At 65.7% G+C, this 56,483-nt stretch carries 51 protein-coding genes and 1 pseudogene (2 of these 52 running past the window's edge); 35 read left to right on the top strand and 17 right to left on the bottom strand.

Going from position 1 to position 56,483, the window contains the following annotated elements:
* Positions 1-69 carry the 5' end (the start) of a methionine ABC transporter ATP-binding protein gene (locus HNO51_RS09450; RefSeq protein WP_209539058.1) on the bottom strand. The gene continues 1,023 nt to the left of window position 1, outside the view, so only the first 69 of its 1,092 coding nucleotides appear in the window; the start codon lies at positions 67-69; its stop codon lies off the left edge, out of view.
* A gap of 435 nt (positions 70-504) precedes the next feature.
* Here HNO51_RS09450 and HNO51_RS09455 point away from each other — a divergent pair, with 435 nt between their 5' ends.
* The 7 genes from HNO51_RS09455 (at position 505) to HNO51_RS09485 (ending at position 6,529) form a co-directional block, all read left to right on the top strand.
* The gene (locus tag HNO51_RS09455; protein ID WP_197450745.1) at positions 505-1,134 is read left to right on the top strand and encodes a riboflavin synthase subunit alpha; all 630 of its coding nucleotides are present in this window, start codon (positions 505-507) and stop codon (positions 1,132-1,134) included.
* 210 nt (positions 1,135-1,344) lie between these two features.
* Entirely contained in the window at positions 1,345-2,637 is a 1,293-nt protein-coding gene (locus HNO51_RS09460) for an NCS2 family permease (RefSeq protein ID WP_197450992.1), read from the top strand.
* 21 nt (positions 2,638-2,658) lie between these two features.
* Positions 2,659-3,204: an adenine phosphoribosyltransferase gene (locus tag HNO51_RS09465; protein WP_010628313.1), complete on the top strand. Its 546-nt coding sequence runs from the start codon at positions 2,659-2,661 to the stop codon at positions 3,202-3,204.
* Positions 3,205-3,211: 7 nt separating this feature from the next.
* On the top strand, positions 3,212-3,691 hold the full coding sequence (gpt, locus tag HNO51_RS09470; protein ID WP_111412089.1) for a xanthine phosphoribosyltransferase: 480 nt from the start codon (positions 3,212-3,214) through the stop codon (positions 3,689-3,691).
* A gap of 23 nt (positions 3,692-3,714) precedes the next feature.
* Entirely contained in the window at positions 3,715-4,398 is a 684-nt protein-coding gene (gene ung, locus HNO51_RS09475) for a uracil-DNA glycosylase (RefSeq protein WP_197450747.1), read from the top strand.
* 114 nt (positions 4,399-4,512) lie between these two features.
* Entirely contained in the window at positions 4,513-5,142 is a 630-nt protein-coding gene (gene upp / locus HNO51_RS09480) for a uracil phosphoribosyltransferase (RefSeq protein ID WP_197450748.1), read from the top strand.
* Between the two features lie 142 nt (positions 5,143-5,284).
* Positions 5,285-6,529, top strand: a complete 1,245-nt coding sequence (locus HNO51_RS09485; RefSeq protein WP_197450749.1) for a uracil-xanthine permease family protein — start codon at positions 5,285-5,287, stop codon at positions 6,527-6,529.
* 44 nt (positions 6,530-6,573) lie between these two features.
* Here the strand turns inward: HNO51_RS09485 and HNO51_RS09490 are convergent, their stop codons facing one another.
* Positions 6,574-7,155, bottom strand: coding sequence for a cupin domain-containing protein (locus tag HNO51_RS09490; protein ID WP_197450750.1), 582 nt, complete (start codon positions 7,153-7,155; stop codon positions 6,574-6,576).
* Positions 7,156-7,297: 142 nt separating this feature from the next.
* Between HNO51_RS09490 and mobA the strand changes: the two genes are divergently transcribed.
* From mobA to HNO51_RS09520, 6 genes are all read left to right on the top strand, one after another.
* On the top strand, positions 7,298-7,927 hold the full coding sequence (gene mobA / locus HNO51_RS09495; RefSeq protein ID WP_197450751.1) for a molybdenum cofactor guanylyltransferase MobA: 630 nt from the start codon (positions 7,298-7,300) through the stop codon (positions 7,925-7,927).
* Positions 7,927-8,505 (top strand): molybdopterin-guanine dinucleotide biosynthesis protein B, encoded by a 579-nt coding sequence (gene mobB / locus HNO51_RS09500; protein WP_197450752.1) that lies wholly within the window; start codon positions 7,927-7,929, stop codon positions 8,503-8,505. The genes mobA and mobB overlap by 1 nt, the downstream gene beginning before the upstream one ends.
* Positions 8,506-8,562: 57 nt before the next feature.
* The gene (gene moaC, locus HNO51_RS09505; RefSeq protein ID WP_197450753.1) at positions 8,563-9,372 is read left to right on the top strand and encodes a cyclic pyranopterin monophosphate synthase MoaC; all 810 of its coding nucleotides are present in this window, start codon (positions 8,563-8,565) and stop codon (positions 9,370-9,372) included.
* 8 nt (positions 9,373-9,380) lie between these two features.
* Positions 9,381-9,845, top strand: a complete 465-nt coding sequence (gene moaE / locus HNO51_RS09510) for a molybdopterin synthase catalytic subunit MoaE (RefSeq protein ID WP_422674267.1) — start codon at positions 9,381-9,383, stop codon at positions 9,843-9,845.
* Entirely contained in the window at positions 9,829-10,842 is a 1,014-nt protein-coding gene (moaA, locus tag HNO51_RS09515) for a GTP 3',8-cyclase MoaA (RefSeq protein ID WP_242597240.1), read from the top strand. Before moaE ends, moaA begins: the two co-directional genes overlap by 17 nt.
* A gap of 153 nt (positions 10,843-10,995) precedes the next feature.
* Positions 10,996-11,286: an H-NS family histone-like protein gene (locus tag HNO51_RS09520; RefSeq protein WP_111412080.1), complete on the top strand. Its 291-nt coding sequence runs from the start codon at positions 10,996-10,998 to the stop codon at positions 11,284-11,286.
* A 119-nt stretch (positions 11,287-11,405) separates the two neighbouring features.
* Here HNO51_RS09520 and HNO51_RS09525 read toward each other — a convergent pair whose 3' ends face one another.
* Positions 11,406-12,989 (bottom strand): ribonuclease J, encoded by a 1,584-nt coding sequence (locus HNO51_RS09525; protein ID WP_197450994.1) that lies wholly within the window; start codon positions 12,987-12,989, stop codon positions 11,406-11,408.
* 243 nt (positions 12,990-13,232) lie between these two features.
* Between HNO51_RS09525 and purU the strand changes: the two genes are divergently transcribed.
* On the top strand, positions 13,233-14,087 hold the full coding sequence (purU, locus tag HNO51_RS09530) for a formyltetrahydrofolate deformylase (protein WP_197450755.1): 855 nt from the start codon (positions 13,233-13,235) through the stop codon (positions 14,085-14,087).
* A gap of 21 nt (positions 14,088-14,108) precedes the next feature.
* Positions 14,109-14,780 carry an energy-coupling factor ABC transporter permease gene (locus HNO51_RS09535; protein ID WP_197450756.1) on the top strand — a complete coding sequence of 224 codons (672 nt, stop codon included), beginning with the start codon at positions 14,109-14,111 and terminating at the stop codon, positions 14,778-14,780.
* A gap of 4 nt (positions 14,781-14,784) precedes the next feature.
* On the opposite strand, the gene dinB is transcribed toward HNO51_RS09535, so the two are convergent.
* Both dinB and lexA read right to left on the bottom strand, forming a co-directional pair.
* Entirely contained in the window at positions 14,785-15,834 is a 1,050-nt protein-coding gene (dinB, locus tag HNO51_RS09540) for a DNA polymerase IV (protein WP_197450757.1), read from the bottom strand.
* Positions 15,835-15,970: 136 nt separating this feature from the next.
* Positions 15,971-16,618 carry a transcriptional repressor LexA gene (gene lexA / locus HNO51_RS09545; protein ID WP_197450758.1) on the bottom strand — a complete coding sequence of 216 codons (648 nt, stop codon included), beginning with the start codon at positions 16,616-16,618 and terminating at the stop codon, positions 15,971-15,973.
* Positions 16,619-16,816: 198 nt separating this feature from the next.
* On the opposite strand from lexA, the gene HNO51_RS09550 reads away from it, so the two are divergent.
* The 6 genes from HNO51_RS09550 (at position 16,817) to hglS (ending at position 22,657) form a co-directional block, all read left to right on the top strand.
* Positions 16,817-17,482 (top strand): TetR/AcrR family transcriptional regulator, encoded by a 666-nt coding sequence (locus HNO51_RS09550; protein ID WP_197450759.1) that lies wholly within the window; start codon positions 16,817-16,819, stop codon positions 17,480-17,482.
* Between the two features lies 1 nt (position 17,483).
* Positions 17,484-18,002 carry a L,D-transpeptidase gene (locus HNO51_RS09555; protein ID WP_197450760.1) on the top strand — a complete coding sequence of 173 codons (519 nt, stop codon included), beginning with the start codon at positions 17,484-17,486 and terminating at the stop codon, positions 18,000-18,002.
* A 109-nt stretch (positions 18,003-18,111) separates the two neighbouring features.
* Positions 18,112-19,125 (top strand): beta-N-acetylhexosaminidase, encoded by a 1,014-nt coding sequence (gene nagZ, locus HNO51_RS09560; protein ID WP_197450761.1) that lies wholly within the window; start codon positions 18,112-18,114, stop codon positions 19,123-19,125.
* Positions 19,126-19,176: 51 nt separating this feature from the next.
* Positions 19,177-19,755, top strand: a complete 579-nt coding sequence (locus HNO51_RS09565) for a hypoxanthine-guanine phosphoribosyltransferase (RefSeq protein ID WP_197450762.1) — start codon at positions 19,177-19,179, stop codon at positions 19,753-19,755.
* A 204-nt stretch (positions 19,756-19,959) separates the two neighbouring features.
* Positions 19,960-21,231 carry a 2-aminoadipate transaminase gene (locus tag HNO51_RS09570; protein ID WP_209539059.1) on the top strand — a complete coding sequence of 424 codons (1,272 nt, stop codon included), beginning with the start codon at positions 19,960-19,962 and terminating at the stop codon, positions 21,229-21,231.
* A 55-nt stretch (positions 21,232-21,286) separates the two neighbouring features.
* The gene (gene hglS, locus HNO51_RS09575; protein ID WP_242597260.1) at positions 21,287-22,657 is read left to right on the top strand and encodes a 2-oxoadipate dioxygenase/decarboxylase HglS; all 1,371 of its coding nucleotides are present in this window, start codon (positions 21,287-21,289) and stop codon (positions 22,655-22,657) included.
* A 97-nt stretch (positions 22,658-22,754) separates the two neighbouring features.
* Here the strand turns inward: hglS and HNO51_RS09580 are convergent, their stop codons facing one another.
* Together HNO51_RS09580 and aptA are read right to left on the bottom strand one after the other, a co-directional pair.
* Positions 22,755-24,245 carry a CoA-acylating methylmalonate-semialdehyde dehydrogenase gene (locus HNO51_RS09580; RefSeq protein ID WP_209539061.1) on the bottom strand — a complete coding sequence of 497 codons (1,491 nt, stop codon included), beginning with the start codon at positions 24,243-24,245 and terminating at the stop codon, positions 22,755-22,757.
* A gap of 36 nt (positions 24,246-24,281) precedes the next feature.
* A complete protein-coding gene (gene aptA / locus HNO51_RS09585) occupies positions 24,282-25,622 on the bottom strand; it encodes an omega-aminotransferase AptA (protein ID WP_209539062.1) in 1,341 nt (446 codons plus the stop codon).
* A gap of 171 nt (positions 25,623-25,793) precedes the next feature.
* On the opposite strand from aptA, the gene HNO51_RS09590 reads away from it, so the two are divergent.
* Positions 25,794-26,717 (top strand): LysR family transcriptional regulator, encoded by a 924-nt coding sequence (locus HNO51_RS09590; protein ID WP_197450767.1) that lies wholly within the window; start codon positions 25,794-25,796, stop codon positions 26,715-26,717.
* Positions 26,718-26,780: 63 nt separating this feature from the next.
* Here HNO51_RS09590 and nhaC read toward each other — a convergent pair whose 3' ends face one another.
* Complete coding sequence (gene nhaC, locus HNO51_RS09595; RefSeq protein ID WP_209539063.1) at positions 26,781-28,304, bottom strand: Na+/H+ antiporter NhaC; 1,524 nt, start codon at positions 28,302-28,304, stop codon at positions 26,781-26,783.
* A 300-nt stretch (positions 28,305-28,604) separates the two neighbouring features.
* Here nhaC and HNO51_RS09600 point away from each other — a divergent pair, with 300 nt between their 5' ends.
* Complete coding sequence (locus HNO51_RS09600) at positions 28,605-29,093, top strand: Lrp/AsnC family transcriptional regulator (protein ID WP_209539064.1); 489 nt, start codon at positions 28,605-28,607, stop codon at positions 29,091-29,093.
* Positions 29,094-29,098: 5 nt separating this feature from the next.
* Here the strand turns inward: HNO51_RS09600 and amaA are convergent, their stop codons facing one another.
* Together amaA and amaB are read right to left on the bottom strand one after the other, a co-directional pair.
* Positions 29,099-30,379, bottom strand: coding sequence for an L-pipecolate oxidase (gene amaA, locus HNO51_RS09605; protein ID WP_209539065.1), 1,281 nt, complete (start codon positions 30,377-30,379; stop codon positions 29,099-29,101).
* Between the two features lie 74 nt (positions 30,380-30,453).
* Positions 30,454-31,947, bottom strand: a complete 1,494-nt coding sequence (gene amaB, locus HNO51_RS09610; protein ID WP_209539066.1) for an L-piperidine-6-carboxylate dehydrogenase — start codon at positions 31,945-31,947, stop codon at positions 30,454-30,456.
* 121 nt (positions 31,948-32,068) lie between these two features.
* Between amaB and gcvA the strand changes: the two genes are divergently transcribed.
* Positions 32,069-32,956 carry a transcriptional regulator GcvA gene (gcvA, locus tag HNO51_RS09615; protein ID WP_197450772.1) on the top strand — a complete coding sequence of 296 codons (888 nt, stop codon included), beginning with the start codon at positions 32,069-32,071 and terminating at the stop codon, positions 32,954-32,956.
* Positions 32,957-33,025: 69 nt separating this feature from the next.
* Here gcvA and HNO51_RS09620 read toward each other — a convergent pair whose 3' ends face one another.
* Positions 33,026-34,729 (bottom strand): AMP-binding protein, encoded by a 1,704-nt coding sequence (locus HNO51_RS09620; protein WP_209539067.1) that lies wholly within the window; start codon positions 34,727-34,729, stop codon positions 33,026-33,028.
* A 117-nt stretch (positions 34,730-34,846) separates the two neighbouring features.
* On the bottom strand, positions 34,847-35,290 hold the full coding sequence (locus HNO51_RS09625; RefSeq protein WP_197450774.1) for a MerR family transcriptional regulator: 444 nt from the start codon (positions 35,288-35,290) through the stop codon (positions 34,847-34,849).
* 225 nt (positions 35,291-35,515) lie between these two features.
* Between HNO51_RS09625 and HNO51_RS09630 the strand changes: the two genes are divergently transcribed.
* From HNO51_RS09630 to HNO51_RS09655, 6 genes are all read left to right on the top strand, one after another.
* Entirely contained in the window at positions 35,516-36,682 is a 1,167-nt protein-coding gene (locus HNO51_RS09630) for an acyl-CoA dehydrogenase family protein (protein WP_197450775.1), read from the top strand.
* A gap of 35 nt (positions 36,683-36,717) precedes the next feature.
* On the top strand, positions 36,718-37,860 hold the full coding sequence (locus tag HNO51_RS09635; RefSeq protein ID WP_197450776.1) for an enoyl-CoA hydratase/isomerase family protein: 1,143 nt from the start codon (positions 36,718-36,720) through the stop codon (positions 37,858-37,860).
* A gap of 54 nt (positions 37,861-37,914) precedes the next feature.
* Positions 37,915-38,817 carry a 3-hydroxyisobutyrate dehydrogenase gene (gene mmsB / locus HNO51_RS09640; RefSeq protein WP_197450777.1) on the top strand — a complete coding sequence of 301 codons (903 nt, stop codon included), beginning with the start codon at positions 37,915-37,917 and terminating at the stop codon, positions 38,815-38,817.
* A gap of 66 nt (positions 38,818-38,883) precedes the next feature.
* A complete protein-coding gene (locus HNO51_RS09645) occupies positions 38,884-40,287 on the top strand; it encodes an MATE family efflux transporter (protein ID WP_242597241.1) in 1,404 nt (467 codons plus the stop codon).
* Between the two features lie 85 nt (positions 40,288-40,372).
* On the top strand, positions 40,373-41,554 hold the full coding sequence (locus HNO51_RS09650) for an acyl-CoA dehydrogenase (RefSeq protein WP_209539068.1): 1,182 nt from the start codon (positions 40,373-40,375) through the stop codon (positions 41,552-41,554).
* Positions 41,555-41,727: 173 nt separating this feature from the next.
* On the top strand, positions 41,728-42,933 hold the full coding sequence (locus tag HNO51_RS09655) for a CaiB/BaiF CoA transferase family protein (RefSeq protein ID WP_197450779.1): 1,206 nt from the start codon (positions 41,728-41,730) through the stop codon (positions 42,931-42,933).
* A gap of 69 nt (positions 42,934-43,002) precedes the next feature.
* Here HNO51_RS09655 and ppsR read toward each other — a convergent pair whose 3' ends face one another.
* Positions 43,003-43,836, bottom strand: a complete 834-nt coding sequence (gene ppsR, locus HNO51_RS09660) for a posphoenolpyruvate synthetase regulatory kinase/phosphorylase PpsR (protein WP_197450780.1) — start codon at positions 43,834-43,836, stop codon at positions 43,003-43,005.
* 295 nt (positions 43,837-44,131) lie between these two features.
* Here ppsR and ppsA point away from each other — a divergent pair, with 295 nt between their 5' ends.
* Both ppsA and ggt read left to right on the top strand, forming a co-directional pair.
* Positions 44,132-46,504: a phosphoenolpyruvate synthase gene (ppsA, locus tag HNO51_RS09665; protein ID WP_197450781.1), complete on the top strand. Its 2,373-nt coding sequence runs from the start codon at positions 44,132-44,134 to the stop codon at positions 46,502-46,504.
* 105 nt (positions 46,505-46,609) lie between these two features.
* Entirely contained in the window at positions 46,610-48,439 is a 1,830-nt protein-coding gene (gene ggt, locus HNO51_RS09670; protein WP_209539069.1) for a gamma-glutamyltransferase, read from the top strand.
* 18 nt (positions 48,440-48,457) lie between these two features.
* Here the strand turns inward: ggt and HNO51_RS09675 are convergent, their stop codons facing one another.
* The 4 genes from HNO51_RS09675 to acnB all read right to left on the bottom strand — a co-directional run bounded on the left by HNO51_RS09675 (position 48,458) and on the right by acnB (position 54,578).
* Positions 48,458-50,329, bottom strand: coding sequence for a glycerophosphodiester phosphodiesterase family protein (locus HNO51_RS09675; protein WP_197450783.1), 1,872 nt, complete (start codon positions 50,327-50,329; stop codon positions 48,458-48,460).
* 88 nt (positions 50,330-50,417) lie between these two features.
* Positions 50,418-50,906: a ribonuclease E activity regulator RraA gene (rraA, locus tag HNO51_RS09680; protein WP_197450784.1), complete on the bottom strand. Its 489-nt coding sequence runs from the start codon at positions 50,904-50,906 to the stop codon at positions 50,418-50,420.
* Positions 50,907-51,030: 124 nt separating this feature from the next.
* Positions 51,031-51,639, bottom strand: coding sequence for a porin family protein (locus HNO51_RS09685; RefSeq protein WP_197450785.1), 609 nt, complete (start codon positions 51,637-51,639; stop codon positions 51,031-51,033).
* 335 nt (positions 51,640-51,974) lie between these two features.
* Entirely contained in the window at positions 51,975-54,578 is a 2,604-nt protein-coding gene (gene acnB, locus HNO51_RS09690; RefSeq protein WP_209539070.1) for a bifunctional aconitate hydratase 2/2-methylisocitrate dehydratase, read from the bottom strand.
* Between the two features lie 252 nt (positions 54,579-54,830).
* Here acnB and HNO51_RS09695 point away from each other — a divergent pair, with 252 nt between their 5' ends.
* The 3 genes and pseudogenes from HNO51_RS09695 to HNO51_RS09705 form a co-directional block, all read left to right on the top strand.
* Positions 54,831-55,283 (top strand): DUF1289 domain-containing protein, encoded by a 453-nt coding sequence (locus HNO51_RS09695; RefSeq protein ID WP_197450787.1) that lies wholly within the window; start codon positions 54,831-54,833, stop codon positions 55,281-55,283.
* A 29-nt stretch (positions 55,284-55,312) separates the two neighbouring features.
* Positions 55,313-55,948 carry a MiaE family protein gene (locus HNO51_RS09700; RefSeq protein ID WP_209539071.1) on the top strand — a complete coding sequence of 212 codons (636 nt, stop codon included), beginning with the start codon at positions 55,313-55,315 and terminating at the stop codon, positions 55,946-55,948.
* 30 nt (positions 55,949-55,978) lie between these two features.
* Positions 55,979-56,483: pseudogene (locus HNO51_RS09705) on the top strand (AAA family ATPase) (it continues 3,432 nt past the right edge of the window).

Here is a 56,483-nt window from a genome sequence, read left to right on the forward strand (position 1 = left end):
GGCGAACGGCAGCCGGCTTCTCGAGCCGGCGAGATGGTAGGTCTTGGAGACGTTGCTTAGCGTGATCATCTGGCTTCCTGAGAGGCCGTCCCGGTGGGGCGGGCGCAGCGACGACCAAGGAGGGAGAGCCGGAACGAAAAAAAGGCCACCCTGACGGGTGGCCATCAACGCTGGACACACCCTTTTAGCTGCACTTCACGTCGCTGGGGATGGAGCGTTCCATTTCCCAGCGGCGTGGGCGCCCGCAATCCGGGTACAAATCGGCGCCTGAAATGTGATGGCGAATACTAGGACCAAAGAAGCATGCTGTCAATGCGTTGGTGTATGTTTGTAGCCTGAAGCCATGTTTTCAGTAAGATGTTCCGCCTTCTTGGATTCCGGCATGACATCGTCCTGTCGACGGTGCGGTGCCTGACGTCCATGCCGATGGACGTTGCGGTCGCGAATTCTTACACTGCGAGCCCAATCCTTTCTCACCATTGTCGGGACTGCCCAGGAGGCGTCATGTTCACAGGCATCGTTCAGGGGACGGCCGAGATCGTCGCCATCCACGAGGCGGAGGCATTCCGGACCCATGTGGTGAGCCTGCCGGAATCTCTGCGCGAAGGGCTCGAGCTCGGGGCCTCGGTGGCCCACAACGGCGTCTGCCTGACCGTCACCGCCATCGAGGGCGAGCGGGTCAGCTTCGACCTGATGCGCGAGACGCTGCGGGTGACCAACCTCGGTGCGCTGCGCGAAGGGGATCGCGTCAATATCGAGCGTGCGGCGCGCTTCGGTGACGAGATCGGCGGACACGCCATGTCCGGGCACGTCATGGCCATGGCCGAGCTGGTGGAGCTGGACCAGGCGCCCAACAATCGCCGGTTGTGGTTCGAGGTGCCGCGCGCCCTGGGGCGCTTCCTGTTCGACAAGGGCTATATCGGGGTCGATGGCATCAGCCTGACCATTGGGGCGGTGAGGCACGCCGCGGCCGACCACGGGCCGCGCTTCTGCGTCGATCTGATTCCCGAGACGCTGGAGCGCACCATTCTGGTCGATCGCGTGCCGGGGGACCGGGTCAACATCGAGATCGACCCCCAGACCCAGGCCATCGTCGAGACGGTAGAGCGTGTGCTCGCCTCGCGTGGCGTCTGACGAACAGGTTCAAATGACCGTTTCGTCAAGTCTGCGTTGGCAGCCGCGCTGGCGCATGGCGCAGAGTTTGCTTATACAGAGCGAACCGTGCCGCGGCATGGCATTCAGGGTGGCCTCGCAACGCCGGCGGCCTTTGGGTACCATGTGCGGCTTTTCTCGCCCCCTGGCCGAATACAGCCCTTGTGCGCAGGAATGCCAAAAATGAAGAACATGCTCGATAGCCGCTTCAAGCTGACGGAACACAACACCAGCGTGAAGACCGAGGTCATCGCCGGGATCACCACCTTCCTGACCATGGCCTACATCATCTTCGTCAACCCCAGCATTCTCTCCGAGGCGGGCATGGACTACGGTGCCGTGTTCGTCGCCACCTGCCTGGCCGCGGCCGTCGGCTGTCTGATCATGGGCCTGTGGGCCAACTACCCGATCGCCCAGGCGCCGGGCATGGGGCTCAACGCCTTCTTCACCTACGGCGTGGTGCTCGGCATGGGCTACACCTGGGAGGCGGCGCTGGGGGCCGTGTTCTTCTCCGGTCTGTGCTTCTTCCTGCTCAGCATCTTCAAGATCCGAGAATGGATCATCAACTCCATTCCGCTCTCGCTGCGACTGGGGATTGCTGCCGGAATCGGCCTGTTCCTGGCCATGATCGCGCTGAAGAACGCCGGCATCGTGGTATCCAACCCGGCCACCTACGTGGCGCTGGGGGATCTCTCCGAGCCGGCCGCGCTCTACGCGCTGCTGGGCTTCTTCGCCATTACCGCCATGGCTTACCTGCGCGTCACCGGGGCGGTGATGATCGGCATCCTCGGCGTGACCGTGCTGGCCATGATCCTGGGGCACAACGAGTATGGCGGCCTGATGTCGATGCCGCCTTCCATCGCCCCGACCTTCATGGCGTTGGACCTGGCTGGCGCGCTCGACGTCGCCATGCTCAGCGTCATCTTTGCTTTCCTGTTCGTCGACCTGTTCGACACCTCGGGTACGCTGGTGGGGGTGGCCCACAAGGGTGGGCTGCTCGACAAGGACGGCAAGCTGCCGCGCCTGGGTCGCGCCATGATGGCCGACAGCGGCGCCTCCATGGCGGGAGCGGTGCTGGGGACTTCGACGACGACCAGCTACATCGAGTCCACCGCGGGTATCGTCTCGGGCGGCCGCACCGGACTGACCGCGGTAGTGGTGGCCCTGCTGTTCCTGGTCAGCCTGTTCTTCGCCCCGCTGGCGGGCTCGATCCCGGCCTATGCCACCGCCGGTGCACTGCTCTACGTGGCGGTGCTGATGGCCGGCAGCCTGTCCCACGCCAACTGGGACGACCCGACCGATGCCGCGCCCGTGCTGATTGCCGCCCTGGCCATGCCGCTGACCTTCTCCATCGCCGAGGGCATCGCGTTGGGCTTCATCAGCTACGCTGCTATCAAGACCCTCTCCGGTCGCTTCCGCGATCTCAACCCGGCGGTGGTCGTGCTGGCGATCCTGTTCGTGCTGAAGTTCCTGTTCCTAGACTGACATTCCTCACCGAGAGCTGCGATGAGCATTTACGGCGACTACATCAAGTCCGTGATCCGAACCGTCCCCGACTGGCCGCAGCAGGGGGTCAACTTTCGCGATATCACCCCGCTGCTGCAGAACAGCTCGGCCTTTCGCAAGCTGATCGACAGCTTCGTGCACCGCTATCAGGACATGGAGCTCGATGCGATCGCGGCCATCGACGCGCGCGGCTTCATCATCGGCGCGCCGGTGGCCTACGAGCTGGGGTGCAGCTTCGTGCCGGTGCGCAAGAAGGGCAAGCTGCCGTTTCGTACCATCAGCGAGACCTATACGCTGGAGTACGGCCAGGCCGAGGTGGAGCTGCACTCCGATGCGTTCCGCCAGGGCGACAGGATCCTGATCATGGACGATCTGATCGCCACCGGTGGCACCATGCTGGCCGCCGCCAAGCTCATCACCCGTTCGGGCGGGCAGGTGGTGGAGACCGCTACCATCATCGACCTGCCGGAGATCGGCGGGTCGGCCAGGATTCGCGAGGCCGGTTTCGGCGTCTTTGCGGTCTGCTCCTTCAATGAGGACGAGTGACATCACCATGAGCAACGCCCGCTACCACCAGCACTTCACCGTCTCCTGGGACCAGCTGCATCGTGACGTGCGCGAACTCTGCCACCGTCTCGTCGAGCGCGACTTCAAGGGCATCGTGGCGATCACCCGAGGCGGCCTGATCCCGGCGGCGCTGATCGCCCGGGAGCTCAACGTGCGCCTGATCGATACCGTGTGCATCAAGAGCTACGACCACATGGACCAGGGCGGGCTGGACGTCATGAAGGGGGTCGACCACGATGGCGACGGCTGGCTGCTGGTCGACGACCTGGTCGATACCGGCAAGACGGCGCGGAAGGTGCGCGAGATGCTGCCCAGGGCACATTTCGTCACCGTCTATGCCAAGCCGGAAGGTCGCCCCCTGGTCGACCAGTACCTGACCGAGGTGGCGCAGGACTGCTGGATCCAGTTCCCGTGGGACATGGGGGTGGCCTATGTGGAGCCCCTGGTCGACCAGGTCAAACGTTGAGTCTCAGCTGTGAAGAGCGAATCATGAGCTGCCCGTTGCCCGATAGTTGGCAGCGCTGGCTGGGGGGCGAATTCGAAGCCCCCTACATGCAGGCGCTGCGTGATTTCCTGGCCGCCGAGAAGGCCGCCAGGAAGGTGATCTACCCCCACTCGTCGAACTGGTTCCGTGCCTTCGAGCTGACACCGCTGGAGCGGGTCAAGGTGGTGATCCTGGGGCAGGACCCCTACCACGGGCCCGATCAGGCTCACGGGCTGTGCTTCTCAGTGTTGCCGGGGGTGGCGACGCCGCCCTCGCTGGTCAACATCTACAAGGAGCTGGTCGCCGACGTCGGCTTCCAGCCGGTCGACCACGGCAACCTGGAGTACTGGGCGCGGCAGGGCGTGCTGCTGCTCAACACCTCGCTGACGGTGGAGCAGGGCAACGCCGGCTCGCACCGGGGCAGGGGCTGGGAGACCTTCACCGATCGTGCCATCGAGACGGTCAACGCCCATGCGCCGCCCTCCGTCTTCCTGCTGTGGGGCAGCCATGCCCGGCAGAAGAAAGCCCTGATCGATACCTCGCGTCATCTGGTGCTGGAATCGCCGCATCCTTCGCCGCTCTCCGCGCACCGGGGCTTCTTCGGCAATCGCCATTTTTCCCGGGCCAACGCCTTTCTCGAGGCGAAGGGGCGCGAGCCGATCGACTGGCAGCTTCCCGCTGTGCCCTGAGGTGTCGAGCCGGCATGGCCGATGCCTTAACCTGCCCGCGGGTTGCAGGTAAAATGCCGCGACTCGTCCCTGCGACGAAGGTCGCCACTTTCATCCCACGCCGAGAGGTCCGTCATGAGCGTCCATGCCATCCAACATCCGCTGGTCCAGCACAAGCTCGGGCTGATGCGCGAAGCCGGCATCAGCACCAAGAGCTTTCGCGAGTTGGCCGGTGAGCTGGCCAAGCTGCTCACCTACGAGGCGACCAAGGACCTGGAGCTGGAAGCGCAGGAGATCGGCGGCTGGAGCGGCAAGCCGATCCCGGTGAAGCTGCTCAAGGGCAAGAAAGTGACCATCGTGCCGATCCTTCGCGCAGGCCTCGGCATGCTCGATGGCGTGACGGACCTGATCCCGAGCGCAAGGATCAGCGTGGTGGGGCTCTATCGCGACGAGGAGACGCTCGAACCCGTGCCGTACTTCGCCAAGTTTGCCAACGATCTTGACGAGCGTATGGCGATCGTCATCGACCCGATGCTGGCGACCGGCGGCACCATGGTGGCGACGCTCGACATGCTGCGCGAGCGCGGCTGCCAGCAGATGAAGGTGATCGTGCTGGTGGCGGCTCCCGAGGGTATCAAGCGGGTACAGGACGCTTATCCCGACATCGAGATCTACACCGCCGCGGTGGACGATCATCTCGACGAACACGGCTATATCGTCCCCGGTCTCGGCGATGCGGGGGACAAGATCTTCGGAACGAGGTAATTTTTGCCATCAACCTGCCTGCGCTCGGCGAGGTTCATCGGCAAAACACAAGAGGCTGCCCCTGAGATCGCGATCCAGGGGCGTTTTTCTGGGCTGGGATGCCTTCATTCGAACGAACGACACAGAAGAAGGATAGCTTCGCATGAACGAACACGTGGCGACTGCGCAGGCGCCGACCCAATCCTTGCCCAGGCTGCTCCTGACCGGGGCGCAGATGCTCTTCGTTGCCTTTGGTGCCCTGGTGCTGGTGCCGCTGTTGACTGGGCTCGATCCCAGTGTGGCGCTGTTCACCGCGGGGATCGGTACCCTGGTATTCCACGGCGTGACCCGGGTCACCGTGCCGGTGTTCCTGGCCTCGTCATTTGCCTTCATCGCACCGATCCAGGGGTCGGTAGCCAATTTCGGGGTGCCGGCGACCATGGGCGGGCTGATGGCGGCGGGGCTGGTCTACGTGGCGATCTCCCAGGCGGTGCGCATGAAGGGCACGGCCTGGCTGCATCGCCTGCTGCCGCCGGTGGTGGTGGGGCCGGTGATCATGGTGATCGGGCTGGCGTTGGCCCCGGTGGCGGTGAGCATGGCCACCGGCGAGACCAGCGACCATATCGACTACGGTCCGGCGTTACTGCTATCCATGGCCAGCCTGCTGGTGACGCTGGTGCTGGCGGTGTTCGGCCGCGGCCTGCTGCGCCTGGTACCGATCATGGGCGGCATCCTGGTGGGCTACGCCATGGCGCTGATGATGGGGCTGGTGGACTTCGCGCCGGTGCGCGAGGCGGCCTGGCTGGCCATGCCTGCGTTCACCGCGCCGAGCTTCCACTGGGCGGCGATCCTGTTCATGATCCCGGTGGCCATCGCCCCCGCCGTCGAGCATATCGGCGACATGATCGCCATCGGCTCGGTCACGCGCAAGAACTACCTGGAGAAGCCCGGGCTGCACCGCACCCTCCTGGGCGACGGCCTGGCGACCTCCGCCGCGGCGCTGTTCGGCGGCCCGCCCAATACCACCTACTCGGAGGTGACCGGGGCGGTGACGCTCACCCGCGCGTTCAACCCGAAGATCATGGTGGTAGCGGCCTGCTGCGCCATCGGGCTGGCGTTCGTCGCCAAGCTCGGAGCGGTGCTGCAGACCATTCCCGGGCCGGTGATGGGCGGCATCATGACGCTGCTGTTCGGCTCCATCGCGGTGGTCGGCATGAACACCCTGGTGCGCGCCGGTCACTCCCTGACGGCGCCGCGCAACCTGGTGGTGGTCTCTCTGATCCTGGTGTTCGGTATCGGTGGCATGCAGTTCGGCGGTGGTCAGTTCACCCTGCAGGGCGTGAGCCTGGCCGCACTGGTGGGTATCGTGCTGAACTGGGTGCTGCCCGGCGCCGAAGAGGAGAACTGAGCTTCGTTCGAAAGTCGGTGAGCGCAGCCGGTTTTCCGCCGAGTTCAAGCGTGATGCAGCTCCCTGCCGCCCTCGGAAAAGGTCGGCGGGGAGTTGGCGCTGACGATCACGCACTCCTCCTCGCCTACATTGCGGAAGCGGTGCGGCAGGCGTGAATCGAAGTAGTAGGCATCGCCGGTGCGCAGCAGCCGGGCTTCACCGGCCACGGTGAGCTCGATCTCGCCGGCCACCACCACGCCGCCTTCCTCGCCGTCGTGCTCGAGCATTTCGTCCCCGGTATCGGCCCCGGGCGGGTAGCGTTCATGGATGATCGACATGCTGCGGTCGGGGCGGCGTGCCGCCACCAGGCGCCACGAGAGGTGACCGTCGCCGATCTCGGTGAGCTCCTCGGCGGGATAGAAGGCGCGCGGCGGTGAGGGTTCGTCGCCGGCGAAGAAGGCGCTGATCGACACCGGCATGGCATCGAGTATCTTCTTCAGCGAGCTGACCGATGGGCTGACGCTGTTCTGTTCGATCAGCGAGATGGTACTGTTGGTGACGCCGGCGCGCTTGGCCAGCTCGCGTTGGGACAGTTTGCGTGCCTTGCGCAGCTCGCGCAGGCGTGTGCCCACATCAAATCCTTCCATCGTCAGGTCCAGGGTCGTTCGATTTGTTTGACACATGATACCTGCTGCAGCCGTCATGCATAAGATGATCCGGATCATGACGTGCTGGCGATTGGCTCGCGAGCCATGGCACCGGCGTGCCGGCTGAGGCATCATGGAGGGTATGTGCGAACGTCCCGCCCTCAGCGTACCGAATCCATCGACCGACATCACCGGCCTGATCCTGGCCGGCGGCCGAGGCCGCCGCATGGGCGGGCGCGACAAGGGGCTGGAGCGGCTGGACGGGGTGACACTGGTCGACCATGTCCGGGCTCGCCTGGTGGGCAACGTCGCGGAGCTGTTGATCAGTGCCAACCGCCACCTGGCGCGCTACCGGGGCCTGGCCGATCGTGTCGTGACCGATACCGAGGGTGGCTTTCAAGGGCCGCTGATGGGGATCTACAGCGGGCTGTGTGCCGCCCATACCCCCTGGGTGCTGGTCGTGCCCTGCGACACGCCGATGCTTCCACGCGACCTCGTGGCCAGGATGGCGGCCGGCATCGGCGGCCATCGCATTGCCGTGGCCCATGACGGGGAGCGTCTGCACCCGGTCGTGGCGCTGCTGGAGCGGGCCCTGGCGGCAGACCTGCATGCCGCCTTGGTGGCGGGGGAGCGCAAGGTCGGCCGCTGGTACGAGCGCCACGCCTGGACCCGCGTGGATTTCAGCGATTGCCCCGAAGCCTTCGGCAATCTCAATACCGAAGAGGACAGACGGCGCCTGGAGACGCGCCTGAACGAGGAGAGTCGACCCTGATGTCACGTCCGCTGCACGGCCCGCTGAACCTCGACGATGGGCTGCCGCTGCTCGGCATTGCCGCCTGGAGCGGCACCGGCAAGACCACGCTGCTGGAAGGCCTGTTGCCCCGCCTGGCGGCACGCGGCTTGCGTGTCGCCGTGATCAAGCACGCGCATCATGGTTTCGATGTCGATCAGCCGGGCAAGGACAGCCACCGCCTGCGCCAGGCCGGTGCCGCGCCGATGTTGGTTGCCTCCCGTGCCAGGTGGGCCATGATGATGGAGACCCCTGGGTTGGAGGAGGCCGACCTGGCGCAGCTGATCGAGACAGTGCGCGGACAGGATCCCGACCTGGTGCTGGTGGAGGGATTCAAGGCCTGGCCCCTGCCCAAGCTGGAGCTCTACCGCGAGGAGCTCGGCAAGACACTGCGCGTGGCGGAGGATCCCTGGGTCAAGGCGGTGGCCAGCCAGCCACCCGTCAGCGTACCGGCCGGTGTCGATTGGCTCGACCTGGGCGATCTGGAGGCCATTGCCGAGTGGGTCAGCGCCTGGCCGGCGCGCTGGCCGTCGGAGCGGGCGCCGCGCTGCCTGGCCTGAGCGAGCGTCCGCTTGCCACGAACCGCATTCGATCAACCGATACCGAGGCTGCTTCACATGAGTCTGACCCATCTCAACCAGCGCGGCGAAGCCCATATGGTCGATGTCGCCGACAAGGCGGAGAGTCGCCGTGAGGCAACCGCTTCCGGCCACATCCAGATGAAGCCCGCGACGCTGGCGCTGCTGGTCGAAGGCGGGCTGCCCAAGGGCGACGTCCTGGCCACCGCACGTATCGCCGGCATCCAGGCGGCCAAGCGCACCCACGAACTGATTCCGCTGTGTCATGCGTTGCCGCTGTCGAAGGTAACGATCGATTTTCATGTGGACGAGGAGAACGCCCGGGTCGAGGTCATTGCCTCATGTCGCCTCAATGGTCGAACCGGCGTGGAGATGGAGGCTTTGACGGCGGTGTCGGTGGCCTGCCTGACGCTCTACGACATGTGCAAGGCGGTGGACAAGGACATGGAGATCGGCGCCATCCATGTCGATGCGAAGCGTGGCGGAAAGTCGGGCGACTACCAGCGGCAACCCAGTGCCGCGACGACGCCGATCGTTACCGGCCAGGGCGCCGTGGGACAGGTCTCGGTGGGTACCCGCTGCGATATCGACTCTCCCTGCGTCAGGGTGAAGTTCCTCGCCGAACTGCGCGAGCGGCTGGGGGTCAGCGATCTCACCCTGCCGCTCGATACCCTCCCCAGCACCGATGTCGGCGGACTCAAGAATGCACTGGTGAAACGGGATTCGCGCTTTGCGCGCCTTGGCGAGGGGCGGGTGCTGTGCGCCGTGAACCAGGTCATGGCACTGGACGCGACGCCGATCACCAACGACGATGAAGTGGCATTTTTCCCGCCGGTAACGGGAGGCTGAAGGTGACGATCCGAGTTCAGCAGGCCGCCTTCGATGCCGGCAGCGAACAGCGACAGCTGCTACAGGGGCGTTCGGACATCGGGGCTGTGGTCAGCTTCACCGGGCTGGTACGCGACTTCAACGAGCGTCCCGACGTGAACGCGCTGACGCTGGAACACTACCCGGGCATGACCGAGGCCGCGCTAGGCGATATCGTGGCCGAAGCCGAGTCACGCTGGCCGCTCCAGGGCGTGCGCCTCATCCACCGGGTTGGCCGTCTTTCCCCCGGTGACCCTATTGTCCTGGTGGTGGTGGCCAGTGCCCATCGACGTGCGGCCTTCGAGGCGTGCGACTTCATCATGGATTACCTCAAGACTCGCGCGCCTTTCTGGAAAAAGGAGCACAGCATCACCGGAGATTACTGGGTTGCCGAGCGTGAGTCGGACCACCGCGATGCCAGCCGCTGGGAGAGCGAAAATGACAAATCTTCCTGAGACCTTGCCTTCGGAATTGGTCGACGGTTTCGGTAGGCGGGTTCGCTATGTACGGATCTCCGTCACCGACCGCTGCGATTTCCGCTGCGTCTACTGCATGAGCGAGGAGATGACCTTCCTGCCGCGTGCGCAGATCCTGACCCTCGAAGAGCTGGGCATGGTGGCGCGGGCGTTCGTCGAGATGGGCGTGGAGAAGATCCGCCTGACAGGCGGTGAGCCCCTCGTGCGGCGGGGTATCGACCAGCTGATCGAGCAGACCAGTGCGCTTCCCGGGCTGCGCGACCTGGCCATGACGACGAACGGGGCGGGGCTCGTCAAGCACGCCAGGCGTCTGCGTGAGGCCGGCCTGGGTCGGCTTAATATCAGCCTGGATACGCTCGATCCCGAGCGTTTCCGACGGCTGACGCGCACCGGCGACCTGACACGCGTACTGGAGGGCTTGCAAGCGGCCAAGGAGGCCGGTTTCGCGCAGATCAAGCTCAATGCCGTGATCCTCAAGGGGCGCAACGACGATGAGGTGCTCGACCTGGTCGAATTTGCCAGAGCCCAGGGGGTCGACCTGAGTTTCATCGAGGAGATGCCGCTGGGGGATGTATCCGATCACTCCCGTGCCGAGACCTTCTGCTCGAGCGATGAGGTCAAGGCAGTGATCGAGCAGCGCTACGAGCTGATTCCCACTGCCGAGTCGACACTCGGGCCATCGCGCTATTTTCGCATGGCCGATAGTGCCAGCCGTATCGGTTTCATTTCCCCGCACAGCCACAACTTCTGCGCCAGCTGCAATCGCGTGCGTGTCACGGCCGAAGGGCGGTTATTGCTCTGCCTGGGCAACGAGCACTCGGTCGATTTACGCGCCGTGCTGCGCCAGCACCCGGGCGACCTCGATGCCTTGAAGCGGGCTATCGTCGCGGCGCTGCCGCTCAAGCCCGAACGCCACTATTTCACCACCGACGGTGACGTCCAGATCGTTCGCTTCATGAACATGACCGGCGGCTGAGCGCCTGCAAGAAGGCGGCTATTCCGCGTTCTCTTTCCCGATTATCCTCCTCGCGTTCGCGTGGACTTTTCTTGCCAATTCGGCAAATCGGCATATACTTTTGACGAGTGAGCCTTAGGGCTGACTCGTCGTTTTCTTGCATGGAGGAGGCCAATGTCCAGCGAAACCCTGGAGCGTATCGCCCGTAACAAGAACGTGGCTCGTGCCGCGGCTCGCCAGTTGAGCATGGAGCAGCTGCACAAGCTCTCCGATGTGATCGGCGAGGTCATCGAGCAGAAAAATGAAGAGGAGAAGCTCCGCAAACAGGAAGAAGCGGACAAGGAAAAGAAACTGGCTGAGATCCGCGAGGCCATGAGTGATGCCGGTCTCTCCGTGGAAGATCTCGTAGGGGAACAGCCGCGCCGCCGGCGTGGTCGTCCGCCCAAGAATGCCAGCGGTTCGTGATCCGGTCGGACCCGAATCGTCTGCTCGCGCAACGCGGGTCGGGGGAATGCATGAGGCGTCACCCCCGACCTGTTGACCACATCTTGCCCCGCCTCGGGCCGGTCATGGTCCGGTGGGAATCAGCGGTAGGCCGGTACCTCCACGGGGATCAGCTGGAGGTGAACGTCCGGTAATTGGCGAAGGTGCTGTCCCAGCCAGGAGGTAATGAGAGGCTGCAGGGCGGTACGGAGTTCGGCCAAGGTTTCCGCCTCGACTTCTTCCAGGCGCTCGTCCAGCCATTCGGTGAAGCTCTCTTCGTCCATGGCGCTGACTCGATGCGCGTCCATCATCAGGCGTCCGATACGTGTCCATCCGGTTCTCGTCGAGGCGACCGACAGGGCGAGGTGCAGGATGCCGTGGCGCGGCGAACCATGCTCGGCGGTAAGCCCCGGAAGGGGCGTAACGGCATTCTGGCTGACGATGCAGGGTCGCTGAGGGTGTCTCGATTCCAGCGTCAGCCCCTCGCCATCGAGGCGAATCAAGTCGCCATTGACCGGCGCCAGGGGGGCCTGTATTCCCATCGCTTCCGCCACCTCCTGGTGCGCCTGCTGGTGACGACGCTCGCCATGTACCGGCAGTAGATGACGTGGCTTTATCCAACCATAGAGGGTGCGCAATTCGTCCTGGGCGGGATGGCCTGAGGCGTGAAGTTCGGGGTGGTTGAATTCGTCCCACACCGCCACGTCGAGATGACTCAGGGCATGCTTCAGGCGCTCGATCTGGCGCTCGTTGCCGGGAATCGCCTTGGCCGAGAAGAGAACGGTATCGCCTGCCATCAGTTCGAAACTGGGATGCCGGCCGTTGGCCAGCCGGCTGAGGGCGGCGCGTGGCTCGCCCTGGCTGCCGGTGGCGATGACCAGGACTTCCGTCGGAGGGAGATAGCCAAGATCGCTGGTCGGTACCAGCGCCGGCATGTCGTCCAGGTAGCCGAGGCCTCGGGCTACCGCCACCATGCGCTCCATGGCCCGACCCATCAGGCTGACCCGGCGCCCGCAGCGCTCGGCGGCTCGGGCCACGGCCAGCACGCGGGCCAGGTTGCTGGCGAAGCAGCTCACCACGACGCGCCCCGTGCACTGGGCGAGGCGGTGTTCGAGCGCCCTGGCCACTTCGCCTTCGCTGCGCGAGTGCCCCGGCATGGGGGCGTTGGTGGAGTCGCCGACCACCAGGTCCACCGGCGCCAGGGCACGAAACAGTGCACCCTTGACCGGTGGGCCGATCAACGGCTCCGGGTCGAGCTTCCAGTCGCCGGTATGCAGCACGCGGTAATCGCCGACGGCGATCAGCAGGGCGCAGCTCTCGGGGATGGAGTGCGTCAGCGGCAGGTAGCGCAGGGTGAAGGGGCCGTTCTCCAGGGCTTCGCCAGGCTCGATCACACGGATGGCGTCGACGGCGAGGCCGCGCTCGTGAAACTTGGCCCGCAGCAGGCCGGCCGCCAGCGGAGTGGCGTATACGGGACATTGCCACTTGGGCCACAGCCAGGCGGCAGCGCCGATATGATCTTCGTGTCCATGCGTGATGATCAGCGCCGAGGGGCGGATGTCCAGCGCCTCGGGCGTCTCGAGACTGGGTACCTGTAGCGGGGAATCCGGCAAATCCTGGCGAATCATCATGCCGCAATCGACGGCAATCCAGTCGTTCTCATGCCCGTAGAGCCCCAGGTTCATGCCGATCTCGCCGCAGCCCCCCAGTGGCAGGAAGTAAAGCGGGGAGCGGCGGCGGGGACGAATCGTGGCGTGAGTCGAAGGCATCGGCAAATCTAGACCAGACAATGGAAACTTCACTATACGGATCGTCGCGACCCTCCACAATGCGATGCCGGTGGCGTGTGCGGGAGCAGGCGTGTCGCGGGTCTGCCGAGTTCGCTACAATGCGTGCTCTTCGAACACCGCTCCGTACCAGGTTGGCCCATGTCCCACTATTATCGACTCGTCGTTTCCTGCCCCGACCGCCGCGGCATCGTGGCCCGCGTCTCCGGTTTCATTGCTGGTCACGGCGGTTCCATCACGGAAGCCAGCCAGCACTCCGACCTTGAGGCCGGACGCTTCTTCATGCGCTACGAGATCCTGGCCGACTCCATCGGCATGACCGCCGCCGAGTTGCAGGAGGCCTTCGAGCCTGTGGCGCGGGAATTCGACATGGAATGGGCGCTGCGCGATACGCGCCGTCGGCCGCGGGTGGTGCTCATGGTCTCGCGGGAATCCCACTGCCTGGTCGACTTGCTGTACCGCTGGACGGCCGGTGAGCTGGAGGGCGACATCGTCGGTGTGATCTCGAACCATGACGACATGCGCAGCATGGTCGAGTGGCATGGCCTGCCCTATTACCACGTACCGGTTGGAGCCGATGACAAGAGCGCAGCCTTCGCTGAAGTCGAGCGACATGTGGAGGCAATGGAGGCCGACATCGTGGTGCTCGCCCGCTACATGCAGATCCTGCCGCCGCGGTTGTGTGAGCGCTATGCCGGGCGGGTCATCAACATCCACCACAGTTTCCTGCCGTCGTTTGCCGGGGCACGGCCCTATCACCAGGCCCACTCGCGGGGCGTCAAGTTGATCGGTGCCACCTGTCACTACGTGACCGAGGAACTGGACGCCGGGCCGATCATCGAACAGGACATACACCGCGTGAGCCACTGCCACACGCCGCAGGACCTGGTGCGCTTCGGCCGCGACGTGGAGAAGGCGGTACTGGCGCGCGGCCTGCGCTGGCATCTGGAGGACCGGGTGCTGATACATGGCAACAAGACCGTCGTCTTCGCCTGATCCCTGACTGGTAGTGCGGCAATGACCTTTTCCGAGCCGATTCTGGCCCCCTGGCTGCTGATCGCATGCGGGCTGATCTCGCTGACGGTGCTGGGCCTGGCGCTGGTGCAGCGCCCTTGGCAGCCGCTGCTGGCCGACCACGGCCTGCAGCATCGCTGGCTGGCGGCCAGTGTGGCCGTCGTGCTGCTGTGGCAGCTCAGGGCCCAGTCGGTCGATTGGCTGGCGCTGCAGCTGATGCTGACGGCACTGCTGACGCTGGTCTTCAAGGCGCCGCTGGCACTGGTGACCAATCTGCTGGCCAACCTCTCGCTGGTCGCGTTGGGCAAGGCAGGCTGGCCTCTGCTCGGCGTCAACGTGCTGATTACCGGGTTGGTGCCGGTCCTGGTGATGGTGTCGATATGGCGCATCGTCGATCGCTACCTGCCCGACAACCTGATGATCTTTCTTTTCCTGTGCGGCTTCTTCGGTGCAGCGCTGGCGACGCTGGGCACGGGGCTTGCCGGTCTGGGGCTGGTCATGCTCGGTGCTACCGACCCGGATGCCGTCCATCTGGCCAAGGAGTACGCCCTGTTCCTGCCACTGCTGATGCCGTCGGAGGCCTTTCTCACCGGCATGCTGCTCAGCGTGCTGATGGTCTATCACCCCGACTGGGTCGCCACCTTCAACGACCACCGCTATATCGATACCAAGTGAATCTTTAAAACGGCAGGCTGAGCTGGCGCCGAGCATCGTCCGTCACCAGCCTGACTCCTACGCCGAGCAGCCGTACCGGGCGCGCGCGACGCGCCCAGGCCTGTTCCATCAGGGCAGCGAAATTTTCCAGGTCAGGCAAGCCGCCTCGTGAGTCGAGGGTGGTGAGGGAAAAGTCGTCGAAGCGTACCTTGACGAAAATGCCGGCGACGGGCGGATGCCCGTGGCGGGCGAGCCGGGCGTCGAGGCGCTCGCACAGCGGTGCTAGCTCGGCGTAGCAGAGCGCGAGCTCGGGCAGGTCGCTGGCGAAGGTGGTCTCCGCGCTCACCGACTTGCGTTCGCGCTCGATGCGCACCGGCCTGTCGTCAATGCCTCGCGCGAGTTCGAACAGGCGTCGGCCGAACTTGCCGAACTCCTGCAGCAGGCGTTCCAGCGGCATTGTCTGCAGATCGCTGCAGGTGTCGATGTCGAGCGCCTGCAAGCGCTTGGCCGTGGCCGGGCCGACGCCGTGCAGCTTGGTGACCGGAAGTTGGCGCACGAAGTCGTCCACCTGGGAAGGGGAGATGACGGTCAGGCCGTCGGGCTTCTCCCAGTCGCTGGCGATCTTGGCCAGAAACTTCGACGGGGCGGCGCCTACCGACACCGTGATGCCGACGCGCTTCAGGCACTCCTCCTTCAGCCAGCGTGCCATCCAGGTGGCGCTGCCCGAGAAGCGCGTCACCTCGGTGACGTCGAGAAAGGCCTCGTCCAGTGACAGCGGCTCCACCAGCGGTGTCAGTTCGTGGAAGATCGCCGATATCTGGCGTGACGCTTCGCGGTAGCGGTCGAAATCCCCGCGCAGCAGAGTCAGGTGGGGGCACAGCCGCAGTGCCCGCGCCGTCGGCATGGCGGAGTGAATGCCGTAGGCACGGGCAGGGTAGTTGCAGGTCGCGATGACCCCGCGCCCCTCCGCACTGCCACCGATGGCCAGCGGTACCTCACGCAGCGCCGGGTTGTCACGCATCTCCACCGCGGCGTAGAAGCAGTCACAGTCGGCATGCAGAATCTTGCGGCTCATGGAGATTCGCCAGGACGTCGGAGCTGAGCGAGCGAAGGCCAGACAAGGCAAAAATTGGCGAAAAAGCGGAGTTTGCTGTTGCAAATGAGCATTTTAAGCCAATTTTTAACGCCGTATGGCCAAGCGCAGCCAGCTCTTACCCCAAGGCTTGGCCGTTGCCGCCGCGAATGACCCCCACCCCAATCCCCTCGATCTCGAGTTCTTGGTGGCGCAGATCCACCTCTATCGGAGCGAAGTCGGCGTTCTCGGCCTCCAGCACAACGCGATGACCCTGGCGATGAAAGCGCTTGACCGTGACCTCGTCTTCCAGGCGCGCGACCACGATCTGGCCGTCGCGCACGCGATCGGTGCGATGCACGGCCAGCAGGTCGCCCTCGAGGATGCCGACGTCCTTCATCGAGAGCCCGCGAACCTTGAGCAGGTAGTCGGCGCGAGGCGTGAAGAAATCCGGGGGCAGGGGGCAATAGCGGTCGATGTGCTCGGCGGCGAGGACGGGGCTGCCGGCAGCCACTTCGCCGATGATCGGCAGCCCCTCGCCGCTCGGCTCACTGACGATGCTGTCGGCTTCCTGAGCCGGCAGGCGTATGCCGCGTGAGGTGCCGCGTATCACCCTGATCACGCCCTTGCGTTCCAGTGCGCGCAGGTGCTCCTCGGCGGCATTGGGCGAGCGGAAGCCCAGCGCTCGGGCGATCTCGGCCCGCGTGGGGGGGTAGCCGAATTCGTTCATGGTCTTGACGATGAAGTCATAGACGTTTTGCTGACGCGAAGTGAGCGGGCGTGTCATGGCGAACTCCAGAGGCGTGAAGGCCGTATTGGTCAAGTATACAGCATGGAAGCCCATACAGTAAAAGGCAGCGTGCGGGATCGCGCGGCGTTCGTAAATCGTTTAAAACGCTTCTGGCTGTCGTGACATTGAGCCGTGCATCGTAATGGCGTAGACTTTTGTAATGTTTAAAACAGTCGTTTCCAGTGGGAACTGATCATGGCCCAGACCGATACCGTCACGCGCATCCTCGACACCGCCGAGGTGCTGTTCGCCGAGCGCGGCTTCGCCGAGACCTCGCTGCGCACCATCACCAGCAAGGCTCGCGTCAACCTCGCCGCGGTCAACTATCATTTCGGCTCGAAGAAAGCGCTGATCCAGGCGGTCTTCTCACGCTACCTCGACCCCTTCACGGTGCGCTTCCACCATGCCCTCGACGAGCTCGAGGCTCAGCATGCCGGCAATGTCATCCCGCTGGAGGTGCTTCTGGAAACCATGGCTCGCACCGTGCTTGAGGTGCCGGCCGAGAAGCACAGCCTCAAGGTGTTCATGAAGCTGCTGGGGCTTGCCTACAGCCAGGCCCAGGGACATTTGCGTCGTCACATCCAGGAAGAGTACGGCAGCGTCTTCACCCGCTTCACCGACCTGGTGCGCCGCGCCACCCCGGAGCTTCCCGATGCCGAGCGTTTCTGGCGCCTTCACTTCGTCCTGGGAACGGTGATCTTTACCCTCTCGGGTCTCGACGCGCTGCGCGACATCGCCGAGAAGGACTACCACGAGCATGTTTCGGTGCGCGACTTGATTCGTCGCCTGCGCCCTGTGGTGGTCGCCGCAATGAACGCCCCTCTGCCGCCGCCTGCCGCGCAGCCGGCCAGGGCGAGCTGACATGCATACTCCGCGGCTGGAGGCGTTGCCGCCCCGGGACGGGTGCTGGTTCGAAGTCGACATCGGGCGCCAGTGCCTGGTCCAGTGGCAGGGCGACAGACGCCTGCTGGAGTGGCCCGTATCGACGGCGTTGGCGGGAACGGGCCAACGCGAAGGCAGCGGCTGCACGCCGCTCGGTTGGCATTACGTCAGGGCCGCCATCGGCCATGGGCAGCCGCCGGGTACCGTTTTTCGTGGCCGGCGTTCCACCGGCGAGGTCTATAGCGCGACGCTGGCCGCCGCCCACCCCGGGCGCGACTGGATCCTGACCCGCATCCTGTGGCTGTGCGGACTCGAGCGGGGTATCAATCGCGGCGGCGACGTCGATTCCCAGAGGCGCTATATCTATCTACACGGTACGCCGCCGGATCAGCCGATGGGGGTGCCCCGTTCGCATGGCTGCATCCGCATGCGTGACCAGGCGCTGCTGGAAGTCTTCGCGCTGGCACTGCCGGGCACTCCCGTCTGGCTGCACGAGTGAGCTAGGAAGGAAGCGCCGTTTCCGGTACGGTTCTTACCGCACCGATGGCTGTTGCCGTAGACGGCTTTGGTCTAGAATCAGCTCCCTTTCATGCCCAAGGACTCCGATCATGACCCAGACCCTCGGCCCGGTGATGCTCGATCTGGAAGGCACCGCATTACGCAAGGAAGAGCGTGCGCTGCTCAAGCGCCCCGAAGTGGGGGGCGTCATCCTGTTTTCTCGCAACGTCGAGAATGCGCGGCAGGTGCGGGAGCTTTGCGATGCCATACGGCGCGTACGCCCGGAGCTGTTGCTCGCCATCGACCAGGAGGGCGGTCGCGTGCAGCGGCTGCGTGAAGGGGTGACGCGCCTGCCGGCCATGGGGCGGATCGGCCGGGATTATGCCGTGGCCCCGGAGGTGACCCTGAGGCTGTGTCTCGATGCCGGCTGGCTGCTGGGCATGGAGATGGCGGCCTGCGGCCTTGATCTCAGCTTCGCCCCGGTGCTCGATGTCGATGTTGGCCTTTCCAGCGTGATCGGCGATCGCAGCTTCTCCTCCGACCCCCAGGCCGTGGCGGCCATGGCCGGCGCCTTCGTCAGCGGCTTGCACGAAGCCGGCATGGCGGCGGTGGGCAAGCATTTCCCCGGCCACGGCGGGGTGGCGGCGGATTCCCACCTGGAGCTGCCGGTCGACGAGCGCCCGCTCGAGGCGCTGCGCCGGCACGACCTGGTGCCGTTCGCCGAACTCGCCGGCCGGCTCGACGGCGTGATGCCGGCTCACGTGATCTATTCCGCCTTCGATTCGCGCCCGGCGGGCTTCTCGACAAGCTGGCTGGGCCTGCTGCGCGAGTCGCTGGGCTTCAAGGGGGCTATCTTCTCCGACGACCTCGGCATGGCCGGTGCCGGCTTTGCCGGGGCGCCGGGCGAGCGGGCCATGGCCGCGCTGAGTGCCGGTTGCGACATGGTGCTGGTGTGCAATGACCGTGCGGCGGCACTCGAGGTGCTGGACGCCTGCCAGGGGCGAACCACGCGGCTGACGGCGCGCCTGCGTTACGGCCGGGCGCGTCCCGACATCGAGGCGCTCGAGGCCCTGGGGCGCTGGCGCCGGGTGCATGCGCGCCTGGAAGCCATGGCCACGCTCTGATCCGTCTTGTCGTTTTCCCTATTCGTTTACCTGCTTTGACACGAGTCCTTCATGCCCAAACTCGAAGCCGATTTTCACGACTCCCTGGCTACCATGCGCGACGTCATGGAGAATGCCGACTGCCTGATCAGCCACGCAGAGGTCGAACGCGCCCTGGATCGCATGGCCGAGCAGATCACCGCCGACCTGGGCGACAAGCTGCCGGTGTTCTACTGCGTGATGAACGGCGGCCTGATCACCACGGGACACCTGCTGACCCGGCTGGGATTCCCGCTGGAAGTCGATTACCTCCACGCCACCCGCTATCGCGGCGGCCTGCGTGGCGGAGAGCTGTTCTGGCGTGTGTCGCCCGAGATCCCCATGGCCGATCGTCATGTGGTCATCGTCGACGACATCCTCGACGAAGGCGCGACGCTTGCCGCCATTCTCGACTACTGCCGCGAAGCCGGTGCGGCGAGCATTTCCACCGCCGTGCTGGTGGACAAGCGCCATGATCGCAAGGCGGTGCCGGGCCTCAAGGCCGACTACTGCAGCCTCGAAGTGGTCGACCGCTACGTGTTCGGCTTCGGCATGGACTACAAGGGGTATTGGCGCAATGCGCCGGGGATATTCGCGCCTAAAGGGCTCTAGCTCGCGAATACCTCATCCGCGATAGTTTTCGGAATGCCAACGCAAGCCATGGATGCAGATTGCTGAAAGTTTGGTGGAAAAAGTATAAGACGCCTTGTTTCATGACTTTATGGAATGCATAGGCGTCTTTTTTTCGTTTGAGCATGCCCTCGGCCATCTGCTCTCATTGCGCTTCTGACCTCTCATGCTTGCGGGACATTGTTCATGGATTTACCTCACGTCAGCCAGGGCCTGGGCATCGTGCACCCCATCTGTATCGAGCGGGGGCGTAATGCCGAGGTGTGGGACGAGCGTGGCGCGCACTATATCGACTTCATTGGCGGTATCGGCGTCCTCAACCTGGGACATTCGCATCCCGCGATCGTCGAGGCCGTGAAGTCGCAGGCCGATACGCTGATACATTCGGCGTTCAACGCCGTACCACACCGCGGCTACCTGGAAGTCGTCGAGGCGTTGGATGCCTTCGTGCCCGTCTCCTATCCGCTCTCCTGCATGCTCACCAACAGCGGTGCCGAAGCCACCGAGAACGCCTTGAAGGTGGCGCGTGCGGCGACCGGGCGCCAGGCGGTCATCGCCTTCGACGACGGCTTCCATGGGCGCACGCTGGCGGCGTTGAATCTCAATGGCAAGGTGAAGCCCTACAAGAACCGCCTGGGCGCCTTGCCGGGCCCGGTCTACCACGTGCCTTTCCCCAGCGGCGACAGCGATGTCGATGCCGACCAGGCCATGGCCGCCCTGGAGCGCCTCTTCGAGGTCGAAACACCTGCCGATGAAGTGGCGTGCATCATCGTCGAACCGGTCCAGGGCGAGGGTGGTTTCCGCGTGCTATGTGGCGACTTCGCCAAGCGGCTGCGTGCCCTGTGCGACAGCCACGGCATCGTGCTGATCTTCGACGAAATCCAGTCGGGGTTCGGGCGTACCGGGACCCGCTTCGCCTTCTCACGGCTGGGCGTCGAGCCCGATCTGCTGCTGATGGGCAAGAGCATGGCGGCGGGGCTGCCATTGGCGGCGGTGGCGGGTAGGGCGGAGTTCATGGACGCCGTGCCCAAGGGCGGGCTGGGCGGTACCTACTCGGGCAACGCCCTGGCCTGCGCTGCGGCGCGTACGGTGATGGCCCTGATGAGCGAAGAGGCCCTGGCGAGCTGGGGAACGCGCCAGGAGGCGCTGATCGTCGAGATCCTTCGACGCTGGCAGGCCAGTGGGCGCTTCCCGATGCTGGGCAAGCTCACCGGCGTGGGCACCATGCGCGGGATCGTCTTCGAGGACACCGACCGGGCCAGCGGTGCCGAGCACCTGGCTGCGCTGCTGGCGGCGGCGCGCGAGGCCGGCGTGTTGCTGATGCCCAGCGGCCGACGGCGCAACGTGCTGCGTTTGCTGGCGCCGCTGACCGCCGAGCCCGACACCCTGCAAGAAGGACTCTGGCGGCTCGAGCGCGCCCTGGAATCGCTCGTTCAACCCAATACCGAGGAGGCCTGAATTGCCTGCCCCCTACCTTTCTTCCGATGAGATCCGCGACCGCTTTTCCCGGGCCATGTCGGTGATGTACCAGGCGGAAGTGCCGCAGTACGGGGCGCTGCTCGATCTGGTCGAGCGCGTCAACCGGCAAGTCCTGGAGGCCGATCCCGCCCTGGCCGAGCGTCTTGCCGCCCATGGCGAACTGGAACGCCTCGGTGCCGAGCGTCATGGTGCCATTCGCGTGGGCACGGCCCAGGAGCTGGCCATGCTGCGTCGCCTGTTCGCCGTCATGGGCATGCATCCGGTGGGCTACTACGACCTCTCCGAAGCCGGCGTGCCGGTACACTCCACGGCCTTCCGCCCGGTGGATGACGCGGCGCTGGCGCGTAACCCCTTCCGCATCTTCACGTCGCTGCTACGCCTCGAGCTGATCGAGAGCCCGGCACTGCGGGAGCGGGCCGCGGCCATCCTTGCCGGCCGCGATATCTTCACCCCGGGCTGTCGCCAACTGATCGGACTCCATGAAGCGCAGGGCGGGCTCGATGAAGAGCAGGCCGAGCGCTTCATCGGCGAGGCCCTGGAGACGTTCCGCTGGCATCGCGACGCCACGGTAGACCTGGACACTTACCAGGCGCTGCATGCCGAGCACCGGCTGATCGCCGACGTGGTCTGCTTCCGCGGCCCGCACATCAATCACCTCACGCCGCGCACGTTGGACATCGACGAAGTGCAGCGGCGCATGCCCGACGCCGGCATGCAGCCCAAGGCGGTGATCGAGGGGCCGCCCCGCCGCGCCTGTCCCATCCTGCTGCGCCAGACCAGCTTCAAGGCGCTGGAGGAGGGAATCCGTTTTGCCGGTGAGCGGCAGGGGACCCATACCGCCCGCTTCGGTGAAATCGAGCAGCGCGGCATGGCGCTGACCGCCAGGGGACGTGAGCGCTACGACAGCCTGCTTGGCGAAGCGCGGCGCCGCTCCGCCGGGCTCGACAACGAGGCGCATCAGCGTGTGCTCGAAGACGTCTTCGCCGACTTCCCCGATGACGAGACCGTTCTGCGACGCGAGGGGCTGGCCTTCTTCCACTATCGCCTCACCGACGCCGGCACGGCGGCGGTCCGTGTGGAGAGTGACGCCGGCACGGCGGCGGTCCGTGGGGAGAGTGACGCCGGCACGGCGGCAGGCCGAGTGGAGGGCGCTGGCCTGGAGGCGCTGATCGCCCAGGGCCTGGTGGAGGCGTTGCCACTCACCTACGAAGACTTTCTGCCGGTCAGTGCGGCAGGGATCTTCCAATCGAACCTGGGGGGCGGGCAGAACGGGGCCTATGCCGGCAACGCCAATCGCGAGGCCTTCGAGCAGGCCTTGGGGGCGCCGGTCAGCGATGAGCTGGCACTCTATGCCGAGCGTGAGCGGGCCTCCCGCAAGGCGGTGCTTCAAGCCCTGGGGCGCTGAGCAGCGCCTGTCACCCGAACGCTCAAGCCGTGAGAATGGCGCAAATGAAAAAGCCGAACCAGGAGACCTGGTTCGGCTTCATGCCATCGCCTGGCGTTCAGGAGGGGAAGGAGAACTGCGCGCCCTCGCGAACCCCGGCTGACGGCCAGCGCTGGGTGACGGTCTTGCGCTTGGTATAGAAGCGCACGGCATCCGGCCCGTAGGCGGCCAGGTCGCCGAACAGCGAGCGCTTCCAGCCGCCGAAGCTGTGGTAGGAGACCGGCACCGGCAGCGGCACGTTGATGCCGACCATGCCCACCTGGATATTGTCGCTGAAGTAACGGGCCGCTTCGCCGTCACGGGTGTAGAGGCAGGTACCGTTGCCGTACTCGTGGTCGTCGATCAGCTTCATGGCTTCCTCCATGGAGCCGGCGCGCACCACCAGCAGCACCGGCCCGAAGATCTCCTCCCGGTAGCAGGTCATCTCGGCGGTCACGCGGTCGATCAGGGTGCCACCCACATAGAAGCCGCTTTCGAAGCCCGGTACCTGCACGCCGCGGCCATCGACCACGATCTCGGCGCCCTGGGCCTCGGCGCTGTCGATGTAGCCGCACACCTTCTGCTGGTGAGCCTGGGTGATCACCGGGCCGAAGTCGTTCCCGGCGTCGGAGAACGGCCCGACCTTGAGCGACGTCAAACGCTCGCGCATCTTGGCGACCAGGGCGTCGGCGGCAGCGTCGCCCACGGCCACCGCCACGGAGAGGGCCATGCAGCGTTCGCCGGAGGAGCCGAAGGCGGCGCCGGTGAGCGAATCGACCACGTTGTCCATGTCGGCGTCGGGCATCACGATGGCGTGGTTCTTGGCGCCGCCAAGCGCCTGGCAACGCTTGCCGTTGGCGCTGGCGCGAGCGTAGATGTATTCGGCGATCGGCGTGGAGCCGACGAAGCTGACGGCCTGGACGCGCGGGTCGTCGAGCAGGGTATCGACGGCTTCCTTGTCGCCGTTGACCACGTTGAGCACCCCGGCGGGCAGGCCCGCCTCCAGCGCCAGCTCGGCGATGAACAAGGCCGAGGTCGGGTCGCGCTCGGAGGGCTTGAGCACGAAGGTGTTACCGCAGGCGATGGCCATCGGGTACATCCACAGCGGGACCATGGCCGGGAAGTTGAACGGCGTGATGCCGGCCACCACGCCCAGCGGCTGGAACTCGCTCCAGGAGTCGATGCCGGGGCCGACGTTCTTGCTGAACTCGCCCTTGAGCAGCTCCGGCACGCCGCAGGCATACTCCACGTTCTCGATGCCGCGCGAGAGTTCCCCCTTGGCATCGTGGACGATCTTGCCGTGTTCCTGGCCGATCAGCCGGCAGATCTCGTCGGCGTGCTCCTCGAGCAGCTGCTTGAAGCGGAACATGACGCGGGCGCGCTTGGCCGGCGGCGTGTTGCGCCAGGCCGGGAAGGCGGCCTGGGCGGCGGCGATGGCCTGTTCGACGGTGGCCTTGCCGGCCAGGCTCACCTGGCCGCTCACCTCGCCGGTGGAGGGATTGAAGATGTCCTGGGTGCGTCCTTCGCCGGCGACTCGTGCGCCGTCAATCAGATGGCCGAGCGTGGTCATTGCATTGCCTCTAGATAAAACGAGTGTCTGTTGTCTTCAGTCGAGTTCGCCGAGGGTCTCACCCAGCACGTTCACGAGACGGTCGATCTCGTCGTGCTCGACGATGAAGGGCAGGCCGAGCTGAATGGTGTCGCCGCCGTAGCGCACATAGAAGCCCTTGTCCCAGCACTTCATGGCGATCTCGAAGGGGCGCCGGGCCGGCTCGCCGGGGTAGGGCTCGATCTGCAGGGCCCCGGCGAGCCCGTAGTTGCGAATGTCGCTGATATAGCGGGTGCCCTTGAGCCCATGCAGGGCTTCCTCGAAGACCGGGCTCATCTCGCGTACGCGCTCGATCAGGCGATCGTTCTCGAGCACGTCGAGTGCCGCCAGTGCGGCGGCACAGGCCACCGGATGCCCCGAGTAGGTGTAGCCGTGGGGCAGTTCGAGCAGGTAGTCGGGGCCGCCCTGCTCCATGAAGGTGTGATAGATCTCTCCCTGCACGATGACTGCGCCCATGGGCACCGCGCCATTAGTCAGCTGCTTGGCCACGTTGAGGATATCCGGCACCACGCCGAACTCCTCGGCGCCGGTCATGGCGCCCATGCGGCCGAAGCCGGTGATGACCTCGTCGAAGATCAGCAGGATGTCGTGCGCATCGCAGATTTCTCGCAGCCGCTGCAGGTAGCCCTTGGGCGGCGGAATCACCCCGGCCGAGCCGGCCAGCGGCTCGACGATCACCGCGGCGATGTTGGACGCATCGTGCAGTGCAATCAGCTCCAGCAGTTCCTCGGCCCGCTCGGCGCCACGCTCGGGCATGCCCCTGGTGAAGGCGTTTTCCGCGAGCAGGGTGTGGGGCAGGTGGTCGGCATCGACGCCCTGGCCGAAAATGGTGCGGTTGGCACCGATGCCACCCAGGCTGAAGCCACCGAAGTTGACCCCGTGATAACCCTTGGCGCGACCGATCAGCTTGGTCTTGGTCGGCTTGCCCTTCTTGCGCCAGTAGGCGCGGGCGATCTTCAGTGCGGTGTCGGCACTCTCCGAGCCGGAGCCGGTGAAGAACACATGGTCGAGGCCCTGGGGCGTCAACCCACGGAGCCGATGGGCCAGCTCGAAGGCCTTGGGGTGGCCGAACTGGAAGGCTGGCGAATAGTCCAGCTCGGCTAGCTGGCGGGCCACCGCCTCGGTGATCTCGGGGCGACAGTGACCGGCACCGCAGGTCCAAAGCCCCGACAGGCCGTCGAAGACCCGGCGGCCCTGGGCATCGGTCAGGTAGCTGCCCTTGGCGCCGACGATGATGCGCGGGTCGCGCTTGAACTGGCGGTTGCCGGTGTAGGGCATCCAGTAGGCGTCCAACTGCTCCTGGCTCAGGCCGGCGCGCAGCGATTCATGAACGGACATGTCAGCACCTCGGTTGGCATTGCCGTTATTGGTGGCATTTAGTAGCAGGCTAGGTCGAACTGAGGATAAGTTAAATCCAGATATTTTGAAGCTTACGCAAGCGGTTGGTTAACTTTTCAGTCGGGCGGCGATATGCTCGAAGGCGAACGTCATGAACGAAGGGAGCGGCCCATGTCACGCCGCAAGGAGGCCCTGTCGGCCCAGCCCGGCGATGCCGATCTGCGCCTGCTGAAGATCTACCGCAAGGTGGTGGAGTGCGGCGGCTTTTCTGCTGCCGAGGTAGAGCTGAACATCAGCCGCGCCGCGATCAGCATGGCGATGAACGACCTCGAGACGCGGCTCGGCCTGCGGCTGTGTCAGCGTGGGCGCAGTGGCTTCTCGCTGACCGATGAAGGCGCGGAAGTCTACCAGGCGACCTTGCAGCTGCTGGCCGCGGTCGAAGGGTTTCGCACCCGGGTCAATGGCCTGCATGCCTGGCTCAAGGGCGAGCTCAACATCGGTATCACCGACAACCTGGTGACCATGCCGCAGATGCATATCACTCATTCCCTCAGCGCACTCAAGGAGCGCGGTCCGGACGTGCGCATCAACATCCGCATGATCCCGCCCAGTGAAATCGAGCTGGGCGTGCTCGATGGTCGCCTGCATACCGGCGTGATACCGTCGCTCAAGACCCTGCCGGGACTCGACTATCTCCCGCTGTACGCGGAAACCTCCCAGCTCTACTGCGCCTCGGGCCACCCCTTGTTCGAGGTCGAAGACGTGACCGAGCACCAGTTGGCGAACTGCGACGCGGTGGTGCCGGCCTATGCCCAGACGCCAGAGGTCAAGGCGCTGCACGAGCCGCTCAGGGCCGCTGCCTCGGCCACCGACCGGGAAGGGATCGCCTTTCTCATTCTCTCCAACCGCTTCATCGGTTACCTGCCGACCCACTATGCCGAACGCTGGGTGGGAAGTGGCCGGATGCGGGCCCTGAACCCCGCGCGCTGGCACTATCTCACCCACTACAGCGCCATCACCCGTAAGGGCGCCCCGCCCAACCTGGTGCTGGAAACCTACCTCGAAGAGCTGCGGCGGTTGCAAAAAGGCGAATGAAAAAAACCGGCAGGCCTGGCCTGCCGGGTGGCTGAACACAATCCCACCGAGGCGAGAAGCGGGTCAGCTGGTTCGTGTCGCCGGGGTGGCGCTCACGGAAGCCTCGCCGGCGGCGCCGAGGTCGGTGGCGATGGCTTCTCCCTGCTCCTCCCAGAGCTGGCGCTCCTCTTCGGTGGCGCGGGGTGAGAACATCCCGGTCTGGGCATAGAGCAGGCCGATCACCGGCGACAGCCAGCAGGCGAAGGCCAGCGGAATGTAGAGCAGGTTCTCGACGTTACCGTCGGCGATACCCAGCGCCAGGGCGCTGATCACGAAGGCACCGCCAGCGTTCCAGGGGATCAGCGGCGAGATGAGCGTGCCGCCTTCCTCGATGGCGCGCGACAGGTTCAGGGTCGAATAGCCCATGCCGCGATAGGTGGGGGCATACATGCGGCCGGGCAGGGCGATCGAGAGGTAGGGGTCGCCGGCGACCAGGTTGGTGGAGACCGAGGTCAGCACGGCCGAGGTCTGCAGCCCGGCGAAGCTTCGCACCTTGGTCATGATGGCGCGGATGATCGCCTCCAGGCAGCCGGTCTTCTCCAGTGCACCGCCGAAGCCCAGCGCGATGAGCACCAGCGAGATGGTCCACATCATCGACTGGATGCCGCCGCGGTTGAGCAGGCTGTCCATGGCCGCGACGCCGGTGTCGATCGAGTAACCGCTGTTGGCATAGGTCAGCACCTCATGCACGCCGGCCCCCTGCACGAGCATGGCGGTGACCGCACCGGCCAGGGCGCCGGCGAACAGCGACGGGATGGGCGGCATGCGCTTGACTGCGAGCACGATGACCAGCACCGCCGGCAGCAGCAGCCAGGCGGAAATGGTGAAGTTCGCCTGCAGCGCCGAGGTGATGGCCTCGATCCGCTCGAAGGAGGCGGAGTTGTCGTCGATCAGGGCGAAGCCGGCGCCGAGATAAATGGCGAAGGCGATCAGCATGGCCGGCACCGTCGTCGGCATCATGTTCTTGATGTGCGAGAAGATGTCGGTGCCGGTGACCGCCGGGGCGAGGTTGGTGGTATCCGACAGCGGCGAGACCTTGTCGCCGAAGAACGCGCCCGAGACCACCGCGCCGGCGGTCCAGTACATCGGGATGTCGAAGCCGGCGCCGATGCCCATCAGGGCCAGGCCCACCGTGCCGACGGTGCCCCAGGAGGTTCCCAGTGCCAGCGAGACGATCGAGCACAGCAGCATGGCCGCGGCCAAGAAGATGGTCGGCGAGAGGATCGTCAGGCCGTAGTAGATCAGGGTCGGCACGGTGCCGCTGGCGATCCAGACGCCGATGATCATGCCGACGCAGATCAGCACGGAGACGGAGGGCAGCGACACGTGGATGACGTGGAAGATGCCCTCTTCGATCTGCTTCCAGCGGAAGCCGAGCTTGACGCCGACGAGCGACGTGATGGCCAGGCCGATGGCCAGGGGGATATGGGGCGTGAAATCGCCGAAGTAGAACAGCTGAACTGCCAGTACCAGCAGTGTCAGGACGACGGGAGTCAGCGCCAGCGCCAGACTTGGCTGCTGGTACTGGATGGGCGTTGAACTTTTCATATTAAACTTTACCTTGGGACCAATGTGCGTTGTTCTTGGTTTGCTTATTCATCGATAAGCACGACTTAATCGATAAGCATTACGCAGTTTCCCAACCCTCATCGCCATGGGCAGGCGGCAGGGCCGATCACTGGGTTCGCTCCTGGAGTCGTCTTGGGCTCACCTCCTCGGGTCGTTGTCGCTTGTTGTCATGAGCACCGTCCTTCAAGCCTAATTGTTGGCCAATCTTGATAGGAATTGGCTCCAAATAACGCTAGATTGTTTTACCTTTGTCCTTAAAAACAAATATGAGTAGGCAATATGGCTACCAAGCTGGACCGCATAGACCGTCGGATCCTGAACCAGCTGCAGGAGAATGGGCGGCTTTCCATCGTCGAACTCGCCAGCCGGGTCAATCTGACCAAGACGCCTTGCGCTCAGCGGGTGCGTCGGCTCGAGCAGGCCGGCATCATCCGCGGCTACCGTGCCGACCTCGACCCCGAGCAGCTGGGGGCGGGCCACGTGCTGGTGGTGCTGGTGACGATGGAAAAGACCAGCGAAGACGCCCTGGATCGTTTCAACGAGGCCGTGCGCCTCATCCCCGAGGTGCAGGGCTGCTACATGGTGGCGGGAAACTTCGACTACATGCTCAAGGTGAGAACTCACGATATCTCCCATTACCGGGCCGTGCTGGTCCAGCAGATCGGCCGGTTGCCGAATGTCCATCAAACGCACTCCTTCGTGGTGATGGAGCTGGTGAAAGACGAAGTGACGGTGCCGGTTCCCATCGACAACTACTTTCAGCCGTAAGCAGCTCAACCCAGCACTCTCAGGCATTGCCCCGTGTGATAGAGCGTGAAGCCGCTTTCGTAACCGGAGCTGCGTAGCGCCCTGGCCCGTATCGGCCGGGGTGTGCGAATCGGCAGGGGCAGGGCGTCCTCCTCGCCGGTCATCAGGTATTGGGCGAACCCCTTGCCCACCACGGTGCCAGTGGTGATACCGCGCCCGTTGTAGCCGGAAACGCCCAGCACACCCGGGGCGAGTTCGAAGAGGCGCAGCGTATGATCGGGCGTGAAGCCGATTCGCCCCGTCCAGCTGTATTCCCACTCGATGCTGCCCAACCGAGGGAAATAGTGACGCTGGATGCGATTGGCCCAGCAGCGCAGGAAGGCGGCAGGCTTGCCTTCCCCCTTGCCGAGACTGCCGAGAATCAGTCGGCCTTCGGCATCGCGACGGAGGCTGCTCAGCACCATGCGGGTATCCCAGGCGCCCTGGCGCCCCGGCAGGATCTCATCGGCTGCCGCGCCGGATAGCGGTCGGGAGGCGACCTGGTAGAAGTGGCCGACGAAGAAGTGGCGGCGGACCTCGTTCCAGCGATCCTCGGTGTAGGCATTGGTGGCAAGTACCAGGCGCTGGGCCTGGACGCTGCCGTGAGCGGTGGTGATCCGCCAGCCGTCTCTCGCCCGGGCGACGGCGGTGGCGGCGCTATGGGTGTACAGGCGTGCGCCGGCCGCCTGCGCGGCACGTGCCAGGCCGCGGGTGTAGGCGGCGGGGTTCAGGGTCCCGGCACGGTGGTCGAGCAGGGCGCGGCGGATGCGCCGGGTGCCCACGTGTTCCCGGCAGGCCGTTGCCTCGAGCAGTTCCACGGGTGCCCCACGCCGTTGCAACTGCTCCGCTCGTCGTGACAGTTCCTGCTCGCCCTTGCCATTGTGTGCCAGGTGCAGGGTACCGGTACGGGTCGCCTGGCACGCGATGCCGTGCCGTTCGATCAGCGAGAAGACGACCGCGGGTGCGCCGCCGAGGATGGTGTTGGCGCGCTCGCCGATCTCCTCGCCAAGCACCGCGAGAATATCGTCCGGTGGAATCCACAGTCCCGCATTGACGAGGCCGACATTGCGTCCCGAAGCGCCGCTGGGTAGATCGCCCGCTTCGATCAGGGTCACGCTGACGCCGGCCTCGGCCAGGTGCAGGGCGGTGCTGAGACCGGTAATCCCTCCTCCGATCACCAGCACATCGGTGCGGTGATCGCCTTGCAGCATGGCCAGCTCCAGGGGCGGCTCCGGAGAGGTGTCGTGCCAGAGACAGCGTTCCTTCATTGTGCCTCCCGTACATGAAGTATTGGGGAAGACCTCGGCGAGCCGCTGCGCCGAGGCCGAGGATGCCCTGCCGGTCAGTCGAACTTGATGCCCTGGGCGAGCGGCAGCTCCCTGGAGTAGTTGACGGTGTTGGTCTGGCGGCGCATGTAGCTCTTCCAGACATCGGAGCCCGATTCGCGGCCGCCGCCGGTCTCCTTCTCGCCACCGAAGGCGCCGCCGATCTCGGCGCCGCTGGGGCCGATGTTGACGTTGGCGATACCGCAATCGCTGCCTACCGCGGAGACGAAGGTTTCCGCCTCGCGCACGTCGGTGGTGAAGATGCAGGAGGAGAGCCCCTGGGGTACGTCGTTATTGAGTGCGATGGCTTCGTCGAGCGCTTCGTAGCCGATCACGTAGAGAATCGGTGCGAAGGTTTCGTGCCGCACCAGGTCGCTCTGGCCTTCGACCTCGACGATGGCTGGCGCCACGTAGTAGCCCTCGGGATACTGCTCGGCGAGCTGGCGCTGGCCGCCGAATACGTTGGCACCCTGCTCGCGGGCCTGGGTCAGCACCGCCTGCATGGTGTCGAAGGCCTGGCGGTCGATCAGCGGGCCGATCAGGTTGCCTTCGAGCGGGTCGCCGATACTGATGCCGGCATAGGCCTGCTTGAGCCGGGCGACGACCTCTTCCTTGATGGAGTGATGCACGACCAGGCGGCGCAGCGTGGTGCAGCGCTGGCCGGCGGTCCCCACCGCCGAGAAGAGAATGGCGCGCACGGCCATGTCCAGGTCGGCGCTGGGCGTCAGGATCATGGCGTTGTTGCCGCCCAGTTCGAGGATGCTGCGACCGAAGCGGGCGGCCACGCGCGGCCCCACTTCACGGCCCATCCGCGTGCTGCCGGTGGCGCTGATCAGGGGAATCCTGGCGTCGTCGGTCAGCTGCTCGCCCGCGGCACGCTCGCCGATGATGACCTGGCTGAGGTGCTGAGGCGCGTCGTCGCCGAACTCGGCCATGGCGCGCTCGAGCAGCGCCTGGCAAGCCAGGGCGGTGAGAGGGGTCTTCTCGGAGGGCTTCCACAGCAGGCTGTCGCCGCATACCAGGGCCAGGGCCGCGTTCCAGGCCCAGGGGGCGACCGGAAAATTGAAGGCGGTAATCAACCCGATCGGGCCGAGCGGGTGCCAGCTCTCGCGCATATGGTGCCCGGGGCGCTCGGAGGCGATGGTAAGGCCATAGAGCTGGCGGGACTGCCCAACGGCGAGGTCGCAGATGTCGATCATCTCCTGCACTTCACCGAGCCCTTCCTGGAGGATCTTGCCGCACTCCCAGGTGACCAGTGCGCCCAGGTCCTCCTTGTGGCGGCGCAGCTGATCGCCGAACAGGCGCACCAGTTCGCCGCGACGCGGGGCGGGCACCTGGCGCCACGCTTCAAAGGCGCGCTGGGCGTTGGCGATGGCCGTGTCGATCTCCTGGGCAGTGGCCGTGCGCACACGACCGAGCTCGCTGCCGTCGATGGGAGTGGCGACCGCGATATCGCCGTTTCGGTACTGTTCAGGCGCCACGCCGAGGCGCTGCATCAGGGAGTCGATCATTCTTTCTCCTATCGTTATCATCAGAGAATGTCGTGGCGCCCAGTATTGCTACCGCTGCCGAGCGGCAACAAGCGACGATTACGACACATATCATTCCTTAATTTCATGCTAGGCGGGCGAAATGAGTCGTCGACACCTTCCTTCCCTGGCCGGGCTGCAATGCTTCGAGGCGGCGGCCCGCCATCTGAGCTTCACCCGCGCGGCAGATGAGCTGAGCCTGACCCAGAGCGCCGTGAGCAAGCAGGTCGCACAGCTGGAGTCGATCCTGGAGCACCCGCTGTTCCGGCGCATTCGTCGGCGCCTGCACCTCACCCCCGAGGGGGCGATCTACCTTGGCGAGGCGCGCAAGATCCTCGCCCAGGTGGAGATGTCGACGCGCTACATGCAGTCCTACGGCGGCGAGGCGGACGTGCTCAACGTGGCGACCCTGCCCACCTTCGGGGCGCGCTGGCTGATCCCGCGGCTCAACGGTTTCCGCTTTCGCCACCCCAACATCAACCTCAACATCAGCAACCGGGTCGAGCCGTTCGACATGCAGCAGGAGCGGGTGGAGGTGGCGTTCTTCTTCGGGCACGGAGCCTGGCCCAAGGCCGAATGCATCCGGTTGCTCGAGGAGGAGATCGTGCCGGTCTGCTCGCCGCAGGCGCTGGAGGGCATGAGGGTGGAAGAACCGCTGGCGCTGACGCGGCTCGTGCTGCTGCAGAGCGCCACCCGTCCCGAGGCGTGGCACGACTGGTTCGATGCCCAGGGCCAGTACACCGAGCACAGCTATCATGGGCCGCGCTTCGATACCTTCTATATGGCGCTGCGAGCGGCGCAGGCCGGCTGCGGCGTGGCGCTGGTGCCGCGCTTCCTGGTCCAGGAGGAGATCGACGAGGGCAAGCTGGTGGTACCCTGGCCGTTCAGCCTGAAGAGCCGGGACGCCTATTACATGGCCTACCCGGAGCACATGGCGGACCTCTACAAGGTGCGTGCCTTCATCGACTGGATACGCGAGCGCATCGTCTGACGGCGAAACGCAAGCGCCCCTGCCGGGGCAGGGGCGTGACGGTCGTCAAGGCGTCGCCTGGTCAGCGGTTCAGGCCAGGCCCAGCTCGTGGGTGGCTTCCTCACGCATCTTGAATTTCTGGATCTTGCCGGTGACGGTCATCGGGAACTCGTCGACGAACTTCACGTAGCGCGGGATCTTGTAGTGGGCGATCTTGCCCTTGCAGAATTCCTTGAGCTCGTCGGCGGTGAGCTTCTGGCCATCACCGAGCTTGACCCAGGCCATGACCTCCTCGCCGTACTTCTCGTCGGGCACGCCGATCACCTGCACATCGGAGATGGCCGGGTGGGTGTAGAGGAAATCCTCGATCTCGCGTGGATAGATGTTCTCACCGCCGCGGATGATCATGTCCTTGATGCGGCCGACGATGGCCACATAGCCTTCCTCGTCCATGGTGGCGAGATCGCCGGTATGCATCCAGCCGGCGCTATCGATGGATTTGGCGGTGGCCTCCTCGTTGTTCCAGTAGCCGAGCATCACGCTGTAACCTCGGGTGCACAGCTCGCCGGTCTCGCCGCGGGGCACTACCGCGCCGGTTTCGGGGCTGACCAGCTTGACCTCGAGATGGGGGTGGATGGTGCCCACCGTGGTCACGCGTTTGTCCAGCGGGGCGTCGGTCTGGGTCTGGAAGCTGACCGGGCTGGTTTCGGTCATCCCGTAGCAGATGGTCACGTCCTCCATGTGCATCTTGTCGATGACCTTGCGCATCACCTCGATGGGGCAGATCGAGCCCGCCATGATGCCGGTGCGCAGGGTGGAGAGGTCGTACTGGGCGAAGTCGGGGTGTTCCAGCTCAGCGATGAACATGGTCGGCACGCCGTAGAGCGCCGTGGCCTTCTCGTCGGACACCGCCTTGAGGGTGGCCTCCGGGTCGAAGCCGTCGCCCGGATAGATCATGGTGGCACCGTGGGTCATGCAGCCCAGGTTGCCCATCACCATGCCGAAGCAGTGGTAGAGCGGTACCGGGATCACCAGGCGGTCCTTCTCGGAGAAGCCCATGGTGCGGGCGACGAAGAAGCCGTTGTTGAGGATGTTGTGGTGGGAGAGGGTGGCGCCCTTGGGCGCCCCGGTGGTGCCCGAGGTATACTGGATGTTGATCGGCTCGTCGAACTGCAGCGTGGCCTGGACGTCGGCCAGGTGTTCTTCCGAGACCTCGTCGGCATGGGCCAGCATGCTCTGCCAGCTGAACATGCCGGTCAGGGCGCGGTCGGCGTCGAGGCAGACCACGCGCTTGAGATCGGGCAGCTTGGCGCAGGAGAAGGTGGAGGGGGCGCCGTCGCGCAGCTCCGGGGCCAGCTCCGCCAGCGTGGCCACGTAGTCGGAAGTCTTGAACTTGCCCTGCAGAATCAGGGTGGAAGTGCCGGACTGCTTGAGCGCGTAGTCGAGCTCATGGGTGCGGTAGCTGGGGTTGATGTTGACCAGGATGGCGCCGATCTTCGCCGTGGCGAACTGGGTGATGGTCCACTCGGCGCAGTTGGGCGACCAGATGCCCACCCGATCGCCTTTCTTCACGCCCAGCGCGAGCATGGCCCGGGCGGCCTGGTCGACCGCCTGCTGCAGCTCCTTCCAGGTGTAGCGCAGCCCCTGGTGCAGGCTGAGCAGGGCCTCGCCATCGGGAAAGCGTGCCACGGTCGCGTCGAAGCAGTCGCCGATGGTTTCGCCCTTGAGAGGCGTATCGCTGATGCCGCTGACGTAACTGTTCGGGACGCGTTCTTGCAGTGCTTGGCGTGTCATCGTATTACCCGTCTTGTTGTGCAGTTGGCTGCGGTAGTCGATTGCCGATGGGCGCCGTGGCCGGGCGCCCATCCGTTGAACGGCGTGTCGGGACGTCAGGTTGCGGCGGCCCAAGCCCTACGCCTGGCCGAGGCGCTCGAGTACCTCGCGGGCGCGCATTTCCACGTCATCGAGTTCGCGTTGCATCAGGCGAATGTCCTCCAACTGACGCTCCATGTTGTTGCGCTTGTCGGCGAGGATCTCCAGCAGGCGCTTAAGCTGTCGAGCGTTGCCATCGGGCATGGCGTCGTACATCTCGATGACCTCGCGGATCTCGGCCAGCGAGAAACCCAGGCGCTTGCCGCGCAGGGTCAGCTTGAGGCGAACGCGGTCCTTCTCGTGGTAGATGCGGGTCTGGCCGCGACGCTCCGGTGCGAGCAGGCCCTCCTGCTCATAGAAGCGGATGGTGCGCGGCGTCACCTCGAACATCCGGGCCAGTTCGCCTATCAAATAGGTACGGCGCTGCCGGGGCAGGCTGCTGCCGTTGGCCGGGGGGGTGACTTCCGCTTTGGATATGCTCATGTCATTCGCTTCCTATGAGTTGGGCGGGGCCCTCAGGCGGTGTCCCTCCACTTATCGCAACACTAGACGACGTTAACGTTAACGTAAAGTGGTTGTCGACCAAGGGAGGTATGCGATAAAACCTAGCAAGTGCTAGGTTGGTTGGCGATGAGGTGCGGCCTCGACGACCCTGCCAGCCGGTTTCTGCTGGACGAACGGACCGCCAAACTTCTTGAGGACAGCGCAATGGATTTCTCCCTAACCGACGATCAGAAGGCGCTGGTGCAGGCCGCCGCGGATTTTTCGCGGGCGGAACTGGCCGAGCACGCCGCCGAATGGGACGCCACCTCCCACTTCCCGGTCGATGTCATCCGCCGGGCCGGCGAAGCGGGACTGCTCGGCATCTATATTCCCGAAGAGCGCGGCGGCCTGGGGCTGTCGCGTCTCGATGCCTCGCTGATCTTCGAGCAGCTCTCCCAGGGCTGCATCTCGACGACCGCCTATCTTACCATCCACAACATGGTGGCCTGGATGGTGGCCAGCTGGGGCAGCGAGGCGCTGCGCGAAAGCTGGGTGGAGCGGCTGATCAGCGGCGAGTGCCTGGGCTGCTACTGCCTGACCGAGCCGGGTTCCGGTTCGGATGCTGCCAGCCTGCGGACCAAGGCCGTGCGCGAGGGCGACGAGTATGTCATCAGTGGCTCCAAGATGTTCATCTCCGGCGCCGGGGCCAACGACGTGCTGGTGGTCATGGCGCGCACCGGTGCGCCCGACAGCGGTGCCGGAGGCGTGTCGGCGATCCTGGTGCCGGCGGATGCCGCGGGGATCGAGTACGGCAAGAACGAAGAGAAGATGGGGTGGAAGAGCCAGCCCACGCGGCTGATCAGCTTCGACGGCGTACGCGTGCCGGTGGGCAATCGGCTGGGCGAGGAGGGTGAAGGCTTCAAGCTGGCGATGAAGGGGCTTGACGGCGGCCGGCTGAATATCGCCAGCTGTTCGCTGGGCGCCGCTCAGCATGCGCTGACCCTGTCGCGCAACTACCTGCAGGAGCGCAAGCAGTTCGGCCGTGAGCTGGCGCAATTCCAGGCGCTGCAGTTCAAGCTGGCCGACATGGCGACAGAGCTGGCGGCGGCCCGGCTGATGGTGCGCCATGCCGCCTGGCGACTCGACCAGGGCGACCCGGAAGCCACGGCCTATTGCGCCATGGCCAAGCGTTTCGCCACCGACATGGGCTTCAACGTCTGCAACGAGGCGCTGCAGCTGCATGGCGGTTATGGTTACCTGAGGGAGTTTCCCCTGGAGCGCATGGTGCGCGACACCCGCGTGCACCAGATCCTCGAGGGCACCAACGAGATCATGCGTGTGATCGTGGCTCGCCGCCTGCTGGCGGACGGCGTGATCGAAGCGTTGCAATGAGCATTAGCGGCTATGAGCATAAGGAGAAAGCAGGCATGACGGAGCTAGCGGTCATCTTCGATGAGCTGCCGACCCGCGACGGCGGGCGGATCGGTGTCGCCACCCTCAACTCGCCCAAGTCGCTCAACGCCCTGTCGCTGGAGATGGCGCGACAGCTCGACGCCAAGCTCGCGGCCTGGGCGGTGGACCGCAGTATCGTCGCGGTGTGGCTGGAGGGGGCCGGTGAAAAGGCGTTCTGCGCCGGCGGCGACGTGGTGGCGCTGTACCGTTCGATGACCGAGGCGGGCGACGATCCCGGCGCCGGGCGCGACAGCCTCTTTGCCGAGACCTACTTCACCACGGAATATCGCCTCGATTACCGCATTCATACCTATCCCAAGCCGATCCTGGTATGGGGCGACGGCATCGTCATGGGCGGCGGCCTGGGCCTGATGGCCGGGGCGTCGCGGCGCCTGGTGACGGAGACCACGCTGATCGCCATGCCCGAGATCACCATCGGCCTTTATCCGGACATCGGCGCCAGCTGGTTCCTCAACCGCATGCCGCCGGGCGTTGGCGCCTACCTGGGCATCACCGGGGGCCAGCTCAATGCCCGCGATGCGCTCGACCTGGGGCTGGCGGACCACTTCGTGCCGCGCGAGCGGCGTGAGGCCCTGCTGGAAGCCCTGGGTGAGACCGATTACGGCACGCGCAGCCCCCGCGAGCTGCAGGCCGGGGTGCAGCGGGTTCTCGACGAGCTCGAGGCGCGCGACCGGGCTCCTGCGCCGCAGGTGGCGCCGCTGCTCGATCATCTTCAGGCGCTGGTCGGACAGGTCGATGCCGTCGCCGCGGTCGAGCGTATCCTCGAGGATCGCCGTGACGACGCCTGGCTCGTTGCCAATCGCAAGCGGCTGGCGGCCGGTAGCCCACTGAGCGCGCACCTGGTCTGGCGCATGCTCGAACGGCACCGTCACTCCAGCCTGGCCGATGCCTTCCGCGAGGAGCTGAACCTCTCGGTGCAGTGCTGCCGACGGGGCGATATCGCCGAGGGGGTCAGGGCGTTGCTGATCGACAAGGACAAGAGCCCGAAGTGGCAGCACGAAAGCGTCGCCCGCGTTCCCGAGGCGGACCTCCAGGCACTGCTGGCGCCGCTGTGGAGCGAGGAGGAGCATCCGCTTCGCGACCTCGGTCGCGAGTGACTCCTTGGACCCAAACCGCATTCTCTTTCATAACGACAATCAGGAGCAGCTCGCATGAAAATCGCCTTTATCGGCCTGGGCAACATGGGTGCCCCGATGGCCCTCAATCTGGTCAAGGCCGGCCATGAGGTCAGCGTCTTCGACCTGGTCGATGCCGCCATGCGGCGCCTCGAAGAGGCCGGAGCCCGGGCCGGTGCCAGTGCCGAGGACGCGACCCGCGGGGCCGAGGTGGTCATCTCGATGCTGCCGGCCGGCCAGCACGTTCGGCGCCTCTACATCGGTCAGCCGGAGGCGCCGGGACTGTTCGGTGCGCTCGAAGGCAAGCCGCTGATCATCGATGCTTCCACCATTTCGCCGGAGGATGCACGCACCGTGGGCGAGGCTGCCGCCGAGCGCGGGCTGACCTACCTCGATGCCCCGGTCTCCGGCGGCGTGGGTGGCGCCCAGGCCGGCACCCTGACCTTCATCGTCGGTGGCAGCCAGGCCGGCTTCGAGCAGGCCAGGCCGGTGCTCGAGGGCATGGGCAAGAACATCTTCCACGCCGGTGAGATCGGCGCCGGGCAGGTGGCCAAGATCTGCAACAACATGCTGCTCGGCATCCTCATGAGCGGCACCGCCGAGGCCCTGGCCCTGGGGGTCAAGAACGGCCTCGACCCCGCCGTGCTCTCGGAGATCATGAAGCAGAGCAGCGGCGGCAACTGGGCGCTCAACGTCTACAACCCCTGGCCCGGGGTGATGGAGGGTTCCGCCGCCTCGCGCGACTACCAAGGCGGCTTCCTCACCGACCTGATGGCCAAGGATCTCGGGCTGGCGTGGGAGCTGGCGCTGGGCTGCAAGGCCACGGTGCCGATGGGCTCCCAGGCGCGCAACCTGTTTGCGCTGCACGCGGCCCAGGGCAACGGCGGGCTGGACTTTTCCAGTATTCAGAAGCTTTACCGCTCGGGCGAGGAGAGCTGAGCCCCCTTTTGGCAGCTTGGCGAGAAACGGGCACAATCTTGTGCCCGTTTCTCGTTTCGAGGTCCCATGCCAACGTCCCCCTCCACGGCTGAAGGTGGCTCGCGACGCCCCATGCGGCGTGAGCTGCTCGAAGGTCCCATTGCCCTGACCCTGCTGCGCAAGTGCCTACCCGTCGTGGGCGGCATGATCGCCATGATGAGCTTCAACCTGGTCGATACCTGGTTCATCGCGCGGCTGGGGCCGCAGCCACTGGCGGCGGTGTCGTTCACGTTTCCCGTCGTGTTCGCGGTGATCAGCCTGGCCATCGGTCTGGGCATCGGCACCTCGGCAGTGGTGGCGCGGCTATTGGGGCGGGGCGATCACGACACGGTGCGGCGAAGGGCGACGGATGCCGCGCTGCTGGCGCTGGCGGTCGGCGTGCTGCTGAGCGTGCTGGGCCTGGCCACCCTCGAGCCGCTGTTCCGCCTGCTCGGAGCCGACGCCGCCCTGATGCCGCACATCCGCGACTACATGGGCGTCTGGTACCTGGGGGCGGCCGCGGTGATCGTGCCGCGGGTGCTCAACAGCGTGCTGCGCGCCCAGGGCAACACCCTGATCCCCGGGCTGATGATGGCACTGGCCGCGCTGCTCAACGGACTGCTCGACTGGCTGCTGATCTTCGGCGTGGGGCTGCTGCCGGCGCTGGGTGTACAGGGCGCGGCCCTGGCCACGGTGCTGAGCTGGAGCGCCATGACCGCGGCGCTGTTCTGGCAGCGCGAGCTGCGTGAGTGTCTCGACCTGCGCCATCTCACGCCGAGCGGGTTGATGGCGTCGTGGCGGGAGCTGGGCCGTATTGCCGTGCCGGCGGCGATCACCAGCGTCTTCACACCGCTGGCCCTGGCGCTGGTCACCCGCATCGTCGCCGGGCATGGCCACCATGCGGTGGCGGGCTATGGCGTGGGCACGCGTATCGAGGCCATCGCCCAGATCGGCGTGCTGGCGCTGTCGATGACCCTGCCGCCACTGGTCAGTCAGAACGCCGGGGCTGGGCAGCACGAGCGTGTGCGGCGGGCCATCTTCGGCTGCTTCGCCTTCGTGCTGGCGTGGCAGCTCGGCGTCTGGCTGCTGCTGCAGCTGCTGGCCCCCTGGCTGATGGTCAGCTATGCCACGGGCGATGAGATGGCCGAGGTACTGCGCAGCTTCCTGTGGTGGGTGCCGCTGGGCCTGGGCGCCCAGGGCGTGGTCATTCTGGCGGTATCGTCCTTCAACGCGCTGCATGAGCCGGCCCGCGCCATGCGGCTCTCGGTGATCCGGCTGTTCCTGCTGACCGTGCCGCTGGCCTGGCTGGGGGGAGTGCTGGCCAGCACCCGGGGCATCTTCGTCGGCCTGTTCCTGGCCAACGCACTGGTGGGGATGGTGGCGTGGCGCGCGCTTCGCCGGCGGCTCGATGCCATGCGCGCGGAGGCGCCAGCTCACGCTCACGGTGGGTGAGAAAAAAGCGCGACAGGGGGTTGGCATTACGATTCCTATGGTCTACATTTGCTGAAAATGTAGAAATTATTAGAGGAGAGTCACCATGAGCCAAATCACCCCCGTTACTTGGGAAGACCCGTTTCGCCTGATCGACCAGCTCGACGAAGACGAGCGCATGGTCCTGCAGACCGCCCACGACTACTGCCAGGACAAGCTGATGCCGCGGGTGCTCGAAGCCAACCGCCACGAGCGCTTCGACCGCGAGATCATGAACGAGATGGGTGAGCTGGGCCTGCTCGGCGCCACCATCGACGGCTACGGCTGCGCCGGCATGAACTACGTCAGCTACGGCCTGATCGCCCGCGAGGTGGAGCGCGTCGATTCCGGCTATCGCAGTGCCATGAGCGTGCAGTCGAGCCTGGTGATGTATCCCATCCATGCCTTCGGCAGCGACGCCCAGCGCGATAAGTACCTGCCCAAGCTGGCCAGCGGCGAGTGGGTGGGGGCTTTCGGCCTCACCGAGCCCGACCATGGTTCCGATCCGGGCAACATGTCCACCCGCGCCGTACGTACCGACAGCGGCTGGCGCCTCAATGGCACCAAGACCTGGATCACCAACTCGCCCATCGCCGACGTGTTCGTGGTCTGGGCGCGGGACGAGGAGGGCGTGGTCAACGGCTTCATCCTCGAGAAGGGGATGAAGGGGCTCTCGGCGCCCAAGATCGAGGGCAAGTTCAGCCTGCGCGCCTCCGTCACCGGGCAGATCGCCATGCAGGACGTAGAGGTCTCCGACGAGCAGCGCCTGCCGGGCGTGACCGGGCTCAAGGGACCGTTCTCGTGCTTGAACCGCGCGCGCTACGGCATCGCCTGGGGCAGCATGGGTGCCGCCGAGGCGTGCTGGCATGCCGCCCGCCAGTACACCCTGGATCGCAAGCAGTTCGGCCGCCCGCTGGCCGCCAACCAGCTGATCCAGAAGAAGCTCGCCGACATGCAGACCGAGATTGCCCTGGGCCTGCAGGCCGCACTGCGAGTGGGCCGCATGATCGACGCCAGCCAGCTGGTGCCGGAGGCGATCTCGCTGATCAAGCGCAACAACTGCGGCAAGGCGCTCGACATCGCCCGGGTGGCCCGCGACATGCACGGCGGCAACGGCATTGCCGACGAATACCATGTGATTCGCCACGTGATGAACCTCGAGGCGGTCAATACCTACGAGGGCACTCACGACGTTCACGCGCTGATTCTCGGTCGCGCTCAGACAGGCATCCAAGCCTTCGCCAACTGATTCACCGAGATCCAAACGCTACCTCTAACGAGGAGCGACGGGGCAAGCCGAAGAAGAGGGTCCGATGCCATGGATGGCGTCGGTAGCGTACAGGGATGTATTCACAGCGCCTCTTCGAAGGTCCGACACTTCGGGGCTTGCCCACCGCAGCGACGAGTGTGGAAGGAGTCAAGATGAGTCGACCGCTGGAAGGCATCACGGTACTCGACATGTCGCGAGTGCTGGCCGGCCCCTGGGCCGGCCAGCTGCTCGCCGACCTCGGGGCGCGGGTGATCAAGATCGAGCATCCCGAGCGCGGTGACGACACTCGCGGCTGGGGGCCGCCATGGCTGGCCGCCGAGGATGAGGTCGAGCGCGTGGCGGCCTACTTCCTCTGCGCCAACCGTGGTAAGCAGTCGCTGGCCGTCGATATCGCATGCGACAGGGGGCAGGCGCTGGTTCGCCGGCTCGCGACGGGCGCCGACATCGTGCTGGAGAACTTCAAGGTCGGCGGCTTGGCCAAGTACGACCTCGACTACGCCAGCCTCAAGGCCCTCAACCCGCGCCTGATCGGTTGCTCCATCACCGGCTTCGGCCAGGACGGCCCCTATGCCCACCGCGCCGGCTACGACTTCATGATCCAGGCCATGGGCGGGCTGATGAGCATCGGCGGCGAGCCCGACGGCATGCCGATGAAGACCGGCGTGGCGATCACCGACGTGATGACGGGGCTCTACGCCACCATCGGCGTGCTGGCGGCACTGCACGAGCGCGAGCGCACCGGGCAGGGGCAGCACGTGGACGTGGCGCTGCTCGACGTGCAGGTGGCGGCGCTCGCCAACCAGGCGCTCAACGCCCTGGTCAGCGGCGTTTCGCCCGAGCGCCACGGCAATGCCCACCCCAACATCGTGCCTTACCAGGCCTTCGCCTGCGCCGACGGCCACCTGGTGCTGACCGTGGGCAACGACGGGCAGTTCTCGCGTCTGGCCGAACTGCTGGGCCACCCCGAATGGGCCACCGATACCGCCTACGCCACCAATGCCGCCCGGGTGGGCAGCCGCGAGGTGCTGGTGCCGCTGATCCAGTCGATCCTGCTGACCCGCGGACGTGACGAATGGCTGGCCGAACTGGAGGCGCGGGGCATTCCCGCCGGGCCGATCAACACCATCAGCGAGGTGTTCGACGACCCCCAGGTGAAACACCGCGGCTTGCGGCGGTCGCTCAGGCGCGGCGACCTCGAGGTACCCCAGGTGGCCTGTCCGCTGCGCTTCGACAGCGAGCCCGCCGTCAGCGAGGTGGCGCCGCCCCGGCTGGGCCAGGACAGTGACGCGATTCTCGCCGAAATGGGCCTGACCGCCGACGACATCGACCGCCTGCGGCGTGAGGGGATCGTCAACTGAGGTCTTCGGGCCGAGCGGGAAGTCGGCGGCCGGGCACGAGCCCGGCCGCCTTCGTTTAGGCGACGGGTGTCAGCGCGGCGAGAAGCGTCGCGTCAGTCCCGTCTCGGCGATCATGCGGGTGGAGATCTCCTCGATCGAGAAGCGCGTGGTGTCGATGTAGGGGATGTGCATCTGGCGGTAGAGCCCTTCGGCCTGTTCCACTTCCTGAACGCACTGGTCCAGCGAGCTGTAGCGGCTGTTGGGCCGTCGTTCATGGCGGATGGCGGCCAGCCGGCGCGGGTCGATGGTCAACCCGAACAGCTTGTGACGATACTGGGCGAGGGCGCGGGGCAGCTTGAGGGTTCCGTCCTCGTCGAGGTCGTCCTCGGTGAGCGGATAGTTGGCGGCGCGGATGCCGAATTGCAGGGCGAGGTAGAGCGAGGTGGGCGTCTTGCCGCAGCGCGACACCCCGACCAGAATCACGTCGGCCTGGTTGTATTGGTGGGTGCGGGCGCCGTCGTCGTTGTCCAGGGCGAAATGGACCGAGTGAATACGATCCATGTAGACCTCGTCCTGGCCGATGGAGTGGGTGCGGCCCACGGTATAGCTCGAATGGGTGCCAAGCTCCTTTTCCAGCGGCTTCAGGAAGGTCGAGAAAATGTCGATCTTGAAGCCGGGGGCACTGCGGATCACCTCGCGGATGGTCTCGTCGACGATGGTATCGATGATGATCGGCTCCTCACCGTCACGCACGGCGGTATCCGTGATGATCTCGACCAGGGTGCGGGCCTTGTCGACGGTGTCGATATAGGGCTTGGTCAGCATGCGCAGCTCGACGTTTTCGAACTGTGCGAGCAGGCTGCGTCCCAGGCTCTCGGCGGTGATGCCGGTGCCGTCGGAAATGAAAAAGGCGGTACGGGACATGGCGTCGGCGGTATCCGTATAGGGTTCGATGGCACATTGTCAGGGCTCGTGGCGCCGTCGGCAAGGCGCGGTTCCGCGGCTCTCGGGTGCTCCCGACTACAGAAACCGCCCGAAACGGTCGATTGTTGTAAAAAACCTCCAGTGACTTCGATGTTAGACCAATGGCGAATATGGCCGCTTGCGTTTAAGGTGGGCAGCATTGCGTTTTTCGCCTGAGGCGGCCCTGCCCGAAGAGCTGCAAGCGCAAGCGGTGCAACGACGGTAGGGCCTCGGCAACGAAGATCAAGGGGGTTACGTGGAAGACTATATCCTGTGGTTCGATCAGCTCGGCATGGACGATGTGGAGCGGGTAGGCGGCAAGAACGCCTCGCTCGGGGAGATGATCTCCAACCTGTCGGGAGCCGGCGTCACCGTCCCTGGCGGCTTTGCCACCACCGCCCATGCCTATCGTGAGTTCCTCGCCCACGAAGGGCTCAACGAGCGGATCAACCAGGCCCTGGCGCGGCTCGACGTCGATGATGTCGGCGAGCTCGCCCGGGTCGGTGCCGAGATCCGCCAGTGGGTGATCGACACTCCGTTGCCGCCCACCTTCGAGACGCACCTGCGCAGCGCCTACGACAAACTGGCTAGCCAGCACCCCAACCTCAAGGTCGCGGTGCGCAGCTCAGCCACTGCCGAGGATTTGCCGGACGCGTCGTTTGCCGGGCAGCAGGAGACCTTCCTCAACATCGAGGGTTTCGACAACGTCAAGCGCGCCGTGCATGAGGTGTTCGCTTCACTGTTCAACGACCGCGCCATCTCCTATCGCGTGCATCGCGGCTATGCCCACGAGAACGTGGCGCTGTCGGCGGGCATCCAGAAGATGGTGCGCTCCGAGACCGGCGCCTCCGGCGTGATGTTCACCCTCGACACCGAGTCGGGCTATCGCGATGCGGTGTTCGTCACCGCTTCCTGGGGCCTGGGCGAAACGGTCGTTCAGGGCTCGGTCAATCCCGACGAGTTCTACGTGCACAAGTCGACCCTGGCGGCGGGGCGTCCGGCCGTGCTGCGCCGAAACCTCGGCTCCAAGCTGATCAAGATGGTCTACGGCAGCGATGCCAGCGCCGGCAAGTCGGTCTCCACCGTCGACGTGCCGCTCAAGGATCGCGCGCGCTTCTGTATCAGCGACGAACAGGTGATGGCGCTGGCGCGCCAGGCGGTGACCATCGAAGAGCACTACGGCCGGCCGATGGACATCGAATGGGCGCTCGACGGCGACGACGGTGAGCTCTACATCGTCCAGGCGCGTCCGGAAACCGTGGTCTCGCAGCAGGAAGGAGGCAAGCTGGAGCGCTTCCACCTCAAGGAGAAGGGGCGCACCCTGGTGAGCGGCCGCGCCATCGGCCAGCGCATCGGTCGTGGCGCGGTGAAGATCGTCTTCACGCCCGAGGAGATGGACAAGGTCAACGCCGGTGACGTGCTGGTCACCGACATGACCGATCCCGACTGGGAGCCGATCATGAAGCGCGCCTCGGCGATCGTCACCAACCGCGGCGGCCGGACGTGCCATGCGGCGATCATCGCCCGCGAGCTGGGCATTCCCGCCGTGGTCGGCTGTGGCGATGCCACCGAGATCCTCGAGGACGGTCGCGACGTCACCGTCTCCTGCGCCGAGGGCGACACCGGCCATGTCTACGAGGGGCTGCTCGACTACGACCGTCGCGTCACCAGCGTCGACTCGATGCCCGAGATCCCGTTCAAGATCATGATGAACGTAGGTAACCCCGACCGCGCCTTCAGCTTCGCCAGCCTGCCTCACGCCGGCGTCGGCCTGGCGCGCCTGGAGTTCATCATCAACCGCATGATCGGCGTGCATCCCAAGGCGCTGCTCGAGTACGACACGCTGCCGCTGGACTTGCAGCAGACCATCAACCTGCGCACCGCCGGCTATGCCAGCCCCGTGGACTTCTACGTCGACAAGCTGGTCGAGGGCATCTCGACCCTGGCGGCGGCGTTCCATCCGCAGCGGGTGATCGTGCGGCTCTCCGACTTCAAGTCGAACGAGTACGAGAACCTGATCGGCGGCAAGCTCTACGAGCCGGGCGAGGAGAACCCGATGCTCGGTTTCCGCGGCGCCTCGCGCTACATCTCCGATGCCTTCCGTCCCTGCTTCGAGCTCGAGTGCCGGGCGCTCAAGCGGGTGCGCGACGAGATGGGGTTCGACAACATCGAGATCATGGTGCCGTTCGTGCGCACGACCGACGAGGCGCGCGAAGTCGTGGAGCTGATGGCCGCCAACGGGCTCAAGCGCGGTGACAATGGGCTCAAGGTCATCATGATGTGCGAACTGCCGGCCAACGCGCTGCTGGCCGAGGAGTTCCTCGAACACTTCGACGGTTTCTCGATCGGCTCCAACGACCTGACCCAGTTGACGCTGGGCCTGGATCGCGACTCGGGCATCGTGGCCCATCTGTTCGACGAGCGTAACCCGGCGGTGAAGCGCCTGCTGGCCATGGCCATCCAGGCCTGCAAGGCCCAGGGCAAGTACGTCGGCATCTGCGGCCAGGGCCCATCCGACCACCCCGACCTGGCCAAGTGGCTCATGGAGCAGGGTATCGACTCCGTTTCGCTCAATCCCGATGCGGTACTCGAGACCTGGTTCATGCTGGCCGGGGAAACGCTCGCGTAGTTAAGTTCTCTTAAGTTACAAACTTGCCCGATTGATGACTCTCAATCGGGCTTTTTTTCGCCTATGCTGTACACCTCTTACATGGAGTTACCGAGGGGCCCGCTCATGGACTTCCGATCAGTTTCCTTTCGTCGATACTGGTTAGTTACCGTTGCTTCAGTGTGCGTGCTGAGCACGCCGCTGCTGGCAACTTCCGAGGTGGCCTTTCAATACGAAGCCCCGGCCATCGCGCCGGAGGCCGCGTCCGGCTACAACGAAAAACCTGGCTGGGCCACCGAGCGCTTTGCCGTGGCGGCAGCCAACCCGCTGGCCACCGACGCCGGCTATCAGGTACTCAAGGCGGGCGGTTCGGCCGTGGATGCCGCCATCGCCGTGCAGATGGTCCTGACCCTGGTGGAGCCGCAGTCGAGCGGCATCGGCGGCGGTGCCTTCCTGATGCACTACGATGGCAGCGAGGTAAAGGCCTACGACGGTCGCGAGACGGCCCCGCGTGCCGCCAGCGAGTCGCTGTTCCTCAACGGTGGGGGCGAGCCCCTGGAGTTCATGGAGGCGGCGGCCAGCGGTCTCTCGGTCGGCGTGCCGGGAACCGTGCGCATGCTCGAGATGGCCCACGAGAAGCACGGCAAGCTACCCTGGGCGGATCTCTTCGCCCCCGCCATCACTCTGGCCCAGGATGGTTTCGAGGTCAGCCCGCGCCTGCATGCCAGCCTGGCCGCCGAGGAGCGGCTGCGCGACGATCCGCTGGCCAGCGTCTTCTACTACACCGATGAGGGCGAGCCGCTGCCTGCGGGGCATCGCCTGCAGAACCTGGCCCTTGCCGAGGTGCTGCGCAAGATTGCCGAGAACGGCAGCAAGGCGCTGCATACCGGGCCGGTTGCCGAGGACCTGGTCCAGCGGGTACAGGGACATGACGGCCGGCCGGGGGCGATCAGCCTGGAGGACATGGCCACCTACGTGGCGAAGGCTCGTGACCCGCTGTGCACCGACTGGCAGGACTACCGCGTGTGTGGCTTCCCGCCGCCGTCCTCGGGCCACCTCACCATCATGCAGATCCTCGGTATCCTGGAGCAACTGCCGGCCCTCGACGAGCCACTGGAGGAGGGGCGGCCCGGTACCGAATGGCTGCACCGCTTCCTCGAGGCGTCGCGTCTGGCCTTTGCCGATCGTAACAAGTTCATTGCCGACCCGGATTTCGTCAATCCTCCCGGTGGCGACTGGAACAGCATGCTCGACGAGGAGTACCTGGCCGAGCGTGCCGAGCTGATCGGCGAGCAGAGCGTGGGAGTCGACGGCGCCGAACCGGGCAATCCCGGCGAGGTGGAAACGGCCTGGGCCGTTCAGCCCATCCAGCCCGAATACGGCACCAGCCATATCAGCATCGTCGACGAGGAGGGCAATGCGGTGGCCATGACCACCACCATCGAGGCGGCTTTCGGCTCCCGCATCATGGCCGATGGCGGCACCGGATTACCGGGCGGCTACCTGCTCAACAACGAGCTCACCGACTTCTCGTTCCGTCCCCTCGACAGCGATGGCTCGCCGATCGCCAACCGCGTCGAGGCCGGCAAGCGCCCGCGCTCAAGCATGAGCCCGACGCTGGTGTTCGACCGCGAGAGCAATGAGCTGATCGCCAGCCTGGGCTCGCCGGGCGGTGCGGCGATCATCCACTACACCGCCAAGGCACTGGTGGCGATGCTCGACTGGGGGCTGGATGCGCAGGAGGCGCTCGACCTGCCGCATGCCATCACCCTGGGCGGCCCGGCCTATCTCGAAGAGGGGCGTTATCCGGCCCACGTGATCGAAGCCCTCAACGAGCTCGGCCACGAGGCCAGTGAGCGCGAGCTGGTGAGCGGCCTGCAGGCGATCCAGCGCACCGAGGAGGGCTTCTTCGGCGGTGCCGATCCACGTCGTGAGGGCGTGGTGATGGGCGACTAGCCCGGGCGGGCGGCGCCGTCAACGCCGCAGCCAGTTGCGCAGTTTCACCAGCAGGATTGCCCCGTCGCTCAGTTCGCGGCGGTCGCGGATGAGTTCGGCGAGGCGATCCGGATGATCGGTGATGATGGCATCGACGCCCAGGTCGATCATCTGCGACATGCGCGAGCGGTCGTTGACCGTCCAGGCGTGCACTTCGTAGCCCAGCTCCCGTGCCAGCCGGATCTCGTTGTCGGTGATGCGGTTGTGGCGTAGTCCCAGCGCATCGAAACTGCGGCGATCCAAGGTGCCCGGCATGACCAGTTGGGCCAGCAGGGTCACGCGCAGGTCCGGCTCCCGCTCCTTGAGCATCTCCAGTACGCCGGTCGACATCACCGCCAGCCTGGTCTCGCCGCTGACGTCCGGGCTGCCGCAGCGGGCGGCCTGAGCCGGCGTCACGTGGGCCAGGCATTCACGCCGCGCTTCGGTTTCCCGCTGCAGTGCATCGAGCACGGCCTCCACCAGGTCGGCTTCCCTTCCCGGGTCCGGCTTCATGTCGATCATCAGCGCGCTCTTGCCGCGCACTGCGGCAAAGGCTTCGTCGAGGGTCGGGATGCGTTCGCCGACGAAGGCATCGCCGAACCAGCTGCCGACGTCGAACTGACGCAGCTCCTCCAGGGGTGTTTCGTGCAGCAGGCGCGGGTCGCCGGTCAGGCGCTGCAGGCTGCTATCGTGGTAGAGCACGACCTCGCCGTCGGCGGTCAGGCGAACGTCGATCTCCACGTAGTGAGCACGGTCCGCGGTGGCCCGCTCGATGGCCGGTAGAGTGTTCTCGGGCGCGGCGACCGAGCTGCCACGATGGGCGATGATGGCGACGTCGTCGCGCAATTCGAAACTGTTGACGATCCACCAGGCCTGGGCCACGGCGAACAGGAGCACGGCCAGTTCGACGCCCCAGGCCAGGCGTCCCGGGTGCGCATCGGGGGGCGGTGGGGCGGGGCGGGGCTCACGGTGGGCCAGGCGCAGGTAGAGGCAGGCCGAGAGCAGTGCGTTCGCCGCGATGCCGACGAAGGTAATGGCCAGGGTCGCCAGCACGTAGCCGGTCACGTAGGCCAGCATGGCGGGGATCAGCACGGCGTTGCGTTCCGGCAGCCACCACAGCATCGGGGTGAAGACGTGGTCGAACAGCGCGCTGGCCAGTAAGGGCAGGGCAACGATGACCAGCAGGACCGAGATCACCACCAGGGCGACCTTGCCGCGGTGGCCACGGGTCAGCTCACGGCTGCGCTTGAGCGCGGCGGTGGCCGGGAGGTTCTCCAGCGTGGCCACCGGCAGCGCCAGGATCCAGCGCACGTAGAGCCACCCCGCGGTAAGGGCCCAGGCGAGGGTCAGCGGCGCCGCGGTGGCGAGGAAGTACCACAGGGCCGGCGGACGCATGCGCAGCACGTAGTAGGGGTCGAGTCCGCCGATGATCATCTCGTAGAGCCAGCCGAGCAGCAGGGCGACGGGAATCAGCAGCAGCAGATGCGTGCCTACCTGAAGCACGACCAGGCCGGCCAGCACGGGGAGCCGGCGCAGGGTCTGCCACAGCGCGATGAACGCCAGCTGATAGTGGTTGTCGCGACGCTTGACCGCCACCAGGATCATGCCGGCCTGCTGCAGGTAGAGCACCAGGAAGGTCAGGCCGATGGCCGCCAGGAGCCACAGAACCCCGCCCGGGCTGAGCAGCAGGTCGAGCAGCGCGGCATTAGTGACGACGGGACGATCGAAGCGCCGGAGCAGGCTGGTCAGTGACCAGGCCACGCCCGGCAGCAACAGGCTCGAGGCGAGCAGGGTGAAGAACAGATGGTACGCCACCAGCGGACGCAGGTGCTCTCGCAGGCTGCGCAGCACATCCACGCCTAGCGTCGTCATCGATGCGAGGGGTCAGGGTGCAGGTTCATGCCCTTAGCGTGGCACCGCGGCAGCCAGCTGGGCAAGTTCCGTTGCGATGACGATGGGCTCAGGTGTCGATGGGCAGGCGCTGGTGCGCCACCACGATGCCGTTATTGTCGGCGTACAACCACTGGCCAGGGCGCAGGGTCACGCCGGCGAAGGTGACGGCGACGTCGCGACTGCCCTCGCCGCGCTTCTCGCTCTTGCGCGGGTGGGCGCCGAGCGCCTGGACGCCCAGGTCGGTCTCGGCCAGCACGTCCACGTCGCGCACGCAGCCATACATGACGACGCCCGACCAGCCGTTGTTCGCCGCCTGCTCGGCCAGCATGTCGCCGAGCATGGCGCAGCGCTGGGAGCCGCCGGCATCGACCACCAGTACGGCGCCCTCGCCGGGTTCGCCGACGGCCTGCTTGACCAGGGAGTTGTCCTCGAAGCACTTGACGGTGCGAATCGGCCCGCAGAAGGCGTCCCGACCGCCAAAGTTGATGAAGATCGGATCGAGAACCTGTACGTCCGGATGGGCGTCGCAGATATCGGGCGTGATGATGGCACTCATTCGAAGGCTCCTTGCCTGGGCGGATGTTGCCCCCATGATGCCATGGCCTGCCTGGCACGGCCTTCGTCGATTCGTCTGAGGCCGGGCCGGCCCCGGGTGGGACCGGCTCGGCGAGGTGGAGCGGCTAGAAGCGCAGCCCCACCGAGGCGGTGAAGGTATCGATGGTGTAGTCGCTGTCGAAGTCGTAGCGCTCGTATTCGGCGCGGATCAGTACCGGGTTGAAGTTGAACTGGGCGCCGAGGCCGTAGACCGGATCGAAGCCGTCGTTGTCCTGCAGGTCGAGTTCGGCATCGCCCAGGTTGCCTTTCACATCGGTTTCCCAGCTGGCCGCACCGACCTTGGCATAGGGCGTGAACCAGCTCGTGACCGGCAGCTGGCCGATCAGGCTGGCGCCATAGGCGGTCGATTCCAGATCGGTGCTGGCGCCATCGGTTCCACGCAGGCGCACACGGCCAAGGTCGGCATAGAAAGCTTCGGCGGCCAGGTAGCGGTTGAACTGGTAACCGGCGAAGCCTTTCCAGACGTTGTCATCGTCGTCGAGATCGAAGTCGCTGCTGCCGCTCTCGATGAAGTTGTCCACCTCTTCGCGGTCGTTTTCCAGCGAGCTGAAACCGGTGCCCAGCCCCAGGTAGGCATACTGCTCATGGGGCTGGCCGGCCTGGGCCTGCGCGACGCTGGCCGTGAGCAGCGAGGCGGAGGCGAGCGCGATGGTAAGAAGCGTTCTGTTTGGCATGTTCTGTCTCCTTGAATCCCTTAGGCTTTGCCCGACGTCTCAAGCAAGTCCTTGCCTTAAATCCCTCTTTTTTCTATGCGCCTTGTCGCCGCCCAGAGCGGCGGAATCGGCGCACTCAGGCTCCTTAAACGTAGCCTTGGCGTTAACCGCGCTCAAGGCAGGGAGGGTAAAAAAACGTAGCGAGGCGTCGCCGGTCGACGACGGGAGATTAGTCAGTTCAGACACTTACAAAAAAAGCGCCCCATTCGGGGCGCTTCGATCATCGGCTCAGGTACCGGGTACCAACGATGTTGCGAGCATCGGAGTCGAACCTGAGGCTATCAGAACTCAGGATATCAGGCTTCCTGGGCGACCGGAATCACGTTGGAAGCGGCGTTCTGATACTCCTCGATCTCATGGAAGTTCATGTAACGATAGATCTCGCCGGCCATGGCGTCGAATTCGCCCATGTAACGCTGGTACTCCTCGACGCTCGGCAGGCGACCCTCCACCGCGGCCACGGCGGCAAGCTCGGCCGACGCCAGGTAGACATTGGCGCCGTCGCCCAGGCGGTTGGGGAAGTTGCGGGTGGAGGTGGAGACCACGGTGCTCTTGGCGGCAACGCGGGCCTGGTTACCCATGCACAGCGAGCAGCCGGGCATCTCCATGCGCGCGCCGGCGCGACCGTAGATGCCGTAGTAGCCCTCTTCGGTCAGCTGGTGCTGGTCCATCTTGGTCGGTGGGGCGAGCCACAGACGGGTCTTCAGGCTGCCGGCGGGCTGCTTTTCGAGCAGCTTGCCCGCGGCGCGGAAGTGGCCGATGTTGGTCATGCACGAGCCGATGAAGACCTCGTCGATCTTCTCGCCGGCGACCTCGGAAAGCAGGCGGGCGTCGTCCGGGTCGTTCGGCGCGCACAGTACCGGCTCCTTGAGTTCGGCCAGGTCGATCTCGATGACTTCCGCGTACTCGGCGTCCTTGTCCGCGCGCATCAGGCTCGGGTTGGCCAGCCACTCCTCCATCGCCAGGATGCGGCGCTCGATGGTACGACGGTCGCCGTAGCCGTTGGCGATCATCCACTTGAGCAGGGTGATGTTGGACTTCAGGTACTCGGCGACGCTCTCCTCACCCAGGGTGATGGTGCAGCCCGCGGCGGAGCGCTCGGCGGAGGCGTCGGAGAGTTCGAAGGCCTGCTCGACGGTGAGATCCTCGAGGCCCTCGATCTCCAGCACGCGGCCGGAGAAGGCGTTCTTCTTGCCCGACTTCTCGACGGTCAGCAGGCCCTGCTTGATGGCGTAGTAGGGGATGGCGTGGACCAGGTCGCGCAGGGTGACGCCGGGCTGACGCTTGCCCTTGAAGCGCACCAGCACCGATTCCGGCATGTCCAGCGGCATCACCCCGGTGGCGGCGGCGAAGGCGACCAGGCCCGAGCCGGCCGGGAACGAGATGCCCAGCGGGAAGCGGGTGTGCGAGTCGCCGCCGGTGCCCACGGTGTCGGGCAGCAGCATGCGGTTCAGCCAGCTGTGGATGATGCCGTCGCCCGGGCGCAGCGAGACGCCGCCGCGGTTCATGATGAAGTCGGGCAGGGTGTGGTGGGTCTCCACGTCGACCGGCTTCGGATAGGCGGCAGTGTGGCAGAACGACTGCATCACCAGGTCGGCCTGGAAGCCCAGGCAGGCGAGGTCCTTGAGCTCGTCACGGGTCATCGGGCCGGTGGTGTCCTGGGAGCCCACGGTGGTCATCTTCGGCTCGCAGTACATGCCCGGGCGTACGCCCTCCATGCCGCAGGCCTTGCCGACCATCTTCTGGGCCAGGGTGAAGCCCTTGCCGGTGTCCTTGGGCTGCTCGGGCAGGCGGAACACGTCGGACTGGGGCAGGCCCAGCGCCTCGCGCGCCTTGCCGGTCAGGCCGCGGCCGATGATCAGCGGGATGCGGCCGCCGGCGCGCACCTCGTCGAGGATCACCTGGGTCTTGAGTTCGAAGGTGGTGAGCACCTCGTCGGTGCCGTGCTTGCACACCTTGCCCTCATAGGGATAGACGTCGATGACGTCGCCCATCTCGAGCTTGGAGACATCCATCTCCACGGGCAGGGCGCCGGCGTCTTCCATGGTGTTGAAGAAGATCGGGGCGATCTTGCCGCCGAAGCAGAAGCCGCCGGCGCGCTTGTTGGGCACGTTGGGGATGTCGTCGCCGAAGAACCACAGCACCGAGTTGGTGGCGGACTTGCGCGAAGAGCCGGTGCCGACCACGTCGCCGACGTAGGCGACCGGGAAGCCCTTGGCCTTCACTGCCTCGATCTGCTTGAGCGGGCCGGTGGTGCCGGGGACTTCCGGCTCGATGCCGTCGCGCTCGTTCTTGAGCATGGCGTTGGCGTGCAGCGGGATGTCGGGGCGCGACCAGGCGTCGGGCGCGGGGGAGAGGTCGTCGGTGTTGGTCTCGCCCGGCACCTTGAACACGGTGAGGGTGATCTTCTCGGCCAGCGCCGGCTTGGACAGGAACCACTCGGCGTCGGCCCAGGACTGCAGCACGTCCTTGGCCACGGCGTTGCCCGCCTTGGCGCGCTCTTCCACGTCATGGAAGGCATCGAACATCAGCAGGGTGTGCTTGAGCTGCTCGCCGGCCTCCTTGGCGAGTTCGCTGTCGTCCAGCAGCTCGACCAGGGTGGCGATGTTGTAGCCGCCTTGCATGGTCCCCAGCAGCTTGACGGCGTGCACCTTGTCGACCAGCGGCGACTGGGCCTCGCCCTTGGCGACGGCGGTGAGGAAGCCGGCCTTGACGTAGGCGGCCTCGTCGACGCCGGGGGGCACGCGATTGGTCAGCAGGTCGAGGACGAACTCTTCTTCGCCAGCGGGCGGATTCTTCAGCAGTTCGACCAGCGCGGCGGCCTGTTCGGCATTCAGGGGCTTCGGCGGGACGCCCTCGGCGGCGCGTTCTTCGACATGTTGGCGATAGGCTTCAAGCACGTTGGGGCCCTCATCTGGTGTGTTGCCCAGGGCGGCTCGGTACGGCGACGAACATCGGCGAAATGGCCGCCCTGGCAGGAAAACAACCGTAGTCACTGGGTGGCGCGATTCTACGGGAAACTGTCGACAATGTTAAGTTGGGCCGCCGCGGCGAAGCCTAGACTTTGGTCGTCGCGCTGTTTGCTTAACTACAGCGTGCCAGGCAGGGCAGGGCGCGTTACCATTGGCCGAACGACCAACGGGGAGAGTGGGATGTGCGCACGTATCGCCTCACCCTGCGTGGGGCTCTGTTCGACCACGTTGGGCGACCCGGTGTGCCGGGGCTGCCAGCGAACGGAAGATGAGATCTGCGCATGGATGGCGCTTTCCGCCGAGCAGCGGAACCGCCGCATCGCGCAACTGGACGCCTTGCGCGAGCGGGTTGCCGCGCGGTTCCTGCGTGTCACTGACGAAGCCTGTCTCGAAGCGCAACTGCGCCGTCACCGTATCCGCTTCCGTCCGGAACAGCCGCCGCTGTCGCGTGCGGTGGAGTTGCTGCGGGTCGGGCGCGACCGCATCCACGAGCTGCCTCGCTATGGCCTGGTTCCGCTGGGCAGTGCCGCCGCGCTCAGCGCCGCCGACCTGCATGCACGGCTCAGCGAGCAGCTGCGGGTGGAGGCTGACGAACGCCGGCGCGCCGACCGGGTGCCGCTCCCCCGCCATTGACCGCACGAGCAGAATACCGAGCCTGAATCATGCCTGAGACCATCGAAGCGCCCCTCCACGACGTCGAGCTGCCAGCGGGGCTGCTCGCCTTCCTTGCCTGCCCCACGCCTGACACCTGGGTCGAGTGGGCGCTGGACAATCCCGAATTGCTGTTGATCGACCACGCCCAGTGCGAGAAAAAGGCCGCCTCGACCGCCATGAGCCTGCTCTATCGCTACGTCGACCAGCCGCTGCTGCTGACCAAGATGTCGCAGCTGGCCCGCGAGGAACTGCTGCACTTCGAGCAGGTGGTGAAGCTGATGGCGGCGCGGGGCATCGAGTACCGGCACCTCAGCGCGTCGCGCTATGCCGAAGCGCTACGTCGGCACGTCCGCTCTCAAGAACCCGGGAGGCTTGTCGATATTCTCATCATAGGGGCCTTCATCGAGGCGAGAAGCTGTGAGCGTTTCGCCAGGCTGATCCCGCACCTGGACGCCGAGCTGGCCCAGTTCTATCGCTCGCTGGTGAAGTCGGAAGGCCGACACTACGAAGACTACCTCCTGCTGGCGCGGTATCTTTCGTCGGATGCCATTGACAAGCGGGTGGATTTCTTTGCCGAATGCGAAGCACAACTAATAGTCACGCCGGACACGGCGTTTCGTTTCCATAGTGGCGTGCCGGCCTGATGCCGCCACTTTGCCATGCAGGGTTCCGTCATGCAGGACGCTTCAGTAACCGAGCATAACAGTGAAGAGGGTGATCATCTGGCGCTGTTCGGCCAGTTCTCGCTGGCACTGGGTGATGATGTGTTGACCCAGTTCAGCTATGACAAGGTCAAGGCGCTGCTGGTCTACCTGCTGTTGCACCACCAACCGGTCAACCGGGCCAGCCTGGCCGAACTGCTGTGGCCCGACCAGGGGCTCTCCTCGGGGCGCACCAACCTGCGCCATGCGCTGCACTGCCTGCGCCCAGTCGCTCGGTGAGCAGGCCGAGCGCGTACTGGTCGTCTCGCGTCAGACCATCGCCTTCCGCCGCCCCGAGAGCTGGCGCTTCGACCTGCACGAACTCCAGCAACTGCTGGAAGGCGCGCAGGATGTCGTGACGCTCGAACGGCTGCTGCGGCGCTACCGCGGCGACCTGGTGGAGGAGCTTCAGCTTCCCGCCTGCACCGAATTCCAGCGCTGGCTGGTGCAGTTGCGCAACGAGTGGCGCCAGCGCGTG

This window comes from Billgrantia sulfidoxydans (genome assembly GCF_017868775.1).
Taxonomy (GTDB): domain Bacteria; phylum Pseudomonadota; class Gammaproteobacteria; order Pseudomonadales; family Halomonadaceae; genus Halomonas; species Halomonas sulfidoxydans.

Excerpts from the sequence above, each read along its gene's own strand:
- HNO51_RS09455 (WP_197450745.1), top strand. The coding sequence starts at position 505 with ATGTTCACAGGCATCGTTCAGGGGACGGCCGAGATCGTCGCCATCCAC.
- HNO51_RS09460 (WP_197450992.1), top strand. The coding sequence starts at position 1,345 with ATGCTCGATAGCCGCTTCAAGCTGACGGAACACAACACCAGCGTGAAG.
- HNO51_RS09465 (WP_010628313.1), top strand. The coding sequence starts at position 2,659 with ATGAGCATTTACGGCGACTACATCAAGTCCGTGATCCGAACCGTCCCC.
- gpt (WP_111412089.1), top strand. The coding sequence starts at position 3,212 with ATGAGCAACGCCCGCTACCACCAGCACTTCACCGTCTCCTGGGACCAG.
- ung (WP_197450747.1), top strand. The coding sequence starts at position 3,715 with ATGAGCTGCCCGTTGCCCGATAGTTGGCAGCGCTGGCTGGGGGGCGAA.
- upp (WP_197450748.1), top strand. The coding sequence starts at position 4,513 with ATGAGCGTCCATGCCATCCAACATCCGCTGGTCCAGCACAAGCTCGGG.
- HNO51_RS09485 (WP_197450749.1), top strand. The coding sequence starts at position 5,285 with ATGAACGAACACGTGGCGACTGCGCAGGCGCCGACCCAATCCTTGCCC.
- HNO51_RS09490 (WP_197450750.1), bottom strand. The coding sequence starts at position 7,155 with ATGGAAGGATTTGATGTGGGCACACGCCTGCGCGAGCTGCGCAAGGCA.
- mobA (WP_197450751.1), top strand. The coding sequence starts at position 7,298 with ATGTGCGAACGTCCCGCCCTCAGCGTACCGAATCCATCGACCGACATC.
- mobB (WP_197450752.1), top strand. The coding sequence starts at position 7,927 with ATGTCACGTCCGCTGCACGGCCCGCTGAACCTCGACGATGGGCTGCCG.
- moaC (WP_197450753.1), top strand. The coding sequence starts at position 8,563 with ATGAGTCTGACCCATCTCAACCAGCGCGGCGAAGCCCATATGGTCGAT.
- moaA (WP_242597240.1), top strand. The coding sequence starts at position 9,829 with ATGACAAATCTTCCTGAGACCTTGCCTTCGGAATTGGTCGACGGTTTC.
- HNO51_RS09520 (WP_111412080.1), top strand. The coding sequence starts at position 10,996 with ATGTCCAGCGAAACCCTGGAGCGTATCGCCCGTAACAAGAACGTGGCT.
- HNO51_RS09525 (WP_197450994.1), bottom strand. The coding sequence starts at position 12,989 with ATGAACCTGGGGCTCTACGGGCATGAGAACGACTGGATTGCCGTCGAT.
- purU (WP_197450755.1), top strand. The coding sequence starts at position 13,233 with ATGTCCCACTATTATCGACTCGTCGTTTCCTGCCCCGACCGCCGCGGC.
- HNO51_RS09535 (WP_197450756.1), top strand. The coding sequence starts at position 14,109 with ATGACCTTTTCCGAGCCGATTCTGGCCCCCTGGCTGCTGATCGCATGC.
- dinB (WP_197450757.1), bottom strand. The coding sequence starts at position 15,834 with ATGAGCCGCAAGATTCTGCATGCCGACTGTGACTGCTTCTACGCCGCG.
- lexA (WP_197450758.1), bottom strand. The coding sequence starts at position 16,618 with ATGACACGCCCGCTCACTTCGCGTCAGCAAAACGTCTATGACTTCATC.
- HNO51_RS09550 (WP_197450759.1), top strand. The coding sequence starts at position 16,817 with ATGGCCCAGACCGATACCGTCACGCGCATCCTCGACACCGCCGAGGTG.
- HNO51_RS09555 (WP_197450760.1), top strand. The coding sequence starts at position 17,484 with ATGCATACTCCGCGGCTGGAGGCGTTGCCGCCCCGGGACGGGTGCTGG.
- nagZ (WP_197450761.1), top strand. The coding sequence starts at position 18,112 with ATGACCCAGACCCTCGGCCCGGTGATGCTCGATCTGGAAGGCACCGCA.
- HNO51_RS09565 (WP_197450762.1), top strand. The coding sequence starts at position 19,177 with ATGCCCAAACTCGAAGCCGATTTTCACGACTCCCTGGCTACCATGCGC.
- HNO51_RS09570 (WP_209539059.1), top strand. The coding sequence starts at position 19,960 with ATGGATTTACCTCACGTCAGCCAGGGCCTGGGCATCGTGCACCCCATC.
- hglS (WP_242597260.1), top strand. The coding sequence starts at position 21,287 with ATGTCGGTGATGTACCAGGCGGAAGTGCCGCAGTACGGGGCGCTGCTC.
- HNO51_RS09580 (WP_209539061.1), bottom strand. The coding sequence starts at position 24,245 with ATGACCACGCTCGGCCATCTGATTGACGGCGCACGAGTCGCCGGCGAA.
- aptA (WP_209539062.1), bottom strand. The coding sequence starts at position 25,622 with ATGTCCGTTCATGAATCGCTGCGCGCCGGCCTGAGCCAGGAGCAGTTG.
- HNO51_RS09590 (WP_197450767.1), top strand. The coding sequence starts at position 25,794 with ATGTCACGCCGCAAGGAGGCCCTGTCGGCCCAGCCCGGCGATGCCGAT.
- nhaC (WP_209539063.1), bottom strand. The coding sequence starts at position 28,304 with ATGAAAAGTTCAACGCCCATCCAGTACCAGCAGCCAAGTCTGGCGCTG.
- HNO51_RS09600 (WP_209539064.1), top strand. The coding sequence starts at position 28,605 with ATGGCTACCAAGCTGGACCGCATAGACCGTCGGATCCTGAACCAGCTG.
- amaA (WP_209539065.1), bottom strand. The coding sequence starts at position 30,379 with ATGAAGGAACGCTGTCTCTGGCACGACACCTCTCCGGAGCCGCCCCTG.
- amaB (WP_209539066.1), bottom strand. The coding sequence starts at position 31,947 with ATGATCGACTCCCTGATGCAGCGCCTCGGCGTGGCGCCTGAACAGTAC.
- gcvA (WP_197450772.1), top strand. The coding sequence starts at position 32,069 with ATGAGTCGTCGACACCTTCCTTCCCTGGCCGGGCTGCAATGCTTCGAG.
- HNO51_RS09620 (WP_209539067.1), bottom strand. The coding sequence starts at position 34,729 with ATGACACGCCAAGCACTGCAAGAACGCGTCCCGAACAGTTACGTCAGC.
- HNO51_RS09625 (WP_197450774.1), bottom strand. The coding sequence starts at position 35,290 with ATGAGCATATCCAAAGCGGAAGTCACCCCCCCGGCCAACGGCAGCAGC.
- HNO51_RS09630 (WP_197450775.1), top strand. The coding sequence starts at position 35,516 with ATGGATTTCTCCCTAACCGACGATCAGAAGGCGCTGGTGCAGGCCGCC.
- HNO51_RS09635 (WP_197450776.1), top strand. The coding sequence starts at position 36,718 with ATGACGGAGCTAGCGGTCATCTTCGATGAGCTGCCGACCCGCGACGGC.
- mmsB (WP_197450777.1), top strand. The coding sequence starts at position 37,915 with ATGAAAATCGCCTTTATCGGCCTGGGCAACATGGGTGCCCCGATGGCC.
- HNO51_RS09645 (WP_242597241.1), top strand. The coding sequence starts at position 38,884 with ATGCCAACGTCCCCCTCCACGGCTGAAGGTGGCTCGCGACGCCCCATG.
- HNO51_RS09650 (WP_209539068.1), top strand. The coding sequence starts at position 40,373 with ATGAGCCAAATCACCCCCGTTACTTGGGAAGACCCGTTTCGCCTGATC.
- HNO51_RS09655 (WP_197450779.1), top strand. The coding sequence starts at position 41,728 with ATGAGTCGACCGCTGGAAGGCATCACGGTACTCGACATGTCGCGAGTG.
- ppsR (WP_197450780.1), bottom strand. The coding sequence starts at position 43,836 with ATGTCCCGTACCGCCTTTTTCATTTCCGACGGCACCGGCATCACCGCC.
- ggt (WP_209539069.1), top strand. The coding sequence starts at position 46,610 with ATGGACTTCCGATCAGTTTCCTTTCGTCGATACTGGTTAGTTACCGTT.
- HNO51_RS09675 (WP_197450783.1), bottom strand. The coding sequence starts at position 50,329 with ATGACGACGCTAGGCGTGGATGTGCTGCGCAGCCTGCGAGAGCACCTG.
- rraA (WP_197450784.1), bottom strand. The coding sequence starts at position 50,906 with ATGAGTGCCATCATCACGCCCGATATCTGCGACGCCCATCCGGACGTA.
- HNO51_RS09685 (WP_197450785.1), bottom strand. The coding sequence starts at position 51,639 with ATGCCAAACAGAACGCTTCTTACCATCGCGCTCGCCTCCGCCTCGCTG.
- HNO51_RS09695 (WP_197450787.1), top strand. The coding sequence starts at position 54,831 with ATGTGCGCACGTATCGCCTCACCCTGCGTGGGGCTCTGTTCGACCACG.
- HNO51_RS09700 (WP_209539071.1), top strand. The coding sequence starts at position 55,313 with ATGCCTGAGACCATCGAAGCGCCCCTCCACGACGTCGAGCTGCCAGCG.